The sequence below is a fragment of the Micromonospora mangrovicola genome (assembly GCF_047200535.1).
Lineage (GTDB): Bacteria > Actinomycetota > Actinomycetes > Mycobacteriales > Micromonosporaceae > Micromonospora.
On record NZ_JBJZOG010000046.1, the window covers coordinates 1 to 50935 of the forward strand.

The 50935-nt window shown below is 71.8% G+C and carries 47 protein-coding genes, 1 tRNA gene and 1 pseudogene; 37 read left to right on the forward strand and 12 right to left on the reverse strand.

Annotation, left to right across the window (positions count from 1 at the left end; all coding sequences use genetic code 11):
• Positions 1-12: 12 nt before the first annotated feature.
• Complete coding sequence (locus tag ACL02O_RS19160) at positions 13-864, reverse strand: alpha/beta fold hydrolase (protein ID WP_412819465.1); 852 nt, start codon at positions 862-864, stop codon at positions 13-15.
• Positions 865-921: 57 nt separating this feature from the next.
• Positions 922-2160 carry a hypothetical protein gene (locus tag ACL02O_RS19165; protein WP_412819466.1) on the reverse strand — a complete coding sequence of 413 codons (1239 nt, stop codon included), beginning with the start codon at positions 2158-2160 and terminating at the stop codon, positions 922-924.
• Between the two features lie 82 nt (positions 2161-2242).
• On the opposite strand from ACL02O_RS19165, the gene ACL02O_RS19170 reads away from it, so the two are divergent.
• From ACL02O_RS19170 to ACL02O_RS19195, 6 genes are all read left to right on the forward strand, one after another.
• Entirely contained in the window at positions 2243-3142 is a 900-nt protein-coding gene (locus tag ACL02O_RS19170) for a TatD family hydrolase (RefSeq protein ID WP_412819508.1), read from the forward strand.
• A gap of 32 nt (positions 3143-3174) precedes the next feature.
• Complete coding sequence (rsmA, locus tag ACL02O_RS19175; protein ID WP_412819467.1) at positions 3175-4044, forward strand: 16S rRNA (adenine(1518)-N(6)/adenine(1519)-N(6))-dimethyltransferase RsmA; 870 nt, start codon at positions 3175-3177, stop codon at positions 4042-4044.
• Positions 4045-4129: 85 nt separating this feature from the next.
• Complete coding sequence (locus ACL02O_RS19180) at positions 4130-5083, forward strand: 4-(cytidine 5'-diphospho)-2-C-methyl-D-erythritol kinase (protein WP_412819468.1); 954 nt, start codon at positions 4130-4132, stop codon at positions 5081-5083.
• Between the two features lie 346 nt (positions 5084-5429).
• Positions 5430-7229, forward strand: a complete 1800-nt coding sequence (locus ACL02O_RS19185; RefSeq protein WP_412819469.1) for an ABC-F family ATP-binding cassette domain-containing protein — start codon at positions 5430-5432, stop codon at positions 7227-7229.
• A 94-nt stretch (positions 7230-7323) separates the two neighbouring features.
• Complete coding sequence (locus ACL02O_RS19190; protein WP_412819470.1) at positions 7324-7779, forward strand: DUF4383 domain-containing protein; 456 nt, start codon at positions 7324-7326, stop codon at positions 7777-7779.
• Between the two features lie 282 nt (positions 7780-8061).
• Positions 8062-8535: a DUF4383 domain-containing protein gene (locus ACL02O_RS19195; RefSeq protein ID WP_412819471.1), complete on the forward strand. Its 474-nt coding sequence runs from the start codon at positions 8062-8064 to the stop codon at positions 8533-8535.
• A gap of 6 nt (positions 8536-8541) precedes the next feature.
• On the opposite strand, the gene ACL02O_RS19200 is transcribed toward ACL02O_RS19195, so the two are convergent.
• Entirely contained in the window at positions 8542-9228 is a 687-nt protein-coding gene (locus ACL02O_RS19200; protein WP_412819472.1) for a TetR family transcriptional regulator, read from the reverse strand.
• A 148-nt stretch (positions 9229-9376) separates the two neighbouring features.
• Positions 9377-10336 (reverse strand): acyl-CoA desaturase, encoded by a 960-nt coding sequence (locus ACL02O_RS19205; RefSeq protein ID WP_412819473.1) that lies wholly within the window; start codon positions 10334-10336, stop codon positions 9377-9379.
• Positions 10337-10543: 207 nt separating this feature from the next.
• Between ACL02O_RS19205 and ACL02O_RS19210 the strand changes: the two genes are divergently transcribed.
• From ACL02O_RS19210 to ACL02O_RS19250, 9 genes and pseudogenes are all read left to right on the forward strand, one after another.
• Positions 10544-10807 (forward strand): hypothetical protein, encoded by a 264-nt coding sequence (locus ACL02O_RS19210; protein WP_412819474.1) that lies wholly within the window; start codon positions 10544-10546, stop codon positions 10805-10807.
• Between the two features lie 30 nt (positions 10808-10837).
• Positions 10838-10909 (forward strand) — tRNA-Gln (locus ACL02O_RS19215).
• A gap of 118 nt (positions 10910-11027) precedes the next feature.
• Positions 11028-12554, forward strand: a pseudogene (gene glmU / locus ACL02O_RS19220) (bifunctional UDP-N-acetylglucosamine diphosphorylase/glucosamine-1-phosphate N-acetyltransferase GlmU).
• A 53-nt stretch (positions 12555-12607) separates the two neighbouring features.
• Positions 12608-13588, forward strand: coding sequence for a ribose-phosphate diphosphokinase (locus ACL02O_RS19225; protein ID WP_412819475.1), 981 nt, complete (start codon positions 12608-12610; stop codon positions 13586-13588).
• A 328-nt stretch (positions 13589-13916) separates the two neighbouring features.
• Positions 13917-14612: a 50S ribosomal protein L25/general stress protein Ctc gene (locus ACL02O_RS19230; protein ID WP_412819476.1), complete on the forward strand. Its 696-nt coding sequence runs from the start codon at positions 13917-13919 to the stop codon at positions 14610-14612.
• A gap of 156 nt (positions 14613-14768) precedes the next feature.
• Positions 14769-15359, forward strand: a complete 591-nt coding sequence (pth, locus tag ACL02O_RS19235; protein WP_412819477.1) for an aminoacyl-tRNA hydrolase — start codon at positions 14769-14771, stop codon at positions 15357-15359.
• A 100-nt stretch (positions 15360-15459) separates the two neighbouring features.
• Entirely contained in the window at positions 15460-16293 is an 834-nt protein-coding gene (locus tag ACL02O_RS19240; RefSeq protein WP_412819478.1) for an inositol monophosphatase family protein, read from the forward strand.
• A gap of 80 nt (positions 16294-16373) precedes the next feature.
• On the forward strand, positions 16374-17285 hold the full coding sequence (gene cysD / locus ACL02O_RS19245) for a sulfate adenylyltransferase subunit CysD (RefSeq protein WP_412819479.1): 912 nt from the start codon (positions 16374-16376) through the stop codon (positions 17283-17285).
• Positions 17285-18589 (forward strand): sulfate adenylyltransferase subunit 1, encoded by a 1305-nt coding sequence (locus ACL02O_RS19250; RefSeq protein ID WP_412819480.1) that lies wholly within the window; start codon positions 17285-17287, stop codon positions 18587-18589. The genes cysD and ACL02O_RS19250 overlap by 1 nt, the downstream gene beginning before the upstream one ends.
• Before the next feature lie 102 nt (positions 18590-18691).
• Here the strand turns inward: ACL02O_RS19250 and galK are convergent, their stop codons facing one another.
• Positions 18692-19870 carry a galactokinase gene (gene galK / locus ACL02O_RS19255; protein WP_412819481.1) on the reverse strand — a complete coding sequence of 393 codons (1179 nt, stop codon included), beginning with the start codon at positions 19868-19870 and terminating at the stop codon, positions 18692-18694.
• Positions 19867-20796, reverse strand: a complete 930-nt coding sequence (gene galE, locus ACL02O_RS19260) for a UDP-glucose 4-epimerase GalE (RefSeq protein WP_412819509.1) — start codon at positions 20794-20796, stop codon at positions 19867-19869. The genes galK and galE overlap by 4 nt, the downstream gene beginning before the upstream one ends.
• A 228-nt stretch (positions 20797-21024) precedes the next feature.
• Here galE and ACL02O_RS19265 point away from each other — a divergent pair, with 228 nt between their 5' ends.
• The 6 genes from ACL02O_RS19265 (at position 21025) to ACL02O_RS19290 (ending at position 25692) form a co-directional block, all read left to right on the forward strand.
• Positions 21025-22053: a hemolysin family protein gene (locus tag ACL02O_RS19265; RefSeq protein ID WP_412819482.1), complete on the forward strand. Its 1029-nt coding sequence runs from the start codon at positions 21025-21027 to the stop codon at positions 22051-22053.
• Positions 22054-22086: 33 nt separating this feature from the next.
• Positions 22087-23112 carry a tryptophan--tRNA ligase gene (trpS, locus tag ACL02O_RS19270; protein WP_412819483.1) on the forward strand — a complete coding sequence of 342 codons (1026 nt, stop codon included), beginning with the start codon at positions 22087-22089 and terminating at the stop codon, positions 23110-23112.
• A 47-nt stretch (positions 23113-23159) separates the two neighbouring features.
• The gene (locus ACL02O_RS19275) at positions 23160-23717 is read left to right on the forward strand and encodes a 2'-5' RNA ligase family protein (protein ID WP_412819484.1); all 558 of its coding nucleotides are present in this window, start codon (positions 23160-23162) and stop codon (positions 23715-23717) included.
• Between the two features lie 56 nt (positions 23718-23773).
• Positions 23774-24709: a YihY/virulence factor BrkB family protein gene (locus ACL02O_RS19280; RefSeq protein WP_412819485.1), complete on the forward strand. Its 936-nt coding sequence runs from the start codon at positions 23774-23776 to the stop codon at positions 24707-24709.
• Complete coding sequence (locus ACL02O_RS19285) at positions 24706-25074, forward strand: GntR family transcriptional regulator (RefSeq protein ID WP_412819486.1); 369 nt, start codon at positions 24706-24708, stop codon at positions 25072-25074. Before ACL02O_RS19280 ends, ACL02O_RS19285 begins: the two co-directional genes overlap by 4 nt.
• Before the next feature lie 174 nt (positions 25075-25248).
• On the forward strand, positions 25249-25692 hold the full coding sequence (locus ACL02O_RS19290; RefSeq protein WP_412819487.1) for a hypothetical protein: 444 nt from the start codon (positions 25249-25251) through the stop codon (positions 25690-25692).
• A 141-nt stretch (positions 25693-25833) separates the two neighbouring features.
• On the opposite strand, the gene ACL02O_RS19295 is transcribed toward ACL02O_RS19290, so the two are convergent.
• Positions 25834-27477 carry a glycoside hydrolase family 13 protein gene (locus ACL02O_RS19295; RefSeq protein ID WP_412819488.1) on the reverse strand — a complete coding sequence of 548 codons (1644 nt, stop codon included), beginning with the start codon at positions 27475-27477 and terminating at the stop codon, positions 25834-25836.
• A 449-nt stretch (positions 27478-27926) separates the two neighbouring features.
• The gene (locus ACL02O_RS19300) at positions 27927-29009 is read right to left on the reverse strand and encodes a LacI family DNA-binding transcriptional regulator (protein WP_412819489.1); all 1083 of its coding nucleotides are present in this window, start codon (positions 29007-29009) and stop codon (positions 27927-27929) included.
• A 351-nt stretch (positions 29010-29360) separates the two neighbouring features.
• On the opposite strand from ACL02O_RS19300, the gene ACL02O_RS19305 reads away from it, so the two are divergent.
• The 3 genes from ACL02O_RS19305 to ACL02O_RS19315 all read left to right on the forward strand — a co-directional run bounded on the left by ACL02O_RS19305 (position 29361) and on the right by ACL02O_RS19315 (position 32713).
• Positions 29361-30662: an extracellular solute-binding protein gene (locus ACL02O_RS19305; protein ID WP_412819490.1), complete on the forward strand. Its 1302-nt coding sequence runs from the start codon at positions 29361-29363 to the stop codon at positions 30660-30662.
• 108 nt (positions 30663-30770) lie between these two features.
• A complete protein-coding gene (locus ACL02O_RS19310; RefSeq protein ID WP_412819491.1) occupies positions 30771-31784 on the forward strand; it encodes a carbohydrate ABC transporter permease in 1014 nt (337 codons plus the stop codon).
• Positions 31785-31786: 2 nt separating this feature from the next.
• Positions 31787-32713, forward strand: coding sequence for a sugar ABC transporter permease (locus tag ACL02O_RS19315; RefSeq protein WP_412819492.1), 927 nt, complete (start codon positions 31787-31789; stop codon positions 32711-32713).
• 119 nt (positions 32714-32832) lie between these two features.
• On the opposite strand, the gene ACL02O_RS19320 is transcribed toward ACL02O_RS19315, so the two are convergent.
• Positions 32833-33435, reverse strand: a complete 603-nt coding sequence (locus ACL02O_RS19320) for a TetR/AcrR family transcriptional regulator (protein WP_412819493.1) — start codon at positions 33433-33435, stop codon at positions 32833-32835.
• Between the two features lie 98 nt (positions 33436-33533).
• Between ACL02O_RS19320 and ACL02O_RS19325 the strand changes: the two genes are divergently transcribed.
• The 9 genes from ACL02O_RS19325 to ACL02O_RS19365 all read left to right on the forward strand — a co-directional run bounded on the left by ACL02O_RS19325 (position 33534) and on the right by ACL02O_RS19365 (position 43829).
• Positions 33534-34541: a hypothetical protein gene (locus tag ACL02O_RS19325; protein WP_412819494.1), complete on the forward strand. Its 1008-nt coding sequence runs from the start codon at positions 33534-33536 to the stop codon at positions 34539-34541.
• A gap of 56 nt (positions 34542-34597) precedes the next feature.
• On the forward strand, positions 34598-34942 hold the full coding sequence (locus ACL02O_RS19330; RefSeq protein WP_412819495.1) for a hypothetical protein: 345 nt from the start codon (positions 34598-34600) through the stop codon (positions 34940-34942).
• Between the two features lie 276 nt (positions 34943-35218).
• The gene (locus ACL02O_RS19335; RefSeq protein ID WP_412819510.1) at positions 35219-36289 is read left to right on the forward strand and encodes a BMP family lipoprotein; all 1071 of its coding nucleotides are present in this window, start codon (positions 35219-35221) and stop codon (positions 36287-36289) included.
• A gap of 267 nt (positions 36290-36556) precedes the next feature.
• A complete protein-coding gene (locus ACL02O_RS19340) occupies positions 36557-38077 on the forward strand; it encodes an ABC transporter ATP-binding protein (protein ID WP_412819511.1) in 1521 nt (506 codons plus the stop codon).
• A 76-nt stretch (positions 38078-38153) separates the two neighbouring features.
• On the forward strand, positions 38154-39512 hold the full coding sequence (locus ACL02O_RS19345; protein WP_412819496.1) for an ABC transporter permease: 1359 nt from the start codon (positions 38154-38156) through the stop codon (positions 39510-39512).
• A 3-nt stretch (positions 39513-39515) separates the two neighbouring features.
• On the forward strand, positions 39516-40796 hold the full coding sequence (locus ACL02O_RS19350; RefSeq protein WP_412819497.1) for an ABC transporter permease: 1281 nt from the start codon (positions 39516-39518) through the stop codon (positions 40794-40796).
• 103 nt (positions 40797-40899) lie between these two features.
• Positions 40900-41601 (forward strand): cytidine deaminase, encoded by a 702-nt coding sequence (locus ACL02O_RS19355; RefSeq protein WP_412819498.1) that lies wholly within the window; start codon positions 40900-40902, stop codon positions 41599-41601.
• A 155-nt stretch (positions 41602-41756) separates the two neighbouring features.
• The gene (locus tag ACL02O_RS19360) at positions 41757-43037 is read left to right on the forward strand and encodes a thymidine phosphorylase (RefSeq protein ID WP_412819499.1); all 1281 of its coding nucleotides are present in this window, start codon (positions 41757-41759) and stop codon (positions 43035-43037) included.
• Positions 43038-43148: 111 nt separating this feature from the next.
• Positions 43149-43829, forward strand: a complete 681-nt coding sequence (locus ACL02O_RS19365; protein ID WP_412819500.1) for a DUF4272 domain-containing protein — start codon at positions 43149-43151, stop codon at positions 43827-43829.
• A gap of 3 nt (positions 43830-43832) precedes the next feature.
• Here the strand turns inward: ACL02O_RS19365 and ACL02O_RS19370 are convergent, their stop codons facing one another.
• Positions 43833-44846: a putative RNA methyltransferase gene (locus ACL02O_RS19370; RefSeq protein ID WP_412819501.1), complete on the reverse strand. Its 1014-nt coding sequence runs from the start codon at positions 44844-44846 to the stop codon at positions 43833-43835.
• A 1-nt stretch (position 44847) separates the two neighbouring features.
• Positions 44848-45327 carry a MarR family winged helix-turn-helix transcriptional regulator gene (locus tag ACL02O_RS19375; protein ID WP_412819502.1) on the reverse strand — a complete coding sequence of 160 codons (480 nt, stop codon included), beginning with the start codon at positions 45325-45327 and terminating at the stop codon, positions 44848-44850.
• A gap of 119 nt (positions 45328-45446) precedes the next feature.
• On the opposite strand from ACL02O_RS19375, the gene ACL02O_RS19380 reads away from it, so the two are divergent.
• From ACL02O_RS19380 to ACL02O_RS19390, 3 genes are read left to right on the forward strand one after another with little or no spacing between them, the layout of a single operon-like run.
• Entirely contained in the window at positions 45447-46016 is a 570-nt protein-coding gene (locus tag ACL02O_RS19380; protein ID WP_412819503.1) for an NADPH-dependent FMN reductase, read from the forward strand.
• Positions 46013-46426: a PPOX class F420-dependent oxidoreductase gene (locus tag ACL02O_RS19385; RefSeq protein ID WP_412819504.1), complete on the forward strand. Its 414-nt coding sequence runs from the start codon at positions 46013-46015 to the stop codon at positions 46424-46426. The genes ACL02O_RS19380 and ACL02O_RS19385 overlap by 4 nt, the downstream gene beginning before the upstream one ends.
• A 45-nt stretch (positions 46427-46471) precedes the next feature.
• Positions 46472-47548 carry an adenosine deaminase gene (locus ACL02O_RS19390; protein ID WP_412819505.1) on the forward strand — a complete coding sequence of 359 codons (1077 nt, stop codon included), beginning with the start codon at positions 46472-46474 and terminating at the stop codon, positions 47546-47548.
• Here ACL02O_RS19390 and ACL02O_RS19395 read toward each other — a convergent pair whose 3' ends face one another.
• On the reverse strand, positions 47549-47965 hold the full coding sequence (locus tag ACL02O_RS19395; protein ID WP_412819506.1) for a hypothetical protein: 417 nt from the start codon (positions 47963-47965) through the stop codon (positions 47549-47551). It lies immediately after the preceding gene.
• Positions 47966-48349: 384 nt separating this feature from the next.
• Here ACL02O_RS19395 and ACL02O_RS19400 point away from each other — a divergent pair.
• Positions 48350-50935, forward strand: a 2586-nt coding sequence (locus ACL02O_RS19400) for a sensor histidine kinase (protein ID WP_412819507.1), incomplete at its 3' end; no start/stop codon positions are given.

The window sequence follows — 50935 nt, forward strand, 5'->3', positions numbered from 1 at the left end:
CGCACCCGGCGGTCAGGCGCGGGCCATCGACGGCGCGCCGATGAACTGCATGATCGCCTGGTTGACCTCGGTCGGGTGGGTCCACGGGGTGCCGTGTGGCGCCCCCTTCAGGGTGACCAAGCGGACGTCGGACAGCATGTTCTGCAACCGCTGGCCCGTCTTCGGGTACGGCAGCACGTTGTCCTTGTCACCCTGGATGATCAACACCGGGATGTTGATGTTCGGCAGGTCGCCCCGGAAGTCGGTCTGCCAGGCGGTCACGCAGTCGTGGGTGCCCTTCGCGGACGCCCGCGCCCCGATCTCCCAGTGCGCCCGGTACGCCTCGTCGCTGACCAGCTTGCCCTTGTTCTCGCTGGCGTTGAAGAACGCGTCGCAGAACTGGGTCAGGTAGGCGAACCGGTCCTGGATGATGGCCTGCTGGAACCCGTCGAAGAGGCTCTTCTCCACCCCCTCCGGGTTGTCCTGCGTCTGCAACAGGTACGGCGCCAACGGCGCCATCAGCACCGCCCGGTCCACCCGGTCCGAGCCGTACGCGCCCAGATACCGGGTGATCTCCCCGGTGCCCATCGAATGCCCGATCAGGATCGCGTTGCGCAGGTCCAGCTCGGTCATCAGCACGTCGAGGTCGGCGGCGAAGGTGTCGTAGTCGTACCCCACCGCCGGTTGGGCGGACGCGCCGAACCCGCGGCGGTCGTACGTGATCACCCGATAGCCGGCCGCCATCAGCGGACCGCTCATCTTCTCCCACGTCGCGCCGTTGAACGGGAAGCCGTGGATGAGGACGACCGGCTGGCCGGAGCCGTGATCCTCGTAGTACAGGTCGATGGGGGCGCTGTTCTCGGTCCCCACGGTGATGAAGGGCATGGTCGTCTCCCGGTGCGGTGCCTGTCGGACAGCCGCGCTTTCCCGGGTCGGCCGGCGTTATGCCACCGGATACGACAGATCAACCACCTGATCGTCGGTCAGCTCGGTGCCGGGGGCCCAGGCTTCGTAGACGCCCCGTTCGTGGCACTGCGCGCCGGTCGTGAGCACCGCGTCCGGATCCGGCCGGCGCAACCGCAGCCGCAGCCAGCCCGACTCTTCCCGCAGCACCAGGCAGGGCACCCCGCGCCAGGTGGCGAGGCGCACCCGCCGGGCCGCCGACTCCACCGGGTAGCGGGCCGCCCGGGTCATCGCCAGCACCCGGAAACCGCCCGGCATGTCGGCGACCGCCTCGTACTCACCGTCGCCGTACGCGCCGACCAGTTGGGTGGAGCGGGGCGCGTCGCCGGTCGGCACGTACTCCTGGTCGGGGGAGAGGCCCGGCACCGCGGCCAGCAGGTGCCGCCACTGCGGGCCGACCATGCGCAACCAGCCCCGCTGCTCCGCCTGGTACGTGTAGAGCACCACCTCCACCCCCTCCGCCGGATAGGCGAGCAGGGTGGCGTTCGCCGGCATCGGCAGGTCGGCGAATTCCCGGGTGACGAACTCCGGGATGAGCTGCGCGCTGCTCGGCACGAAACCGGTGCCCAGCACCGGTGGCCCGAGCCGGTCGCGGGGCGGCAGCACGGTCAGCCCGTGGTGCGCGGGCCCCATCGGGACGTCGAAGTCGGCCGGGTCGGCGGCCCGCCAACGCAGCGCGTACGCCACGTCGCCGCCCTCGCCGTCGCCGCGCAGCACCGCCATCCCGGCCGGGGTGCGCAGGTGCGCGACGTCGTGCTCCCGGTAGCAGAAACCGTGCGGCAGCCAACCCCGGACGTAGCCGGCGAGCTGCCGGGCGGAGAGCACCTTCACCATCCGGGTGCCCGGCCGGATCACCGCGGAGGCGCGCGCCACGGCGAGCAGCGGGTCGGCCGCCGACCCCGGCTGCTGGCTGAGCTGGTGCAGGTGCGCCCAGCCGTGCTCCCGGTGCACCGGCATCAGCAGCGGCGGGTCCGCCTCCTCGGTCGGCTCTCCCGCCCCGTGCACCGCGGTCACCTCGGTGGCGTGCACGAACTTCCGCCACGGCCAGGTCACCCCCGGCCGGGGCGCAAACTCGAACCCGGGCACCTCGTCGGCGCTGAACAACTCGTACGCGGCGCCACGGGCGAGCATCTCCGCCGGATGGATCCGGCCCTCGTACGTCACGTGCAGCCCGGTCCGCTCGGGCGCGGCCCCGCTGGCCTGAGGGGTGACGGTCACCCTCCGGACGCTAAGCGCGACAGATGTTGCCCGCGTGAACACTCGGTGGCGGTCCGGAAACGGCGGCGCCCGGCGGTGTGTGATGCTGGCCGCGATGAGCGAGCAGACCGAGACCCGCAAGCAGCGCGCCGCCCGCCGCGCCGGAGAGTTCCCGCCCGCCCCGGAGGCGCTGGCCGTACCGGTGCTGGACAGCCACACCCACCTCGACATCACCGTCAGCGAGGCCGGGGTCCCCGGCGGCGGGCCGGCCGACGACCCGGTCGCGGCGGCGATCGCGGTGGCCGCCGGGGTCGGCGTCGACCGGCTGGTGCAGGTCGGCGTGGACGTCGAGTCGTCCCGCTGGGGCGCCGACGTCGCCGAGCGGTACGGCGCGGTGCTGGCCACCGTGGCGCTGCACCCGAACGAGGCGCCCCGCCTGGCCGACCTCGACGAGGCGCTGCGCGAGATCGAGACCCTCGCCACGCGCGACCGGGTGCGCGGCATCGGCGAGACCGGCCTGGACTTCTTCCGCACCGGGGACGAGGGGCGGGCCGCGCAGGAGGAGAGCTTCCGGGCGCACATCGCCATCGCCAAGCGGTACCGCAAGGCGCTGGTCATCCACGACCGGGACGCGCACGGCGACGTGCTGCGGGTGCTCGACGACGAGGGCGCCCCCGACACCGTCGTGCTGCACTGCTTCTCCGGCGACGCCGACTTCGCCCGCGAGTGCGTCCGCCGTGGCTACCTGCTCAGCTTCGCCGGCACGGTCACCTTCGGCAGTGCCGGGGCGCTGCGCGAGGCCGCCAGCGTCACCCCGGTCGAGCAGTTGCTGGTGGAGACCGACGCCCCGTACCTCACCCCGATGCCGCACCGGGGCCGGCCCAACGCGTCGTACCTGATCCCGCTGACCGTCCGGTTCCTGGCCGAGACCACCGGGACCGACCTCGACGAGCTCTGCGCGGCGATCTCCGCGACCGGCGAGCGCGCCTTCGGCCCGTGGTGAGCGGACCGGAACCCGCCGCTACGCTACGGGGCGTGACCGGTCTCCTCGGCCCGGCGGAGATCCGGGAACTCGCCGCCCGCCTCGGCGTGACGCCGACCAAGAAGCTCGGCCAGAACTTCGTGCACGACCCGAACACCGTCCGCCGGATCGTCACCACCGCCGGGCTGGCCCCGGACGACGTGGCGCTGGAGGTCGGCCCCGGGCTCGGCTCGCTCACCCTGGCCCTGCTCCCGGTCGCCGCGCACGTGCACGCCGTGGAGCTGGACCCGACGCTGGCCGCCGCGCTGCCGCAGACCGCCGCCCGGTTCGCCGGCCCGGACGCCGCCCGGCTCACCGTGCACCCCGGCGACGCGCTGCGGGTCACCGCCGCCGAGCTGGCCGACCCCGCGCCGACCGCGCTGGTGGCGAACCTGCCGTACAACGTCGCCGTCCCGGTGGTGCTGCACCTGCTCGCCGAGCTGCCCACGCTGCGGCACGGCCTGGTCATGGTGCAGAAGGAGGTCGCCGACCGGCTCGTCGCCGGTCCCGGCTCCAAGGTGTACGGCGTCCCGTCGGTCAAGCTCGCCTGGTACGCCCGGGCCCGCGCCGCCGGCAAGGTCCCGCCGAACGTCTTCTGGCCGGTGCCGAACGTCGACTCCGGCCTGGTCGCCTTCACCCGGCGGGAGCCGCCCCGCGCCGACGTGCCCCGGGAGGCCGTCTTCGCGGTGGTCGACGCGGCGTTCGCGCAGCGCCGCAAGACCCTGCGCGCCGCCCTGGCCGGCTGGGCCGGCGGCGCGGACCGGGCCGCGGCGACGCTCACCGCCGCCGGGGTCGACCCCGGCGCACGCGGTGAGTCGCTCACCGTCGAGCAGTTCGCCGCGATCGCCGCGTCGGCCCCGGCCGTTCCGTCCTCCGCACAGTAGGCTGGGCGCCACTGCCCGACCCCGCCGAGGAGTTGACCGTGGAGAAGCCGTTCGACATCCGCCTGCGTCCGCGGGACATCGTCCCGTGACCGAGGCATGGCGACCGGGCGGCGAGGACGGGCAGCGGCGCGGGGCCGGCGGGCCGGTGAAGGTCCGGGTGCCCGCCAAGGTCAACCTGCACCTCGGGGTGGGGCCCCTGCGCCCCGACGGCTACCACGAGCTGAACACCGTCTATCACGCGATCTCCATCCACGACGAGCTGACCGCGCGTCGGGGCGACACGCTCACCCTCACCATGGAGGGCGAGGGCGCCGGCGAGCTGGCCCTGGACGACTCCAACCTGGTGATCCGCGCCGCGCACGCCCTCGCCGGGTACGTCGGCGTGCCGCCGTACGCCCGGCTGCACCTGCGCAAGCAGATCCCACTCGCCGGTGGGCTGGCCGGGGGCAGCGCCGACGCGGCCGCCGCCCTGGTGGCCTGCGACGCGCTCTGGGGCACCGGCCTGTCCCGGGACGAGCTGGCCGGCATCGCCGCCGATCTCGGCTCCGACGTGCCCTTCCTGATCCACGGGGGCACCGCGCTCGGCACCGGCCGGGGCGAGGCGGTCAGCCCGGTGCTGGCCCGCCCCACCTCCTGGCACTGGGTGGTGGCCGTCGCCGACGGCGGCCTCTCCACCCCGGCCGCCTATCGGGAGCTGGACCGGCTCCGGGAGGCCGGTACCGCGGGCGAGCCGTTGGGAACCACCGACGCGCTGCTCGCCGCGCTGCGCCAGCGGGACCCGCGGGTGCTCGCCGCCGCGCTCGGCAACGACCTCCAGGCCGCCGCGCTGACCATGCGGCCCGCCCTGGTCGACACGCTCAAGGCGGGGGAGTCGGCCGGCGCGCTCGCCGGTATCGTCTCCGGCTCCGGCCCCACCTGCGTCTTCCTCGCAACGGACGAGGCGCACGCCGGGCGGATCGCCGCCGATCTGGAGGCCGCCGGGGTCTGCCGGGAGGCCCGGGTGGCCCACGGGCCGGTCGTCGGCGCCCGCATCGTCTGACGGCCGCCGCCCGAGGCCCGGCGCCGCCCGGCCTCGCCCCTCCGGCCCGCGGCCCGGCCCGGCCCGCATGATCGACTCGGCCCGGCCCGGCCCGCATGATCGACTCGGTTTTCGCCGAACCGGGGTGTCGGCGAGCGGGGATACCGCGTTTTCCGCGAGTCGAGATCACAGTGAGCACCGTGCAGGCCCGGGTCTCGCGCGGGCCGGACGGTGCGGTGGTGGGGCACCGCCGGGAACCGGGCATGCCGGGCAGCGCGGGCAGCCGGTCGGTCCGCGCGTACCCTTGGAGTGGGCGTCCTGAGGTGCCGGCCGGCACCGGGACGCCTTGATCATGAAAGGTGGGGAAGTGGCCAACATCGTCAACCTGGACCGGGTGTCCAAGGGGTACGGGGCCGCCGGGCCGCTGCTCACCGACGTCTCGCTCGGCCTCGACGACGCTGACCGGATCGGCGTGGTCGGCCTCAACGGGGCCGGCAAGTCCACCCTGCTGCGGCTGCTCACCCGCACCGAGGAACCCGACGACGGCCGCGTCACGCACCGCCGCGACCTGCGGGTGTCCTGGCTCCCACAGACCCTGAGCCTGGCCCCCGAGGCCACCGTCCGCGACGTCGTTCTCGGCACCGCCTGGCTCGTCGAGAGCATGGGCGCCGAGCACGAGTGGGCCGGCGACGCCGGGGTCCGGGCCATCCTCGACGGCCTCGGCATGCCCCACCTCGGCCTGGAGGCACCGGTCGGGCCGATGTCCGGGGGTGAGCGCCGCCGGGTCGCCCTCGCCGCGCTGCTGGTCCGCGACGCCGACCTGCTCATCCTCGACGAGCCCACCAACCACCTCGACGTCGGTGGCGTCGACTGGCTGGCGAAGCACCTGGTCACCCGCAAGGGCGCACTCGTCGTGGTCACCCACGACCGGTGGTTCCTCGACGCCGTCTGCACCACCACGTGGGAGGTCGCCGACCAGTCCGTCCGGGCGTACGAGGGCGGCTTCGCCGCGTGGACCCTCGCCCGCGCCGAGCGGCAGCGGGTCGCCGCCGCCACCGAGGCCCGCCGGCAGAATTTGCTCCGCAAGGAGATCGCCTGGCTGCGCCGGGGCGCGCCGGCGCGTACCTCCAAGCCGAAGTTCCGCATCGACGCGGCCAACGCGCTGATCGCCGACGTCCCGGAGCCGCGCGACACCATGTCGCTGCAACGGCTCGCCACCGCCCGGCTCGGCAAGCAGGTGTACGACCTCGAACAGGTCACCCTGCACGCCGGCCCGAAGGAGATCCTGCACGACGTCAGCTGGCAGGTCGGGCCCGGCGACCGGGTCGCCATCCTCGGCCGCAACGGCGCCGGCAAGACCACCCTGCTGCGCATGCTCGCCGGGGTGACCGGTCCCGACGGCGGCCGCTTCACCACCGGGCAGACCGTCCGACCCGCGTTCCTCTCCCAGGAACTCGCCGAACTCCCCGGCCACCTGCGCGTGCTGGAGGCGGTCGAGGAGGTGGCCCGGCGCGTCCAGTTCGGTGACCGGGAGATCAGCGCCGCCCAGCTCGCCGAGATCTTCGGTTTCGACGACCGGCGGCTCTGGACCCCGGTCAGCGACCTTTCCGGCGGCGAGCGTCGCCGGCTGCAGATGCTCCGGCTGCTCGCCGGCGAGCCCAACGTGCTCCTCTTCGACGAGCCCACCAACGACCTGGACACCGACACCCTCGCCGCGCTGGAGGACCTGCTGGACTCCTGGCCCGGCACCATCGTCGTGGCCAGCCACGACCGGTACCTGATCGAGCGGGTCGCCGACGTCGCGTACGGGATGTTCGGCGACGGCCGGCTGGTGCACATGCCCGGCGGGGTCGACGAGTACCTGGCCCGGGCCGCCGCCGGCCGGGGCCCGGCACCCACCGACCTCACCCCGGCCGCGACCGCGCCCGAGCGCGAGGGGATGTCCGCCGCCGAGGCACGCACCGCGAAGAAGGAACTCGGCAAGCTGGAACGGCAGATCGCCAAGCTGGAGCAGAAGGAGGCGACGCTGCACGAGCAGCTCGCCGCGCACGCCACCGACTACGCCAAGGTCGCCGAACTGGATGCCCAGCTGAAGGAGTTGCGGGGCGAGCGGGAACGCACCGAGGAGGCCTGGCTGACCCTTGCCGAGCAACTGCCGGCCGGCTGACCCCGACCCGGGGTGGGGGGTGTGCGGCGTCACAGCTCGGCGTGCGGGACAATCGCTGCGACCCCTCACCCGAACGGTCTTTGGAGACGCAGAGATGGCCCACACCCCCGTCAACCACCCCGCGCGGCCGATCTACCGGGCGATCGGCGGGCTCGTTGGTCTGTACTTCGTCGTCTTCGGCGTGCTCGGCATCATCTCGAGCGCCGGCAACGAGATGCTCGCCCAGGACGACACCAAGGTCCTCGGTCAGGGCACGAACCTCGGCTTCTCGCTGCTCGCCATCGTGCTCGGGGCCGTGATCCTGCTGGGCGTCGCGATCGGCCGCAACCTCGACGTAAAGATCAACCAGTGGCTGGCCTACGCCCTGATGGCCCTCGGCCTGGCCGAGCTGGCGTTCCTGCGTACCGACGCCAACTTCTTCAACTTCTCGATCGTCACCGACATGGTCGTGCTGTTCCTGTCGCTGGTGCTCCTGGTGGCCGCCATGTACGGCAAGGTCGGTACCGACGAGGAGCACGAGGCCTGGAAGAGCGCCCGGCTCGTTCTCTGATCTGGTTGCGCTTCGGATTTTCGCCGGAGCCCGCCCCGCTCCGGGCGGTCAGGCTTGATCCCTTCGCGGGTCGGGCTCCGGCGAAAACCTCCGTGGTCCCGGTCGGCGCCGTGAGATCCGCCCCCGAGGGGTGTGGGAGACCATGGCGGTGGGACGGTCGACGTCGAGTCTTCGGCCGACGTGGTGGCCCGGCTTCGGCCGGGCCTTCGGCGTTTCCGGGGACGGGCGGGTGGCCTCCGGGGGACAATTGCCGCGAACTGCCTACTTGGTTGGAGAGGCTCCATGGCGCACTTCCCGGTGAACCATCCCGCGCGACCGCTGTACCGGGTGCTGTCCGGTCTCGTCGGCCTCTACATCCTGGTCTTCGGGGTGTACGGCGTCTTCGAGACCTGGGGCGACGGGCTCTTCAGCCGCACCAGCAACTGGGCCCTGGGCCTCCGCACCAACCTGGCCTTCTCGCTGGTCTCCGTCGTCTTCGGCGCCTTCCTGCTGATCGGCGCGTCCCGGCGCGGCAACCTCGGCCACTACATGAACCTGACCGCCGGCGCCGTCTTCATGGTCACCGGCATCCTCATGATGTCCGTACTGCAGACCCAGGCGAACTTCCTCAACTTCTCCATGTCCACCGTGGTCGTGTCCCTGCTGTTCGGGCTGATCCTGCTCGCCACCGGCCTCTACGACAAGGTCGGCCCACCCGAACACGCCGAGGAGGAGCGGCGTCGCCGCAACCACTCCATCGCCGAGGCGCACCGCTGACCCGGATCAGCCCGGTTTCCGGGACGTGATCAGGCCCGGCTTCGCCTCCAGGTGCGACAGTCCGTTCCAGGCCAGGTTCACCAGGTGCGCCGCCACGGTCTCCTTCCGCGGCTTGCGCACCTCCAACCACCAGCGCCCGGTCAACGCCACCATGCCGACCAGCGCCTGCGAGTACAGCTCCGCCAGCTTCGGGTCGTACCCGCGGCTGGAGAACTCCGCGCCCAGGATGTGCTCCACCTGGTGCGCCACGTCGTTCATCACGCTGCTGAAGTTGCCGGTCGCCGACATCAACGGCGACTCCCGGACCAGCACCCGGAAGCCGCTCGTCTCCTCCTCGATGTACGTCAGCAGCGTCAGCGCAGCCTGCTCCAGCAGCTCCCGGGGATGTCCCGCGGTCAGAGCCGTGGTGATCCGCTCCAGCAGCGAACGGACCTCCCGGTCCACCACCACCGCGTAGAGCCCCTCCTTGCCGCCGAAGTGCTCGTACACCACCGGCTTGGACACCTTCGCCCGGGCGGCCACCTCCTCGATCGAGGTGGCGTCGAAACCGCGCTCGGCGAAGATCTGCCGGGCGATCGAGATCAGCTGCTCACGCCGTTGCGCCGCGGACATCCGTACCCGGGAGGAGGGCTTGGCGGCGGGGACGGCGCGCCGCCGGGCGGTGCTGGCGTCGTTGCCGGGAACCTCGGTCATGTCGTCACCTCGCCGGCGCTCGGTGACGCCCTGCCGTGGGATCTGCCTGCTGCGTTGGCCGCGCCGTGCCACCGCCGGATCCCGGCGCTCGGGCTGAAGCTCGGTCATCCGGCCATCCTGCCAGGCCGGCGTCCCGCCGGACGACCGGTCAGCGCCGCACCCGACCCGGGCCCACCAGCTTCGCGGTGATCCGCTCCGGCTGCGGCCAGCGCACCGCCCACGCCGCGCCGACCTTCTCCAGCAACCAGATCACCCGCGCCGACGGATCGAGCTGGCCGCGCAGCACCCCGTGTCGGGCGCTGGTCGGCTCGGCGTGGTGCAGGTTGTGCCAGCTCTCCCCGAACGACAGCAGCGCCAGCGGCCAGAAGTTCGACGCCCGGTCACCCTGGCGCACCGCGAACGGCCGCTCCCCGTACACGTGGCAGACCGAGTTGATCGACCAGGTGACGTGGTGCAGCAGCGCGATCCGGACCAGCCCGCCCCAGAAGAGCGCGGTAAGCGCGCCCTGCCACGACCCGGTGAGCAGCCCGCCCATGGCCGCCGGTCCGAGTACCGACACCGCCACCAGCAGCGGGAAGAACCGGTCGACCCGGCGGGTGGCCGGATCGGTGAGCAGGTCCGGGGCGAACCGCTCCCGGTTGGACAACTCCCGGTCGAACAGCCACCCGACGTGCGCGTGGAACAACCCGCGGGTCAGCCCCCGGACGCTCGCCCCGAACCGCCACGGTGAGTGCGGGTCGCCCTCCAGGTCGGAGAAGGCGTGGTGCCGGCGGTGGTCGGCGACCCACTGGATGATCTCGCCCTGTACCGCGAACGACCCGGCCACCGCCAGGGCCACCCGCAGCCACGGCTTCGCCCGGAACGAGCCGTGGGTGAAATAGCGGTGGTAGCCGACGGTGATGCCGAGCCCGGACAGCACGTACCAGAAGGCGGCCACGAGGAGGTCGCTCCAGCCCAGCCAGCCACCCCAGGCCACCGGAACGGCGGCCAGCAGGGCCAGGAACGGGACGACCACGAAGGCCCAGAGGGCGACCAGGATGCCGCGGGACTGGTGCCCCTGGGTCAGCGGCTTCGGGCCCGCTCCGGGGCCGGTCAGGGCGGTCGACATGGCACCTCCCAGCGGGACGGGTTACGCCTACGTCACCGTAACCAGAGGCGCGCCGGATCGCACCGGAGTCCGCGTTTTGCACCCGGATCGACCCCGCCGTACGTGCGTTCCGGCGTCCACTCATGACCGATCCGCTCGCCGTCGAGGCGCGCCGCCTGCGCGCCGAGCAACCAGCTCCGAGTGTGGGATCGGGCGGGCGGGCGGGGGATGCCGAGTTACCGGGTACCGATCCACGAGTCGGTCGATACCGAGGCGGCCGCCCGCTGGTGGGCGGAGCGGCCGAGGCTTCCGGTCGAGCGGTTCGGGCGCTCGACGCCCAAGCGGCACGATCCGACGACCGTCCGCCGGAGCACCGGCGACGACTACCATGGCTGCTTGGTGATCACCGTGCCGCGTAGCCGCGCGCTCTACCGGCGGATCGAAGGTATGATCGCCGAGCTGTTCCGGACCGCCGACGACGAGCGGGTCTGAATCAGTGGCCGTCAGGTCTTGACGCTGCGATGGGGTGTGGGGTAACGGCAACCCGCAGGCCTTTGGAGCCTTGAGCTCCTGGTTCGAATCCAGGCACCCCAGCTCAGCCCCGTCATTCCGCAGCTGGGCGGACGCCATTTGTGCGGGCGGATGCGAATTGCGACGCGTCGCGTGGTTAGCATGGCCGCGAGACTGTCGCCGTCCCGACGGGAGCCACGTCGTGTCCCAGCCCCACCTCCGCACCGTTGTCGTGCTCGCCGCCGGTGAGGGCAAGCGGATGAAGTCGGCCCTGCCCAAGGTGCTGCATCCGCTGCTCGGTCGTACCCTGCTCGGTCATGTGCTGGCCGCCGCGGCGCCGTTGGGCGCGGACCGCACGGTGGTGGTGGTCGGGCACGGCGCCGACCAGGTCCGGGCGCACCTGGCCGAGGTCGCGCCGGAGGCCACCCCGGTGCTCCAGGAGCAGCAGCTCGGCACCGGGCACGCGGTGCGGATCGCCCTGGACGCCGTCCCGGAGGCCACCGGCACCGTCGTGGTGATCAACGGGGACGTGCCGCTGCTGCGGCCGGAGACCGTGGCGGCGCTGGTCGAGGCGCACGAGGGCGCGGGCGCGGCGGCGACCGTGCTGGCCGCCGAGGTGCCGGACCCGACCGGCCTGGGCCGGATCGTGCGGGACGCCGACGGCCGGCTGGAGCAGATCGTCGAGGAGCGTGACGCGACCCCGGAGCAGCGCGCGCTGCGGGAGATCAACGCGGGCATCTACGCGTTCGACGTGGCCCGGCTGCGGGACGCCCTGGGCAAGCTCTCCACCGACAACGACCAGGGCGAGGAGTACCTGACCGACGTCTTCGGCCTGCTCCGGGACGCCGGGGAGCCGGTGGCGGTGCACTGCGCCCCGGACCACGTGGAGACGTTGGGCTGCAACGACCGGGTCGAGCTGGCCGGGCTGCGCCGGCTGCTGCGGGACCGGGTGAACGAGGGCTGGATGCGGACCGGGGTGAGCATCCTCGACCCGCACACCACCTGGATCGACGTGACGGCAACCGTCGAGCGGGACGCGGTGATCGACCAGAACACCCAGCTCCAGGGCGACACGGTGGTCGGTGCCGGGGCGACCGTGGGTCCGGACACCACGCTGATCGACACCACGGTCGCGGCGGGCGCCAGCGTGGTGCGCAGCCACGCGGTGGGCGCCGAGGTGGGCCCGGGGGCCAGCGTGGGGCCGTTCGCGTACCTGCGACCGGCGGCCAAGCTGGCGGAGAAGGCGAAGGTGGGCACCTTCGTCGAGGTGAAGAACTCCGAGCTGGGCGCGGGCGCGAAGGTGCCGCACCTGTCGTACGTCGGGGACGCGACGATCGGTGCGAAGGCGAACATCGGCGCGGCGACGATCTTCGTGAACTACGACGGGGTGAACAAGAACCGCACGATCGTCGGCGAGGCGGCCTTCGTCGGCTGCGACACCAGCCTGATCGCGCCGGTCGAGGTGGGCGCGGGGGCGTACATCGCGGCGGGCAGCGCGATCACCCAGGACGTGCCGCCGGGTGCGCTCGGGGTGACCCGGGCGCCGCAGCGGGCGATCGAGGGCTGGGTGGCCCGCAAGCGGCCCGGCACGGCGTCCGCCGAGGCGGCCCAGCGGGCCCGCGAGGGTGCGTCGGACGGGACCGGAGCGGCAAGCGAAGGTGACTGAATCCACGGGGATCGCCAGGCGGTGGGTGGAGCGGTGAACGCGGGGGATACTGCAACCGAATAGTCCCCGGCTCCACCGCCGCCGGGAACCACCGACATACAGGAGCAGACGGGCCCATGGGCAGCATCGTCGCCGAAAACCGCAAGAGCCTGATGCTCTTCTCCGGACGGGGCTTTCCGGAGCTGGCCAAGGAGATCGGTGAGGTGCTCGGCGTCGCGCCGACCCCCTCCGACTCGTACGAGTTCGCCAACGGTGAGCTCTTCGTGCGTTTCAAGGACTCGGTGCGCGGTTCGGACGCCTTCGTGGTGCAGTCCGTGACGCACGGGGTCAACACCTGGGTCATGGAGACCCTGATCATGGTCGACGCGCTGAAGCGTGGTTCGGCCAAGCGGATCACCGTGGTGCTGCCGTACTACCCGTACTCGCGGCAGGACAAGAAGCACCGCGGCCGGGAGCCGATCTCGGCGCGGCTGGTGGCCGACCTGCTGAAGACCGCCGGCGCGAACCGCATCCTCACGGTCGACCTGCACACCGCGCAGATCCAGGGCTTCTTCGACGGCCCGGTCGACCACCTCTTCGCGATGGACGTGCTCGCCGAGTACGTGGAGCACAAGTACGCGGGCCGTCCGATGACCGTGGTGGCGCCGGACTCGGGCCGGGTACGGGTGGCCGAGCGGTGGACGGACCGGCTGGGCGGTTGCCCGCTCGCCTTCATCCACAAGACCCGGGATCCGCTGAAGCCGAACCAGGTGGTGGCGAACCGGGTGGTCGGTGAGGTCGAGGGCCGGGTGTGCCTGGTCGTCGACGACATGATCGACACTGGTGGCACGATCACCAAGGCCGCCGACATCCTGAAGGAGTCGGGCGCGGCGGAGATCGTGGTCGCCTCGACCCACGCGCTGCTGTCGGACCCGGCGACCGAGCGGCTGAAGAACAGCCCGATCAGCGAGGTCGTGGTGACGAACACCCTGCCGTTGCCGCCAGAGAAGCAGCTCGACAAGCTCACCGTGTTGTCGATCGCGCCGCTGCTGGCCCGGGCGATCCGGGAGGTCTTCGACGACGGTTCGGTGACGACGCTCTTCGGTGGCCTGAGCTGATTCGTGCGACCGTTCCGGGTCGCGGCGTCGGAGGCGCCGCGACCCGGAACAGTCGCCGGTCGCCGCTCGTCGGCGCCGGACCGTTGCCCTGCGGATGGGTGACGGCGGTGATACGGGGACTGCCGGAAAGCCGGGAATTCCCTCGGGTAGACTGGTGCGGTTGCCACGGCGAGGGTGCCCGGCGGGCCGCTGAAAAGCACCGCACGGAGGCGCCGTCATCGACGCGGTGCTCCGGGCAGTCGTTCATGACGCATGAGCCCCAGCGAGCCCCTCGCCCCAGCACCGCCAGACGACAAGCCGCCGCAGCGAAAGCATCAGGAGTTTCCCCGTGTCCGAGGTAAAGATCAGCGCCGAGCCCCGTACCGAGTTCGGCAAGGGTGGTGCCCGTCGTACCCGCCGGGCCGGCAAGGTGCCTGCCGTGCTGTACGGCCACGGCGAGAAGCCGAAGCACATCGCGCTGCCGGCGCGTGAGTTCGCCGCCGCGATCCGCAACGGCGGTGCGAACCAGCTTCTCGCGATCGAGGTCAGCGACGGCACCCAGGTGCTGGCGCTGCCGAAGGCGATCCAGCGTGACCCGATCAAGGACACCTTCGAGCACGTGGACCTGCTCCTGGTCCGCCGGGGCGAGAAGGTCACCGTCGAGGTCCCGGTCCAGCTGACCGGTGAGGCCGCGAAGGACACCCTGATCGTGCACGACCACGACACCCTGTCGGTGACCGCCGACGCGACCAAGGTGCCGGACCACCTGGAGGCGTCGATCGACGGCGCCGAGGCGGGTGCCCAGGTCACCGCCGGCGACGTCGAGCTGCCGGCCGGTGTCGAGCTGGCCACCGACCCGGAGATGCCGGTCGCCACGGTGACCGCCGCCCCGACCGCCGAGCAGCTCGAGGCCACCCTCCCCGAGGTCGAGGAGGCCGAGGAGGAGATCGAGGCCGGGGTCGGCGAGGAGACCGCCGAGTCCTCCGAGGGCGCCGAGTCCGGCGAGCCCGCAGCCGCCGGTGGCGAGGAGAGCGCCGAGGCCTGATCGGTCCGCAGGCTGTGCGACAGGCGCCCCCGGTTCCCGGGGGCGCCTGTCGGCGTATCGGGGAGGGCGGCCCACGTGCGTGACGGGCTCCGGGTCGCGGTGCGGTGGCAGGCGCGCCGAACTGAAGTCGTCGGTGATGAGGAAAGGGACGTGGGCGTGACGGACGAGTCGGGGCCGTGGCTGGTGGTCGGCCTGGGCAACCCCGGTCGGGAGTACGCGGGCAACCGGCACAACGTCGGCTTCATGGTGGCGGAGCTGCTGGCCGGCCGGCTGGGCGGCAAGTTCGGGCGGCACAAGCGGGCGGTGGCGGAGGTCGCCGAGGGGCGGCTGGGGTTCGGCGGTCCGAAGCTGGTGCTGATGAAACCGCTGACGTACATGAACCTGTCCGGTGGGCCGGTCGTCGCGCTGGCGCAGTTCCACAAAATTCCGCCCGCCCGGGTGATCGCGGTGCACGACGAGCTGGACATCCCGTACGGGCAGTTGCGGGTCAAGTGCGGCGGCGGCGAGGGCGGGCACAACGGCCTGCGTTCGATGTCGAAGTCGCTCGGCACGAAGGACTACGTCCGGGTGCGGTTCGGCATCGGCCGGCCGCCGGGGCGGCAGGACCCGGCCGACTACGTGCTGTCGGACTTCTCCTCTTCCGAGCGCAAGGAGTTGGAGTTCCTGGTCGACCGGGCGGCGGATGTGGTGGAGTCGGTGGTCATCAAGGGCGTGGAGCCGACGCAGAACCTCTACCACGGGGCCTGACCCCGGGCGGGGCGTTCCGGGGCGTGCGGGGTTCCGGCCGGTAGTCTGCGCCTTTCTGACGTGGCGAATGCCGGTGACGGCGAGCGACGGGAGCGGAAAGATGGGCAGTCCTCCGATGATCGACGGTGCGTTCGCCCGGTGGCTGGCGGGGCGGGCCGGGCAGGCGCTGATGAACCTCCGTGCGGAGATGGGCTTCGCCGATCCGGGGGCGTTGAAGTCGGCCGGGGACAAGGTCTCGCACGACCTGATCCGGACCGAGCTGGCGAGGTGGCGGCCGGCGGACGCGGTGCTGTCGGAGGAGGACGAGGGCTCGCGGCTGGCCTGGACGGCGGAGGTGAACCCGGAGGTGGTGTCCCGGCTGACCACCGACCGGGTGTGGATCATCGACCCGTTGGACGGCACCCGGGAGTTCGCCGAGGAGGGCCGTACGGACTGGGCGGTGCACGTGGCGCTCTGGGCGCGGAACGCGCTGACGCCGCACGGGCTGGTCGCCGGTGCGGTGGGGCTGCCGGCGCAGCACCGGGTGCTGGCGACGGACTACCCGCCGGCGTACCCGCCGATGACGCTGGAGGCGGCGACCGCGGGTGGTGGGCGGACCATCCGGCTGGCGGCCAGCCGCAGTCGCCCGCCGGTCTTCCTGACCGACCTGGCCGAGGAGGTCGGGGCGCATCTGGTCCCAATGGGTTCGGCGGGCGCGAAGATCGCCGCGGTGGTGACCGGCGAGGTGGACGCGTACATCCACGCCGGTGGCCAGTACGAGTGGGACTCGGCGGCGCCGGTCGCTGTGGCGACGGCCACCGGACTGCATGCTTCCCGGATCGACGGTTCTGCGCTGAAATACAACGAGGCCGACCCGCGCCTGCCCGACCTACTGGTCTGCCGCAAGGATCTCGCCAGTCGGTTGCTTGCAGCGTTGCAGCGGCATTCCGGGTAGCCTGAACGTTCTTCTTGACGAGTCCGACCGGAAAGGTCTGGAATTCCGATGAACGGATCCGAGGGAATCGAGTCCCGCCGATGACGTCCCCGGCCGCGTACCAGGTCTCCCACCTCGACGCGCTGGAGGCGGAGAGCATCTTCGTGATGCGCGAGGTGGTCGCCGAGATGGAGCGCCCGGTGCTGCTGTTCTCCGGCGGCAAGGACTCGATCGTGATGCTGCGGTTGGCCCAGAAGGCGTTCGCACCGGCCAACATCCCCTTCCCGGTTATGCACGTCGACACCGGGCACAACTTCCCCGAGGTCCTGGAGTACCGCGACCAGCGGGTCGCCGAACTGGCCCTGCACCTCATCGTGGCCAGCGTGCCGGAGGCCCTGGCCTCGGGCCTGGTCCGCGAGTCGGCGGACGGCATGCGCAACCGGATCCAGACTCCGGTGCTGCTCGACGCGGTGGAGAAGCACCGCTTCGACGCGCTGTTCGGCGGCGCCCGCCGGGACGAGGAGAAGGCCCGGGCCAAGGAGCGGGTGTTCAGCTTCCGCGACGAGTTCGGCCAGTGGGATCCGAAGAACCAGCGCCCGGAGCTGTGGTCGCTCTACAACGGCCGGCACCACCCGGGCGAGTCGATCCGGGTCTTCCCGCTGTCCAACTGGACCGAGCTGGACATCTGGCACTACATCGCCCGGGAGCGGATCCCGCTGCCGTCGATCTACTACGCGCACGAGCGCGAGGTGATCGAGCGGGACGGCATGCTCTACGCGGTCAACGAGTTCATCCGGCCCAAGGCCGGCGAGGAGCGATTCAAGGCGCAGGTGCGTTACCGGACCGTGGGCGACGCCTCCTGCACCGCCGCCGTCCGGTCCGACGCCGACACGGTGGAGAAGGTGATCGAGGAGGTGGCCGCCACCCGGATCACCGAGCGCGGCGCGACCCGGGGCGACGACCGGGTCAGCGAGGCCGCCATGGAGGACCGCAAGCGGGAGGGCTACTTCTGATGAGCGTCGAGACCCTGTCCCCGGCCGGTTCGGGCGCCGAGGCGCGGCCGATGGACCTGCTGCGGTTCGCCACCGCCGGCAGCGTCGACGACGGCAAGTCGACCCTGATCGGCCGCCTGCTGTACGACACGAAGTCGCTCTTCACCGACCAGCTCGCGGCGGTCGAGGCGGTCAGCGCGGCCCGGGGTGACGAGTACACGAACCTGGCGCTGCTCACCGACGGCCTGCGGGCGGAGCGGGAGCAGGGCATCACCATCGACGTGGCGTACCGCTACTTCGCCACGCCGCGGCGGAAGTTCATCATCGCCGACACCCCCGGGCACATCCAGTACACCCGGAACATGGTCACCGGGGCCTCCACCGCCGACCTGGCGCTGATCCTGGTGGACGCCCGCAAGGGCCTGGTCGAGCAGTCCCGCCGGCACGCCTTCCTCTGCTCGCTGCTGCGGGTGCCGCACCTGGTCCTCTGCGTCAACAAGATGGACCTGGTCGACTGGTCGGAGGAGGTGTTCGAGCGGATCGCCGACGAGTTCACCGCCTTCGCCGCGAAGCTCGACGTGCCGGACCTGACCGTGGTGCCGATCTCCGCGCTGAAGGGCGACAACATCGTCTCCCGCTCGGAGAACATGCCCTGGTACGAGGGCCCGTCGCTGCTGCACCACATGGAGCGGGTGCACATCGCCTCCGACCGCAACCTGGTCGACGTGCGCTTCCCGGTGCAGTACGTGATCCGCCCGCAGTCCACCACCGTCACCGACTACCGGGGTTACGCGGGCCAGGTGGCCTCGGGTGTGCTCAAGCCCGGCGACGAGGTGATGGTGCTGCCGTCGGGCTTCACCAGCCGGATCGCCTCGGTGGAGACGGCCGACGGCCCGGTGGCCGAGGCGTTCCCGCCGATGTCGGTGACGGTCCGGCTGACCGACGAGATCGACATCTCGCGCGGCGACATGATCTGCCGGCCGAACAACGCTCCGGCGGTGGCCCAGGACATCGAGGCGATGGTCTGCTGGATGGACGAGACGCGCCCGTTGCAGGTCGGCGGCAGGTACGCCATCAAGCACACCACCCGTGCGGCGCGGGCGATCGTCCGCGGCCTGCACTACCGCCTGGACATCAACTCGCTGCACCGGGACGAGGCGGCCGGCGAGCTGAAGCTCAACGAGATCGGCCGGATCCGGCTGCGGACCACCGTGCCGCTGCTCGCCGACGAGTACCGGCGCAACCGCACCACCGGCGGCTTCGTGATCATCGACGAGACCACCAACCGTACGGTCGGCGCCGGCATGATCGTCGAGGCGGGCTGACCGCGAGCCGCCCCGCCCGGCAGGGCGCAGATTCACGGAAAGAGTGGCCATCCGGGTTTGGATGGCCACTCTTTCCGTGAGTCAGGCCGTGTGTGGGGCGGGTCAGTCGAGGCGGGTGGCGCCGGTGGCGGGGAGGACGGTCAGCGTGCCCGGCGCGGCGAAACCGCGGTCGGCGTACGCGGCGGTGACGGCGGCCGCCACCGCGTCGGCGGAACTCGCGTCGACCAGGGCGAGGACGCAGCCGCCGAAGCCGCCCCCGGTCATCCGGGCTCCGTACGCCCCGGCGGCCAGGGCCGCCTCGACCGCGGTGTCGACCTCCGGCACGGTGATCTCGAAGTCGTCGCGCATCGAGGCGTGCGAGCCGGTCAGCAGCGGGCCGATGTCGCGTACCCGGCCGGCGCGCAGCAGCGCGACCGTGTCGAGCACCCGCTGGTCCTCGGTGACCACGTGCCGGACCCGGCGGCGCGTCTCGTCGTTGGACAGCCTGCCCAGCGCCGCGTCGAGGCCGGTGACGCGCACGTCCCGCAGGGCGGGCACCCCGAGGCTCCGCGCCGCCTCCTCGCACGACTTCCGGCGGGAGGCGTACTCGCCGTCGGCGTGCCGGTGTGGGGCGCGGCTGTCGATCACCAGCATGGCCAGCCCGGCGGAGTCCAGGTCGAAGGGGATCTGCTCGACCTCCTCGGTGCGGCAGTCCAGGAAGAGCGCGTGCCCGGCCCGGCCCCGGATCACCGCGGACTGGTCCATGATTCCGGTGGGCGCGCCCACGTACTCGTTCTCGGCCCGCTGGGCCAGCCGGGGCCAGCGGGCGGCGGGCAGGTCCAGCCCGCCCAGCTCGACCAGGGCGGCCAGCACCGCGGACTCGATGGCCGCCGACGAGGAGAGCCCGGAGCCGACCGGCACGTCGGAGGCGATGGCGAACCGGGCACCGGGGACGGCGTGACCGGTGGCCCGCAGCGCCCAGACGACGCCGGCCACGTACGCGGCCCAGCCGGTGACCCGGCCCGGCTCGTCCGCCTCCTTCGGGCCGAACTCGACCACGTCGTCGGCCAGCTCCGACCAGACCGTCCAGCACGTGTCGGGTCGGACCGCGGCGGCGACCACGGTACGCAGCGGCAGCGCGAAGGGGAGCACGAAGCCGTCGTTGTAGTCGGTGTGCTCGCCGATCAGGTTGACCCGCCCGGGAGCCGCCCAGCGGCCCGCCGGCTCCGCGCCGTACCGCTGCCGGAAGCCGGCGGTGGCGCGGGCCGCGACGTCACGCGGCGCGGCGGCCGCGCCGGTCACCGCTGCCCCAGCACGTGCTCGCGGTAGAACGTCCAGGCGTCGCCGATCATGTCCTGCAGGGTCGGCTTGGCCGGCACCCAACCCAGCTCCGCGCGGGCCAGCGCGGAGGAGGCGACCAGTTCGGCCGGGTCGCCCTCGCGGCGCGGCGCCACCTCGACCGGCACCGGGTGGCCGGTGACCTCGCGGACCACCTCGATCACCTGTCGGTTGGTGAAGCCGTTGCCGTTGCCCAGGTTGTAGATCCGGTGCCGGCCCGCGGTCGCGGCGTCGAGCGCCAGCAGGTGGGCCCGGGCCAGGTCCTCGACGTGGATGTAGTCGCGCACGCAGGTGCCGTCGGCGGTGGGGTAGTCGTCGCCGAAGAGCTGGAGCTTGTCGCGCCGGCCGGCGGCCACGTCGAGGGCGAGCGGGATGAGGTGGGTCTCCGGGTCGTGCCGCTCCCCGATGGCCCGCCCGTCGTGCAGGTAGGCCCCGGCGACGTTGAAGTAGCGCAGCGAGACGGCGGCCAGGTCGTGCGCGACGGCCTCGGAGGTGAGCGCCATGTCGACGGCCAGCTTGGTGGCCCCGTAGGTGTTGGTGGGGGCCTTGACCGCGGCCTCCGGGATGGGCAGTTCGGTGGGGTTGCCGTAGACGGCGGCGGTGGAGGAGAAGACCAGCCGGGGCACCCGGGCGGCGCGTACCGCGTCGAGCAGGGCGAGCGAGCCGACGGTGTTGGTGTGCCAGTAGAGCTCCGGCTTGAGCATCGACTCGCCGGCGGCGATCAGCGCGGCGAAGTGCAGCACGCCGTCGAAGCCGGCGTCCGGGGTGAGCACCCGGGCGGCCTCGTGGACCGGCAGGTCGACGTGGGTCGCCTCGGGGGCGACGGCCTCCCGGTGGCCGGTGCGCAGGTCGTCCAGGACGGTCACGTCGTGGCCGCTGTCCAGCAGCATCCGGGTCACCACACTGCCGATGTACCCGGCACCGCCGGTGACGAGCAGTTTCACGTCGGATCCTCCTGCCTGGCCGGGCCCCGCGCCGGCCGTCCGTCGATCACCCTAGGGCCGCCGGCTGTGCCCTCGCTGCCGATGACTCACCACTATTCCACCACGATCCGCCATGATTGAACAGATACGAACATTGCCCCGGCCGCGCGGCGGCTGCTGTCTACCATCCTTGTCATGCGGGAGCCAGGTGGTCCCGGGCTCCGGCGAAGACCGTCGGGGCGGCCGCGACGCGAACCGGGACCGTTCGCCCGGACCGTCGCCCGGCTCGTGGTCCGCGCCGCCGACGGTGCCATCCGCCTGGTCACCGACCTGCTCGGTGCCAGCCCGACCGCCGGGCGCGAGCGGATCAGCGAGGCCGAGCTGCGGGACCTGGTCGCCGCCAACACGGTGCTCGATCCCGACGAACGGCGGATCATCGACGAGGTGCTGGTGGCCGGGGCGCGGCTGGTACGCGAGGTGATGGTGCCCCGCACCGAGGTGGTGTTCCTCTCCGCCGGGCGCACCCTCGCCGAGGCGGAACGGCTGGTCCGGGCCGAGACGCACACCCGGTACCCGGTGGTCGACGGCACCCACGACGACGTGGTCGGCTTCGTCCACCTGCGGGAGGTGCTGCTGCGCCCGGAACGGGACCGCCGCGCCACGGTCGGGGAGCTCACCCGCGAGGTGAAGCGGCTCCCCGGCAGCAAACGGGTCCTCGCCGCGCTCACCGAGATGCGCCGGGAGGGCCACCACCTGGCCGTGGTGGTCGACGAGTACGGCGGGACCGCCGGCATCGTGACCTGCGAGGACCTGGTCGAGGAGCTGGTCGGGGAGATCCACGACGAGTACGCCGGCACCCCGCCCGACCCGGCCCACGCCGGCCTGCCCGCCGTCGTCGACGGCCGGCTCAACCTGGCCGACTTCGCCGAGCGCACCGGGATACCGCTGCCCGCCGGGCCGTACGAGACGGTCGGCGGGTTCGTGATGGCCGCCCTGGGCCGGCTCCCGGTGGCCGGCGACGAGATCCCGGTGGCCCCGGCCCGGGACGGTGTGGGCTGGCCCGACCCGGAGGACCCGCCGGGCGGTTGGCTGCTGCGGGTGCTCGCCCTGGAGGGACGGCGGGTGTCCCGCCTGGCGGTCTCCACCGTGCGCGTGCCCGAGCAGCGACGCGAGATCAGCGCCCCGGTCGCGTCCGCCGAGATCCGACCCGCCGGCCCGTCATGACGTACGCCCGACCTTGCTGACAGAATTGCCGGCATGTCCGACGTACCCGCCCGCCCGCGCGTCTTCTCCGGCATCCAGCCGACGGCCGACTCGTTTCACCTCGGCAACTACCTGGGTGCGCTGCGGCACTGGGTGGCCCTCCAGGACAGCCACGACGCGTTCTACTGCGTGGTCGACCTGCACGCGATCACCGCCGGGCACGACCCGAAGGTGCTCAAGCAGCGCAGCCGGGTGGCCGCCGCGCAGCTCTTCGCGCTGGGCATCGACCCGGAGCGCAGCACCCTCTTCGTCCAGTCGCAGGTGCCCGAGCACCCGCAGCTGGCCTGGGTGCTGGGCTGCATCACCGGGTTCGGCGAGGCCAGCCGGATGACGCAGTTCAAGGACAAGTCCCAGAAGCAGGGCAGCGAGCGGGCCAGCGTCGGCCTCTTCACGTACCCGATCCTGCAGGCCGCGGACATCCTGCTCTACCAGGCCCACGCGGTGCCGGTCGGCGAGGACCAGCGACAGCACCTGGAGCTCTCCCGGGACCTGGCGCAGCGGTTCAACTCGCTCTTCGGGCCGACCTTCACCGTGCCCGCGCCGCACATCGTCAAGGACACCGCGAAGATCACCGACCTGCAGGATCCGACGGCCAAGATGTCGAAGTCGTCCTCCTCCCCGGCCGGCATCATCGACCTGCTGGAGGACCCGGCCCGCTCGGCCAAGAAGATCCGCTCGGCGGTCACCGACACCGGCCGCGAGATCGTCTTCGACGCCGAGGGCAAGCCGGGCATCTCCAACCTGCTCACCATCTACTCGGCGCTCTCCGGCCGGAGCATCGACGAGCTGGTCGCCGCGTACGACGGCAAGGGCTACGGCGACCTGAAGAAGGAGCTCGGCGAGGTGGTCCGGGAGTTCGTCACCCCGATCCAGGAGCGCACCCGCGGCTACCTGGACGACCCGGCGCAGCTTGACAAGCTGCTCGCGCACGGCGCGGAGAAGGCCCGCGCGGTCGCCGCCCCCACGCTGGCGACCGTGTACGAGCGGGTCGGCTTCTTCCCGCCCGTCCGGGCCGAGTAGCGGCCCGGGCACGAAGGGACGGGTGGACACAGTCGGTGGCCGGAGGGATGGCGCGGAGCGTGGACGGCAGGGACGGGGCGTCGGACGCCGGCGACACCATCCAGATCGGGATCGCCGTGGACGTCCCCGAGCCGTGGGGCGGAACGCTCACCCGCCGCCGGATCGAGGCCGGCGACCCGCAGGCCGTCCCGGCGCACGTCACCCTGCTCGGGCCCACCGAGATCCCGGTGAGCGCGCTGCCCGCCGTCGAGGCGCACCTGGCCCGGGTGGCCGCCACGCACCTGCCGTTCACCCTGCACCTGCGGGGCACCGGCACGTTCCGGCCGGTCACCCAGGTGGTCTTCGTGGCGGTGGCGGCCGGGATCAGTGAGTGCGAGCTGCTCGCCGCCGCCATCAACGCGGCACCGGAGCTGCACCGCGAAGCGCGCTTCCCGTACCACCCGCACGTCACGGTGGCGCAGGACGTGCCGCCCGAGGTGCTCGACAAGGCGTACGAGGACCTGGCCGACTTCTCCGCCCTGTTCGAGGTGGAGACGTTCACCCTCTTCTCGCACAGCGGCCAGACCCGGTGGCAGCCCCGCCGGGACTTCCGGCTCGGCGGTTGAGCTGAGTACCGGCCGGCCTGCCTCCCGGGCGACGGAGGATCGGCGAGGATGACGTGGTGAACGTGCTCGGCCGGATCGAGACCGCCGCGAACCGTCGGATCGACGCCGCGCGGGACCGGTTGCCGGCCTTCGACCATCTGTGGCGGGCCGGGACGCTCTACGCCGACATGCTCGCCGGCCGGCTCGCGGCCGCGATCGCCTACTACGGCTTCTTCGCGGTCTTCGCGCTCGCCCTGGTCGCGTACTGGGTCTTCGGCGCGATCCTGCAGGACAACGACGAGGTCAGCGCTGCGGCGTCGCACTTCCTCCGGGAGAACCTGCCGTTCCTCGACCCGCAGCAGATCGCCGAGAGCAGCAACACCGTCGGGGTGGTCGGTCTGATCATCCTGGTCTTCACCGGGATCGGCTGGGTGGAGGCGATCCGCTCCTCGCAGCGGCTGATGTACGGCTTCAACCAGCAGCCCGGCAACCTGGTGGTCCGCCGGCTGGTCGACCTGGGGGTGCTGGTGGCGGTCTTCGTGCTGCTCGGCGTCTCGGTGGCCGCCGTCGACGCGCTGGGGTCGCTGCTGCGCTTCCTGCTGCGCAGCACCGGGTCGGTCGGGCTGACCACGGTCAGCGCGGTGCTCAGCATCCTGGTCAACGCGGTGCTGGCGGTGGCGCTGCTGGTCGCGGTGCCCCGGCTCCGGATGAGCCGGCGCCGGCTGCGCCCGGTCGTCCTGGTGGTGGCGGTCGGCATCACCCTGCTGAACACGGTCGGCCGCTACTACGTGGTCCGCACCGAGCGGAACCCCGCCTACACGGTGGTGGCCACCGCGGTGGGGCTCCTGCTCTACCTCTACCTGCTCAACCAGTTGGTGCTCTTCGGCGCGGCGCTGGCCGCGACCAGCCGGTACGGCCGGGTGGTCGACCTGGCCGAGGGCAGGGCGGCCCGGGAGGTGGACGTCGAGGTGGACGAGGAGACCGAACCGGGTACGCCGGGAGGGGCGGGATGACCAACCGGATCCGGATCGACCCGGCCTCGGCGGTGCCCCCGTACGAGCAGGTGCGCGGGCAGCTCGCCCGGATGATCGGCGACGGCCGGCTGCCGGTGGGCACCCGGCTGCCCGCGGTCCGGCAGCTCGCCGGTGAGCTGGGGCTGGCGGTGAACACGGTGGCCCGGGCGTACCGGGAGCTGGAGGGGACAGGGCTGGTGGAGACCCGGGGCCGGCACGGGACCGTGGTCGCCCCGGGGCGCGACGACGCCACCGACCGCCTGCACCGCGCCGCGACCGGGTACGCGGCCGAGGCCGTCCGCCTGGGCGTCCCCCCGGACCGCGCCCTGGCCCTCGTCCGCGCCGCCCTCGACGCCGCCCGCTGACCCGCTCGTCACCGCGCCGCCTCACGTCGCTTCCGCTCCGTCCGCCTCTTTCACGGAAACAGTGGCCATTCCTCGACGCGGGGCCACTCGTTCCGTGAGTCAGGGCGGGCCTCGGCGGGGCGGCAGTTGGGGGAATACGGGCTGCGGTCTCCTGGTAACGGCCATGATGAGCCGGTGGGCGCACTCGTGACACTGGACCTGCCGGACGACTCGCCGATGCTCGGCCTGCCGTGGATCATCACCTTCGGCCCGCTCGGCGACACCGACGAGTGGGAGCCGGTGGTCTGCGGCCCGTACGAGCGACCTCACGCGCTGGCCCTGGCCGAGGCGGTGGTCGCCGAGGAACAGCTGATGGCGGTGGTCGAGCCGCTGCTGCCGGCGCTGACGCCCGACGAGATCCGCGGCGAGATCGCCGCCGCGCAGATCGCCGCCGAGGACGAGGCGGCCCGGACCGACCAGGCGGACCTCTACGGCGACTTCGAGGACGTCATCGACGAGGAACTGGAGTTGGCCGCCGAGCAGGAGCCGGTGCCCGAGCCGCGGCCCGCGCCGAGCCGGGACGAGGTGCGCGCCGGCTTCGCCCGGATCGCCGAGCTGCTCACCGGCAGGGGCGCCTGACGGATCGTCCCAGCTGGACACCGGCCCCTCGGGAAGTCGGCTTCCCGAGGGGCCGGGGCCACCTCACCCCCCACCACAAGGGGTCGGTTGCCCAGCCGCCCGTCGGCGCGGAGCACAACGGACGACCAGGTCAATGGCGGGTTACCCGGCGGAACGCCGTTCGAACCACGCAGCCGCGTCCACCGGCAGGACGTGCCCGTCGCTCTGCTCGGCGAGGTCGGCGCTGGCGACGACCGGCCGGCCGTAGCCGGTGACCGTCGTGGCCGCGCCGCTGAGGTTGACCACACAGGTCAGCTCGACGTCCCCGGCGGTGCGGCGGAACGCCAGCACCCCCGGCTCGGTCTCCAGCCAGCTGATGTCGCCGGTGCCGGCCAGCGCCGGGTGCTCGTGGCGGATCCGCAGCGCGGTCCGGTAGAGCTCCAGCGTCGAGCCGGGCCGGCCGGTCTGGGCGGCCACCGAGAGGGCCCGCCAGGTCGCCGGGGTCGGCAGCCAGCTCAGCTCGCTGCCGTCCGGACCGAAGCCGTACGGGGCCAGCTCGCCGCTCCACGGGATCGGCACCCGGCAGCCGTCCCGGCTCTCCCCGGTACGCAGGAACGCCGGATCCTGGCGCAGCTCGTCGGGGAGGTCCAGCACCTCCGGCAGGCCCAGCTCCTCGCCCTGGTAGACGTACGCGCAGCCGGGCAGGGAGAGCATCAGCAGGGCAGCGGCCCGGGCCCGGCGCAGCCCGACCTCGCCGTCGCCGTACCGGGTGACGTGCCGCTGCCGGTCGTGGTTGGAGAGCACCCAGGTGGTCGGGGCGCCGACGATGGTCGACTCGGCGAGCGCGGTGTCGATCACCTTGCGGAACGAGTCGGCCGACCAGGTGGCGTCCAGGAAGTCGAAGCTGAAGGCCTGGTGCAGCTCGTCCGGGCCGATGTAGCGGGCCAGCCGCTGCGGGGTTTCCGCCCAGGCCTCGGCCACCGCCATCCGGCCGCCCGGGTAGCTGTCCAGGATCGGCCGCCAGGTGCGGTAGATGTCGTGCACCTCGTCCTGGTCGAAGTAGGGCAGTTTGCCCTTGCCCAGGAGTTCGGACTGTCGCTGGCCGGTGGTCATCGAGTTGAAGCCGACGTCCGGCAGGCCCTCGGCCTTGATCATCCCGTGCGCCACGTCGATCCGGAATCCGTCGACGCCCCGGTCGAGCCAGAAGCGCAGGATGTCGTGGAACTCGGCGCGTACCTCGGGGTGGCGCCAGTTGAGGTCGGGCTGGGCCGGGTCGAACAGGTGCAGGTACCACTGGCCGTCGGCGACCCGGGTCCAGGCGGGGCCGCCGAAGATGCTCTCCCAGTCGTTCGGTGGCAGCTCGCCCTGCTCGCCCTTGCCCTCGGCGAACAGGTAGCGCTCACGCTCGGGGGAGCCCGGGCCGGCGGCCAGCGCCGCCCGGAACCACGGGTGCGCGCTGGAGGTGTGGTTGGGGACCAGGTCGACGATGATCCGCAGGCCCAGCGCGTGCGCGTCGCTGATCATCGCGTCGAAGTCGGCGAGCTTGCCGAAGAGCGGGTCGACGTCCCGGTAGTCGGAAACGTCGTAGCCGGCGTCGATCTGCGGGGAGGTGTAGAAGGGGGTCAGCCAGAGCGCGTCCACGCCCAGCTCGCGCAGGTACGGCAGGCGCTGCCGGATGCCCTCGAGGTCACCGACGCCATCGCCGTTCGCGTCGGCGAAGCTGCGGACGTACACCTGGTAGACGACCGCGGATCGCCACCAGTCCTGGTCGGAGGTCGGCGGCGTCGGGTCGGTGGCGGCGGTCATCGGTGACGATCCCCGTTCTCTGGCAAGGGACGGTGGCACCCGCGCGGGCGTGGGTGACCGGCGTGGGCGTCTGAGCAGAATGCCGCCCCGGCGCTGCAAGAGTCAAGCATTCCTTGCGCAAGAAATGACGGCCGTCACGCCTGCCCAGCGGCCGGGACTTGCTGGCGCGTCCCAGCACTCGGGCAGCGTTCCGCGTTGGCGGCCTGCGGCGGATCGTCGTCCACGGGACACCCGGGCACCGGGCCGGTGCCCGGCGACCACTCGACTCCGGATTGCGAAAGCGCGCAGTTTTGGGCTGGAGAGAAAGCCACCTGGGTGGTCGGGAGCGGGCGCGGGGCTCGACCAGCGGTCGGCGTCCGATCGCCCGCCTGCTGTGGCGCCCCGGCTGACGGCCTGCGGGGTGCCGGGCGGCTGGCTGGGCCGGGGCGCCGGCCTGCGGTGGGGGCGGCTCAGGCCGGTACGGCGAGCGAGGAAGGTGCGGGGCGCTGCCGTTTTGCGCCGGTGGCGGCGGCGTCCGCCGGCGGGACCACCGCGGTCGAACCCCGTACCACCAGTTCCGGGCGGAAGAGGTACTCCGTGTGCGGCGCGGGATGTCCGTTGATCTCGTCGACCAGCGCACGGACAGCGGCCACCGCCATCGAGGCCACCGGCTGGCGCATGGTGGTCAGCGGCGGGTCGGTGAAGGCCATCAGCGGCGAGCCGTCGTAACCGACCACGGAGACATCGTCCGGGACCGAGAGTCCGCGCTGGCGGGCGGCCCGGATCGCGCCGAGCGCCATCAGGTCGGAGCCGCACACGATGCCGGTGACGCCCCGCTCGATCAGCCGGCCTGCGGCGGCCTCGCCGCCTTCCACGCCGAACAGGGTGAGCTCCGCGAGATCGTCCAACTCGCTCTCGGCGAGCCCGGCTGCCCGGATCATGGCGGACTTCCAGCCGGCCACCTTGCGGTGCACGGGGACGAACCGGTCGGGGCCGGTGATCAGACCGATGCGGCGGTGTCCCAGGGCCACCAGGTGGGCCACCGCCAGTTCGGCTGCCTCCCGGTCGTCGCAGGAGACGAAGGGTGCCGCGATGCCGGTGACGTACCCGTTGATCATGACGATCGGCAGCGGCCGGGCAATCAGGGCCCGGTAGCGGTCGTGGTTGGCGGCGGTGTCGGCGTGCAGGCCGGACACGAAGACAATCCCGGAGACCTGCCGGTCGAGCAGCATCTCGACGTACTCGTCCTCGGTGACCCCGCCCGGGGTCTGGGTGCAGAGCACGGGGGTGAAGCCGCTCTGCGCCAGCGTCGACTCGATGACTTGGGCGAAGGCCGGGAAGATCGGGTTGTCCAACTCCGGGACGACCAGGCCGACCAGCCCGGCGCTGCGCTTGCGCAGCCGGGCGGGACGCTCGTAGCCGAGCACATCGAGGGCGGTCAGGACGGCCTGCCGGGTCTCGGGGGCCACGCCGGGGCGGTCGTTGAGCACCCGCGACACCGTGGCCTCGCTGACTTCGGCCTGTTGGGCGATGTCGGACAATCGAGCGCGCATGGCGGAACTCTAGCCGACCGCCCCGTTCTTGCGCAGTATCTAGCAAGAACTTGCAGGAACGAGCAGTGATCGTCGCCAACCCCGGTGGGGAGCTGCTAAATCCTGGGCGGGAATGGGTGTGTGGGTGCCTTCACTAGGCACGCCGCGTTCATGCCGCAGTCACGAAGGGTGGCGAGGGCTGCGAGATTGACCACCTCCCCAGGGGGCAAACTGCCCAGATTGCGCCATCTGGCGAGCCTTTGAGGTGACGGTTGAGGCACGGTTGTTGCAAGGGTATTCGCAAGGGGTTTCGTGTTCCGAAACTTCTTGCTACTGTCCCGCCGTTATCCGGCAGGCAATCTAGGAGCGCATATGCGTCGCATCGCCAAGGGGCTGGTGGTCCTCACCTCCACGGCCCTCGCCATGACGCTCGCCGCGTGCGGCGGCGACGACAAGTCGACCAGCGAGAAGCCGAAGGTGGATCCGGCCGCGCTGAAGGCCGAACTCACCTGGTGGGACACCTCGGACCCGAAGAACGAGGGCCCGGCATACCAGGAGCTCATCACCAAGTTCAACGCGAAGTACCCGAACGTCAAGATCAACTACCAGTCGGTTCCGTTCGGTGACGCCCAGAACAAGTTCAAGACCGCTGCCCAGGCCAAGAGCGGCGCCCCGGACATCCTGCGGGCCGAGGTCGCCTGGGTGCCCGAGTTCGCCTCGCTGGGCTACCTGTACGCGCTGGACGGCTCCGAGTTGCTCGCCGACGAGTCCGACTTCCTGGAGACCCCGCTCTCGTCGGACAAGTATGACGGCAAGACCTACGGCGTGCCGCAGGTGACCGACTCCCTGGCGCTCATGTACAACAAGGACCTGCTTGCCAAGGCCGGCGTCACCGAGGCCCCGAAGACCTGGGCCGACCTGAAGACCGCCGCCCAGGCCGTCAAGCAGAAGACCGACGCCGAGGGCCTCTACGTCAACCCGGCCGGCTACTTCATGCTGCCGTTCATGTACGGCGAGGGCGGCGACCTGGTTGACGCCCCGAACAAGAAGATTGTGGTCAACTCCGACAAGAACGTCGCCGGCCTGAAGATCGCCAAGGACCTGATCGCCAGCGGTGCGGCCGCCAAGCCGTCCGCCAACGACTCCTACGGCACCATGATGACCCTCTTCAAGGAGAAGAAGGTTGCCATGATCATCAATGGCCCATGGGAGGTCAACAACATCAAGGGCGCGCCGACCTTCGGCGGCCTGGACAACCTGGGCATCGCCCCGGTCCCGGCCGGCTCGGCCAAGGCCGGCGCCCCGGTCGGCGGTCACAACTACGTGATCTGGTCCGGCATGCCGCAGGAGAAGGTCGACGCCGCAGTGGCGTTCGTGAAGTTCATGAGCTCCGCCGAGTCGCAGGCCTTCCTCGCCGACAAGCTGGGCGTGCTGCCCACCCGCAAGTCGGCTTACGAGGTCGACTCGGTGAAGAACAACGCGATCATCTCCGCGTTCAAGCCGGTGATCGAGTCGGCCGTCGCCCGCCCGTGGATCCCCGAGGGTGGCCAGTTCTTCGGCCCGCTCGACCAGATGGCCACCGAGGTCCTGATCCAGAACAAGGACCCGAAGGCTGCGCTGGACGCCGTCGCCAACAAGTACAAGTCCGAGGTCGTGCCGTCCTACAGCAAGTGACCTGATCCTGGCGCTGGCAGCGGCCGGCGACCACATTCGGCACCCGGCGGGGCCGGCCGGCAGATGGGCCGACCAGCCCCGCCGGGTTTCCCCCTTGGAGCGCAGCTGATGACCACTGTGACCGCCGATGCGGTGCCCGCGCCGTCCGGCCGCCGGCCCAGGCGCCGGTCCCGCCTGCGGCAGAGCTGGGAGAAGCACTGGTACGCCTGGGCGATGGTGCTGCCCGTTGTTGTGGTGCTCGCGGTACTGATCTTCTATCCGCTGGCCCGCGGCGTCTGGATCTCGTTCACCAACCTGAACGAGGCCAACCAGGCGGCGGAGATCTGCACCAAGTCGATCACCGGCGATGAGGTGTGCAAGGCCAACCCGAACGGCTGGCACTTCGTCGGGCTGGACAACTACGTCAAGGTGCTCACCGGTCAGGTGGGTGAGTTCTGGCAGTGGACCGGAGTCACCCTCATCTGGACCTTCGTGTGCGTCGCCTTCCACTACGGCCTGGGCCTCGGGCTGGCCACCATCCTGAACCGGCCGATGCGGCTGCGCAGCTTCTACCGGGTGCTGCTGGTGCTGCCGTGGGCGGTGCCTGCCTTCGTCAGCGCCTTCGCCTGGAAGTTCATCTTCAACGAGCGGTTCGGGCTGGCCAACTCGCTGCTCACCGCCGTCGGTATCGATCCGGTGGACTGGTTCGCCAACCGCTGGACCGCGCTGTTCACCGCCATCGTCACCAACATCTGGCTCGGCGTGCCGTTCATGATGGTGGCCCTGCTCGGCGGCATGCAGACCATCCCGGGCGAGCTCTACGAGGCCGCCGAAATGGACGGGGCGACCCCCTGGCAGCGGTTCCGCAACATCACCCTGCCTGGGCTGCGCCCGGTCAGCATGACGGTGATCCTGCTTGGCACCATCTGGACCTTCAATATGTTCCCGATCATCTTCCTGGTCACCGAGGGTCAGCCCGCTGGGCAGAGCGAGATTTTGGTGACCGGTGCCTACCGCGCCGCCTTTGAAGGCATCCGGAACTACTCGCTCGCCTCGACCTACGGGGTGCTCATCCTGTCCATCCTGCTCGTCTACTCGGTGTTCTACCGGCGAGCGCTGCGCAAGCAAGGCGAGGTGTGGTGACCATGAGCCAGACCAGCAGTCCGCCCCCCGCGACGGCCGCAGGGCAGCTGCCGGCGCGACCCGAGCCGGCGGCGGTGCGGCCGAGCCGGCGACCGACCCGCGCAGGCCGATCCCTGCTGAGGTCCGCGGGGCTGCACGCCACGCTGATCGTCGCCTCGCTGATCGCGATCGGTCCGATCGTCTGGGTGCTGCTGTCGTCGTTCAAGCCGGGCTACGCGGTGCAGAGCACCGAGCTGACCCTGGTCAAGGACCCCACCCTGGCCAACTACAGCTACGTGCTCAACGACACCAACTTCCTGCGCTGGTTCCTCAACTCGGTGATCGTCGCGGCGTTCACCATGGCCATCGGCATCTTCTTCTCGGCCACCACCGGCTACGCGGTCTCCCGGTTCAACTTCCCCGGTCGTCGACCACTGATGATGGTCTTCCTGGTCACCCAGATGTTCCCGGTGGCCATTCTGATCGTGCCCATCTACACGATCATGGCCAGCCTCGGGCTGATCAACACGCTGCCCTCGTTGGTCATCGCCAACCTGACCATCGCCGTGCCGTTCTGCGCCTGGATGCTCAAGGGCTACTTCGACTCGATCCCGACCTCGCTGGACGAGGCGGCGGCGATCGACGGCTGCGGCCCGTTCACCATCTTCTGGCGGGTGGTGCTGCCGCTGGCCCGCCCGGCGCTGGCGGTCACCGGCTTCTACGCCTTCCTCACCTCCTGGGGTGAGGTGGCGTACGCCTCGGCGTTCATCCAGACCGACAACAAGTTCACCCTGGCGTACGGGCTCCAGCAGTTCGTGCCCCAGTTCAACCCGCAGTGGGAGTACCTGACCGCCTCGGCGGTGCTGGTCACCATCCCGGCCGGCATCGTGTTCCTCTTCGCTCAGCGGCACCTGGTTTCCGGGCTGACCGCTGGCGGCACCAAGGGCTGACCGCGGCGGTGTGGCCCGGGCGTATGCGCTCGGGCCGCCCGGACGTCGTTGCGGGGCCCGGCCGGGCACCTCGTCGTATCCGGTGCCCGCGACCGGGCGGCCGCCCGCAAGCTACGTGATCACGCGGGTATCGGCCCTGCCGCCAGCGCGCGGACGCCGGCCAGGTAGGTGCGCCGGTCGGGCGAACCGGTGAGGATGCGCTGCATGAAGTAGCCGGGGACCAGGCCGAACAGGGCCGCACCGACCGCCTCCGGGTCAGCGTCCGCGGGCAGTGTGCCGGCCGCGTGCGCCCGCCGCGCCAGCGTCGTGAAGTGGCCCCGGAAGCCGGTGTACGTGGCCCGGACGAACTCGGCGAGCGCAGGATCCCGTTGCGCCTCGCTCCAGACCTGGATGGCCAGCGGCAGGATGCCGTCGGGACCGGTCTGCGCGTCGACGTACGCCAGCGCCCGCTCGAGCGCCTCGACCAGCGGCAGCGGTGGCTCGGCCGCGGCCAGCTCGGCGAAGACGCCGTCCGCGCCGCCGATGACCGACTGGGCGATCGCGGTGATCAGGTCGTTCTTGCTCGGGAAGTAGCGGTAGACCGCGCCGACCGAGAGCCCGGCCTCGGCGATCACGTCCTGCATGGAGGTGCTGTGGAAGCCGTCGCGCAGGAAGCAGCGGCGGGCCGCGTCGAGGATCTGCTGCCGGCGGGCCGCCCGGTGTTCTTCCGATACGCGTGGCACGCCGCACAGTGTAAAGCGAACGTTCGTTCTTGACTCTTGGCCGGCTCGGGCGCACTCTCGGTTTTAAAGAGAACGAGCGTTCGTTTTAGGAGTTCGCCATGTCCGTCCCCGCGCACCGGATCCGCTCATCCTGGCTGCTCGCCGCGCTGCTGGCGACGCTGGTGGCGGCCGTGCAGGCCCTGCTCGTACCGCTCTTCGCCGCCCCGGCGGCCCACCTCGCGCCCCGCGACCTGCCGGTCGCCGTCGCCGGACCGGCGCCCGTGGCGACCGAACTCGCCGGCCGGCTCGCCGCCGCCCGTCCCGGGGCCTTCGAGGTGACCACGCTCCCGGACGGCGGGGCCGCCGACCGCGCGCTGCGCGACCGGCAGGTGTACGCCGCCTTCGTCGCCGGTCCGGACGGCATCGCGCTGCACACCGCCCCGGCGGCCAGCCCGACCGTGGCCGCGCTGCTCACCGAGGCGTCGGCCCAGCTCTCCGCCGGCCGTCCCGTGCCGGTGGTGCAGGTCGTACCGGCCGACCCGGACGACCCGCGCGGCGCCGGGTTCGCCGCCGGCTTCCTGCCGCTCGCGCTGACCAGCCTGCTGGCCGGGGCGCTGCTCGTGCTGCTGGTCGCCCGGCGCGGTGCCCGGTTGCTCGGGCTGATCGGCTACGCCGTTCTCGCCGGCCCGGTCGGGGTCGCGGTGCTGCACGGCTGGCTCGGCGTGCTGAACGGCGACCTGTGGCGCGAGGCCGGTGCGGCGGGTCTGTTCGCGCTGGCCGTGGCGAGCACCGTGGCCGGCCTCGGCGCGCTCCTCGGCGCCCCCGGCGCCGGGCTCGGCGCGCTGCTGGTCTTCCTGGTCGGCAACCCGCTCTCCGCAGTCGCCGCCGCGCCGGAGCTGCTGCCGCAGCCGTGGGGGACGGTCGGGCAGTACCTGCCGGTCGGGGCGGGCGGAACGCTGCTCCGCTCGGCGGCGTTCTTCGACGGGGCCGGCGCCTCCCGGGCCCTCGCCGTACTGGCCGGCTACGCGACGCTCGGGCTGCTCCTGGTGCTGGTGGGGCGGAACCGGCCGGCCGCGAGCACGGTGCCGGCGGCGGAGCGGCGGCCCGCCGCGGAGGTCACGGTATGACGGCGGCCGGCGGGGCGTCTACTACAAATCGTCGTTGATAGGGGAGGATGGCCGCCATGGAAGCTCTTCGGCTGGTACTCCTCTACGTCCACCTGGTCGGGTTCGCGCTGCTGCTCGGCGGTGCGATCGCCCAGTACGCCAGCGGCCGGCTGCGGATCAACGCGGCGATGCTCTGGGGCGCGATCATCCAGGTGCTGACCGGGCTCGGGCTGTCCGCTCCGCTGCGCGACCCGGACGACGAGCCCGCGCCGGCGAAACTTGTTACCAAGTTGGTAATCGCCTTGCTGATCTTCGTCATGGTCTTCTTCGCCCGTAAGCGGGAGTCCGTGAACCGCGGCCACTTCCTTGCCATCATTGGGTTGACCCTGCTCAACGCAGCCGTGGCGGTCTTCTGGCGATAGCTGCGCGAGCGGCGCGAACGCCAGGGAAACCGGACGTTCGCGACACCTCTCCGGAGGGCTGTCAGCACGAAATGTGACGTGCCCCACGCAAGGGTTACACCGGGGTAACGGACGCTCAACAGTCGTGCACGATTGTCGGCCGGTGGGTGGGCGCGGGCGTACGCTCCCGTCCGTAACGTGGGACGCCGGCGGCACACCGCAGGCCGGCGCAAGGGCTGCCACCGCGCACGACGCGGTGTGCAATGGGAAGGAGACGTCTTGCGCTCTGTGCGTGGGATGCGGATCGCCTCCGCGATCGTGGCGGGTGGCCTCGTGCTGGGTGCCGCCGCTTGTGGCGAGGCCCCCAAGGATGACAAGAACGCCGGCGGCACCGGAGGCAAGAAGTTCAGCGCCTGCATGGTGACCGACGTCGGTGGCATCGACGACAAGTCCTTCAACACCTCGGCCTGGAAGGGCCTGCAGGAGGCGAAGAAGGAAAACGACAACATCGACATCAAGAACGTCCAGTCGAAGGCTGAGGCGGACTACGAGGTCAACCTGACCGGGTTCGTCAACCAGAAGTGCGACTTCATCCTGGCGGTCGGCGGCCTGATGTCCGACGCCACCAAGAAGGCCGCGCAGGCGAACCCGAACCAGCAGTTCGCGATCGTCGACTCGAACCCGGGCGTGGACAACGTCTACCCGATGCAGTTCGACACCGCGCAGGCCGCCTTCCAGGCCGGTTACCTGGCCGCCGGGATGAGCAAGACCGGCAAGGTCGGCACGTACGGCGGTCTGCCGATCCCGCCGGTGACCATCTTCATGGACGGCTTCTCCGACGGCGTCGCGCACTACAACAAGGCCAAGGGCAAGAACGTCCAGGTCCTCGGCTGGGACAAGGCGACCCAGAAGGGTTCCTTCACCAACGACTTCGTCAAGCAGGACGAGGGCAAGAAGGTCTCCGACGCGCTGGTCGCCCAGGGCGCGGACATCATCATGCCGGTCGCCGGCGGCGCGGGCCTCGGCACCACCGCCGCGGCGCAGGCCTCGAACGGCAAGTACTCGGTGGTCTGGGTGGACGTCGACGGCTGCGAGAGCACCCCGAACTGCCCGGTGCTGCTGACCACCGTCGTCAAGAACATCCCGGACGCCGTCAAGGAGGCCGTGCTCAAGGCCGCCGGTGGCGAGAAGCTCGAGGCCAAGCCCGGCTTCGTCGGCACCCTGGCCAACAACGGCGTCTCGATCGCCCCGTACCACGACTTCGACAGCAAGATCCCCGCGGATCTGAAGGCCGAGGTCGACAAGATCAAGGCGGACATCGCCGCCGGCACCATCACGGTCACCTCGAAGGCCCAGCCGACCAAGTGACCGATCCGTCGGCCCCCGCGATGGGATCATCGACAGCGGGGGCCGGCGGGCACCAGGTATGACGATCCGGCCGCCTCGGCCCACGCGGGGACATCCCGCTGCCGGGGCGGCCGGTCCACCTTCATCCCCTGATCGACCCCCCACCCGGCGCGGTGGCCGGCGGGCAGCCGCTACGCTGCACCATCGCTCACACTCCAGGAGGTTGCGCTGAGACTCGAACTGCGCGGCATCACCAAACGGTTCGGTGATCTGGTCGCCAACGACCACATCGACCTGACGGTGGAGCCTGGAGAGATTCATGCCCTGCTCGGCGAGAACGGCGCCGGCAAGTCGACCCTGATGAACGTGCTGTACGGGCTCTACCAGCCCGACGAGGGCGAGATCCTGGTCGACGGCAAGTCGCTGAAGCTGCGGGGCCCGTCGGACGCCATCAGGGCCGGGATCGGCATGGTGCACCAGCACTTCATGCTGGTGCCGGTCTTCACCGTGGCCGAGAACGTCATGCTCGGCGCCGAGCAGGTCAAGGGAGGCTTCACCGGCTTCCTCGACCGCCGGCGCGCCCGGCGCGAGGTCGCCGAGGTATCCGAGCGGTACAACCTCCGGGTCGACCCGGACGCGGTGATCGAGGACCTGCCGGTCGGCATCCAGCAGCGGGTGGAGATCATCAAGTCGCTCACCCGCGACGTCGACCTGCTGATCCTCGACGAGCCGACGGCCGTGCTGACCCCGCAGGAGACCGAGGAACTGCTCACGGTCATGCGGTCGCTCAAGGAGGCCGGCAAGTCGATCGTCTTCATCACCCACAAGCTGGGCGAGGTGAAGGCGATCGCCGACCGGATCACCGTGATCCGGCGTGGGAAGACCGTCGGCACCGCCTCGCCGGACGCCAGCCGGGACGAGCTGGCCGCGCTGATGGTGGGCCGCAGCGTCCGGCTGACGGTCGACAAGAAGCCGGCCACCCCGGGCAAGCCCGTCCTGGAGGTCGCCGGCCTGGTGGTCGACGACGACCGGCAGGTACGCGCGGTCGACGGCGTGGACCTGACCGTGCACTCCGGTGAGGTGCTCGGCGTCGCCGGTGTCCAGGGCAACGGCCAGACCGAGCTGATCGAGGCGATCATGGGCCTGCGGCCCTCGCTCGCCGGCACGATCAGCCTGGACGGCGAGGCCGTGCACGGCTGGCCGACCAAGAAGGTGCTGCGCGCGGGCGTCGGCTACGTGCCCGAGGACCGCAGCGTCGACGGCCTGGTCAAGGAGTTCTCCGTGGCGGAGAACCTGGTGCTGGACATCTACGACCGGCCGCCCTTCGGCAAGGGCCTGTCGCTGAAGCCGGACGCCATCGCGAAGTCGGCGAAGGAGCGGATCGAGCAGTTCGACGTCCGTACCTCGTCGGCGGACGCGGCGGTGGGCACGCTCTCCGGCGGCAACCAGCAGAAGGTCATCGTGGCGCGGGAGCTGTCCCGGCCGCTGAAGCTCTTCATCGCCGCCCAGCCCACCCGTGGTGTGGACGTCGGCTCGATCGAGTTCATCCACAGCCGGGTCATCCGCGAGCGGGACCAGGGCACCGCCGTCATGGTCGTCTCCAGCGAGCTGGACGAGGTCATCGGCCTGGCCGACCGGATCGCCGTGATGTACCGCGGCCGAATCATCGGCGTGGTCAGCCCGGACACCCCGCGTGAGGAGATCGGCCTGCTGATGGCCGGCATCACCCCGGACACCGGCACGACGACGGCGACCGACGGCGCCGCGGCCCCGGCCCCCGAGGACCCTGGCAACGAGGACGAGGCATGAGCGAGCGTCTGCGAGCGAATCATCGATACAGCGTCGTGGTGCCTCATGCCGGCACCGAGCGCAGCGAGGTGGCGGCATGAGTAACCCGAACCCGGTCTCGGGCTCCCCGGACAAGGAGCCGGCGACCGAGGCGCAGGAGGCCCGGAGCGAGGCCCGGGCGACCCCGACCGCGCCCGCCGGCGACCAGGAGCGCACGGTGCCCGCCACCGCGACGGAGCAGCCTCCGGCCGAGGAGCCCCGCCCCACGCTGGGCAAGCTCTTCCTGGACAACCTCTGGGCCGCCAACACGGTCACCGTCACGGTGCTCGCGGTCCTGCTGGCGATGCTGGTCGGCGCGGTGCTGATCATCGTCTCGGACCCGGACGTGCTGGCCACCTACGGCTACATCACCGCCCGCCCGTCGGACGCGCTGAACTCCAGCTGGACGGTGGTCAGCGAGGCGTACGCGAACCTGTTCAAGGGCGCGATCTTCGACCCGGAGGCGTCCGGCTTCACCGCCGCGATGGGCCCGATCTCGGAGACGCTCACGTACACCGCGCCGCTGGTCTTCACCGGCCTGGCGGTCGCGCTCGCCTTCCGGGGCGGCCTGTTCAACATCGGCGCCCAGGGCCAGGCGACCATCGGCGTCGTCCTCGCCGCCGTCGCCGGCTTCGCGCTGCCGCTGCCGCCCGGTGTGCACCTGCTGGTCGCGCTGATCGCCGGCGCGGCCGGCGGCGCGATCTGGGGCTTCATCCCCGGCATCCTCAAGGCGCGGACGGGCGCCCACGAGGTGATCAACACGATCATGCTCAACTACGTGGCGGTCTACTTCCTGTCCTGGATCATCATCCAGAACGGGGTGCAGAACCCGAACCGGTCCGACGCCATCAGCAAGCCCGTCGAGTCCTCCGCCCAGCTGCCTCGGCTGCTCGGGGACAACCTGCGGGTGCACGCCGGCATCCTGGTGGCCGTGCTGGCGACCTGGTTCGTCGCCTGGCTGCTCAACCGCTCGACGCTCGGCTTCGAGCTGCGCGCGGTCGGGGAGAACCCGAACGCCGCCCGGACCGCCGGCATCAGCGTCACCAAGGCGTACGTGCTGGTCATGGTGATCTCGGGTCTGCTGGCCGGTCTCGGTGGGTCGAACATGGTGCTCGGCTCGACCGCGAACGCGCTCACCCCGCTGGTGATCGCGCAGATCGGCTTCGACGGCATTCTGGTGGCGCTGCTCGGCCGGGTGAAGCCGTGGGGTGTGCTGCTGGCCGCGTTGCTCTTCGGCGCGCTGCAGGCCGGCGGCAACCGGATGCAGTCCTACTCCGGGATCTCCCTGGAGCTGGTGACCGTGCTCCAGGCGCTCATCGTCATCTTCATCGCCGCGCCGGCCCTGGTGAAGGCGATCTTCCAGCTCCGGGCGGCCCGCGCCGCCCGGCTGCAGACGAGCCTCGCGAAGGGCTGGTGACGCATGTCCACCACGGCTGTCCCCGACGTCGCCGTCACCACGGTCGACGAGGGCTTCTGGACGCGTCAGCGCAAGGTCGGCCTGGTTCTGCTGGCCCTGGGCGTGCTCGCGGCGGTGCTCTTCGGCGCGCTCGCGACCGGTGAGCAGGCCCGGTTCACGCTCAGCGAGACCGAGGGCGGCGCCGCCCTGGAAATCAACGGCACGGTCGGCGCGATCCTGTTCGGGGTCATCTCCGTGGCGGCCGGGGCCGCCCTGCTCGCCGGGATCCCGAAGCGCTGGTTCACCCTGCTGCTCGGCGTCGGCCTGGTCGCCTTCGTGCTCAGCTTTCTGTGCTGGCAGGTCTCCGCGGCTCCCGCGGGTCGCAACTTCATGCCGCTGGTCAACATCGTCCGGGGCACGTTCGTCCTCGCGCTGCCGCTGATCTTCGGCTCGCTCGCCGGGGTGCTCTGCGAGCGGACCGGCGTGGTCAACGTGGCGATCGAGGGCCAACTGCTGATGGGCGCGTTCAGCGGCGCGCTGTTCGGCAGCATCACCGGCAGCGTCTGGGTCGGACTGGCCGCCGCGGCGATCGGCGGTGCGCTGATCTCGCTGCTGCTCGCCGTCTTCGCCATCCGCTACCTGGTCGACCAGGTGGTCATGGGCATCGTGCTCAACCTGCTGGCGGTCGGTGTCACCGGCTTCCTCTACGAGCGGCTGATGCAGACCGACGCGACGAAGTACAACAGCGCGCCCCGGTTCAGCAACTGGGAGATCCCGCTGCTCAAGGACATCCCGCTGATCGGGCCGGCGCTGTTCCGGGGAAACATCTTCCTTTACCTGGGCCTGCTGCTGGTGCTGGTCATCCACATCGCGCTGTTCCGTACCCGGTGGGGCCTGCGGACCCGGTCGGTGGGCGAGCACCCGACGGCCGCCGACACGCTGGGCGTGCGGGTGCTCGGCCTGCGCTACCGCAACGTGATCATGGCCGGCATGGTGGCCGGGATCGGTGGCGCCTCCTACACCCTGGCGCTCTACTCCTTCACCAAGAACATGATCGGCGGTAAGGGCTTCATCGCCCTGGCCGCGCTGATCTTCGGCCGGTGGAGCCCGACCGGCGCCCTGCTCGCGGCGCTCTTCTTCGGCTTCGCCGACCAGCTCGCCACCTACCTGGGCGCGATCGGCAGCGGCATCCCCAGCCAGTTCCTGGCGATGCTGCCCTACCTGGCGACGATCCTGGCCGTGGCCGGGCTGGTCGGCAGGGTCCGGGCCCCGGCCGCCGACGGCAAGCCGTACATCAAGGGCTGATCGCCCACGACGCAGCGTGCCCGGTGGGGAGACCCGCCGGGCACGGTCGTCTCCGGCCGCGGCCGTGACCGATCAGCGTGAATTGGGCAGAATGGGAGACGTGATGGAGATCGACTGGGAGCGGCTGCGGGCCGCCGCCACCGAGGTGATGCGCCACGCGTACGTGCCGTACTCGAAGTTCCCGGTCGGCGCGGCCGCCCTGGTCGACGACGGTCGGGTGGTGGTCGGCTGCAACGTGGAGAACGCCGCGTACGGCGTGGTGCTCTGCGCCGAGTGCGGGGTGGTTTCCTCGCTGCACGCCACCGGCGGCGGCCGGATCGTCGCCCTCTCCTGCGTCGACGCCACCGGCGAGCCGCTGATGCCCTGCGGCCGGTGCCGGCAGCTCCTCTGGGAGCAGGGCGGCCCGGAGTGCCTGATCGAGGCGAAGGGCCGCCCGCTGCGGATGGCCGAGCTGCTGCCGCACGCCTTCGACGTGGCCGACCTCGACGCGGTGACCGGCGAGCACCCGGTGCCCGTGGTGCCGGACCGGCTGGCCGCCTGGCGCGGGCGCGGCACCGTCTTCGTGCACGCGGACCTCTCCGCCGGGCGGCAGGTCTGGACGGCCTACTGGGAGCGGTCGGCCGGGGACACCGAGGACGCCGAGACCGGCGTGCTGGAGGAGGGCCCGACCTGGGACGACCCGGCCGAGGCGATCACCTGGGGCCTGGCCCGTACGCCCCGCGTCGTGGTGGTGGACGCGTCGGGCACTATTTTCTGGGCCGGTGAGGGTGAGCCTCCCGCGGAGATTCCGGTGCGCTGGGGTTGAGCTCGTGGGGTATCGGGCCGACGGTGCCCGGCTCCGGGCGGTCAGGCTTGATCCCTCCGCCGGTCACCGTCGGCCCGATTTCTCGGTGGTTCCGGTCCGCCGGTCGGTGTGATCGTGCCCGACGCTTTGGTTGATCTATCGATGGGAACTCGAAGGTGAGTGCTTTTACGGCGGTTGACGTCATTCGGACCAAGCGGGACGGAGGCGTGCTGAGCGACGGGCAGGTCGACTGGGTCGTCGACGCGTACACCAGGGGGCTGGTGGCCGACGAGCAGATGTCGGCGCTGGCCATGGCGATCCTGCTGCGCGGCATGAGCGCGCCGGAGATCGCGCGGTGGACCGCCGCGATGATCGCCAGCGGGGTGCGGCTGGACCTCTCCACGGTGTCCCGGCCCACCGTGGACAAGCACTCCACCGGTGGTGTCGGTGACAAGATCACCCTGCCGCTCACCCCGCTCGTCGCCGCGTGCGGCGCCGCCGTGCCGCAGCTCTCCGGGCGCGGCCTCGGCCACACCGGCGGCACCCTGGACAAGCTGGAGTCGATCCCGGGCTGGCGGGCCACGCTGAGCAACGACGAGTTCATCGCCCAGCTCCGCGACGTCGGGGCGGTCGTCTGCGCGGCCGGCGAAGGGCTCGCCCCGGCCGACCGCAAGCTGTACGCGCTGCGCGACGTCACCGCCACCGTGGAGGCGATCCCGCTGATCGCCAGCTCGATCATGAGCAAGAAGATCGCCGAGGGGACCGGGGCGCTGGTGCTCGACGTGAAGGTCGGCTCCGGCGCGTTCATGAAGCACGTCGACGACGCCCGCGAGCTGGCCCGGACGATGGTCGAGCTGGGCAAGGCGCACGGCGTGCGGACGGTCGCCCTGCTCACCGACATGTCCACCCCGCTCGGCCTGACCGTCGGCAACGCGGTCGAGGTGACCGAATCGCTCGAGGTACTGGCCGGCGGCGGCCCCGCCGACGTGGTCGAGCTGACCCTGGCGCTGGCCCGGGAGATGCTGGACGCGGCCGGGCTGCCGGACGCCGACCCGGCGGCGGCGCTGCGGGACGGCCGGGCGATGGACGCCTGGCGGAAGATGATCCGCGCGCAGGGCGGCGACCCGGACGCCCCGATGCCGACCGCCAACGAGGTCGAGGTGGTCCGCGCGACCGACGACGGCCACGTCGCCGAAATCGACGCGTACGCCATCGGGGTGGCCGCCTGGCGGCTGGGCGCCGGGCGGGCCCGCAAGGAGGACCCGGTGAGCATCCCGGCCGGGGTGGTGCTGCACAAGCGCCCCGGCGACCCGGTACGCGCCGGGGATCCGCTGTACGAGCTGCGCGCCGAGCACGCCGAGCGGATTCCGGCCGCGCTCGCCGAGGCGGAGCGGGCGGTGCGCATCGCGCCGGAGGCCCCGGCCGCGACGCCGCTGGTCATCGAACGCGTCAGTTGATCGATCCGGCTCGGGCGGGGGCATGGTGCCGACCCCGCCCGAGCCGCTATCCTGCCTGGCCAGGGGGGATGACCGGCGATGAGCCGATGCGAGCAGACAGGGACCTGAGCCGTGCGCGTACCAGCCCCCGACCCCCGGGCCGTCCGTGAGGCGAGCCTCGACGAGCTGTCCCGGCTGGGCCTTCCGCTGCCGCCGCCGCAGTTCCCGCTGGTCTGGGAGCCGGGCGACGAGATTGAGCTGCGGCCCACCCGCGAGATTGAGGCCCGGATCGCGGTGCTGCACCTGATCCTGGCCCGGTGCTTCGGGATGCCCGCGCAGGCGGCGATGGGCTGGCTGCTGGAGTCGCACCTGGTCGAGGTGGTGACCCCGCCGGAGTGGCAGTTCGTGATGGGTGGCAAGGGCGACCACCGCTCCTTCGTGCTGCACCACGACGCGCTCTTCTCGCTGGCCTGGGTGCTCGGGCTGGCCAAGGAGCTGGACCCCACGGTGCCGGTGGACGAGCGGCTGGTCGAACGGATGCCGAACCTCGTCGCGGGGGAGACCTTCCCGCAGTGGCGGGCGCGCATCCTGGCCGCCCCGCAGCATCCGGCCGACGCCGCCGCCCTGCTCGACCTGCACTACTGCCTGGACTGGGCGTACCTGGAGTCGGAGCGGGCCGGGCGGGCGCTGCCCGGCCTGGTGGACGCGCACGCCATCGGGCAGCGCCGGTGGGCGCTGGAGTGGGCGGTGGTGCTGCGCGGGCCGTACCACGACGAGCCGCCGGGCTGGGAAGAGGTCGACCTCTCCACCTGAGTTTCAGCGCGGTCGGTATACGCCGAGCCGGACGGCGAGGGTCACCGGTGCCGGCTCGGGCAGCGCGGCGATCCGTCCGGCGAGGCGGGTCGGGTCGGCGTGCCAGGTGCTGGGACCCATCCCGACCAGGGTGGCCACCTCGGTGCGGGTCAGTTCCAGCCGGGCCCGGTGCACCGTCGCCGACTCCTCGGTGAAGTGCCCGGCCAGGCTGCCCGCGACCCGGTCCGCCTTGTCCGGGTCGACCCGGAGCAGGTCGAGCGCGTCGACCAGCTCGGCGAGGTGGTCCGCGGCGGGGGTGACCACCAGCAGCGCGCCCGCCGGGTGGAGCACCCGGTGGAACTCCGGGCCGTTGCGCGGTGCGAAGACGTTGAGCAGCACGGCGGTCGACGCGTCGGCCAGCGGAAGCCGCTGCCAGGTGTCGGCGAGCGCCGCGGCGGCGCGCGGGTGGGCCCGGGCCGCGCGCCGCAACGCCGGCTTGGAGACGTCCAGGGCCAGTCCGACGGCGTCGGGCAGCGCCGCCAGCACCGCCGCGAGGTACCAGCCCGTCCCGGCGCCGGCGTCCACCACCAGCTGGTACGCGATGTCCTCGCCGGCGGTCCGGGCCGGGCCGGTGGCCGGCACCGGTGTCGCGGCGCCCTTTGCTCTGCTGCCGTCGCCGCAACGCTGCTCGGCCGGCTCTGTCGCGTCGGGTGCGGCAGAGCAAGCGCTGCGCGGTGATGCGCCCGCCCGGTCCGGCGACCCGCCGTGCCCCACCACACCGGCGGCGGTGGCGGCGAGCGCGGCGGCGACGGTGCCGTAGTGGCCGGCGGCGAGGAAGTCGGCGCGGGCGGCGACCATCTCGGCGGTGTCCCCGGTGTGCGGGGCGCGGCCGGCGAGCAGGTTGACGTACCCCTGGCGGGCGATGTCGAAGCTGTGTCGACGCGGGCAGCGCAGCGCCGGCGTGGTGCCGGCGGTGGCGTCGGCCAGTGGCTCGGCGCAGACCGGGCAGCGCAGCCGGCTCAGGATGCGGGGGTCCATCTCAGCCCTCCGCGCCGCGGCGGTCGACGCCGGCCAGGTGGTCGACGACCCGGTGGGTCAGCGCGCCCAGGGCCTCGATCTCCTCGGCGGTGAGCAGGTCGATGAGGTGCCGGCGGACGGCGGCGACGTGGCCGGGGGCGGCTGCCTCGATGGCCTGTCGCCCGGCCGGGGTCAGGGTCACGATCGAGCCCCGGCCGTCGGACGGGCACTCCTCGCGGACGACCAGGCCGCGCTGCTGCATGCGGGACAGGTGGTGGGAGAGCCGGCTGCGCGACCAGAGCATCCGGTCGGCCAGTTCGCTGAGCCGCAGCCGCTGCTCGGGCGTCTCGGAGAGGTCGGAGAGGACGTCGTAGTCCGGCTCGGAGAGGCCGGCGTCCTGCGCCAGCTCCCGGGACAGCTCAAGGTCGAGCAGCCGGCGCATCCGGCGGTACCCGCGCCAGGCCCGGTTCTCCCGCTCGTCCAGCCAGCGTGGTTCGTCCATGGGCCGATCCTAACCGATTTGTTGACATGTCATCGAGCTCGCCCTACGGTCGATGACATGTCAACCAACCTGCCGGGGTCGACTCCCGGCTGTTTCGTACCGACAGGAGTGACCCCGTCATGCCCCGCCTGAACGTGATCGTCGCCAGCACCCGCCCCGGCCGGGTGGGCCGGCGGATCGGTGACTGGTTCACCGCCGCCGCCGTTCGCCACGGCGGATTCGACCAGGTACGCCTGGTCGACCTCGCCGAGGTCGGGCTCCCGTTCCACGACGAGCCGCACCACCCGTCGGAAGGGAACTACCTGCACCGCCACACCCGGGAGTGGAGTGACACGACCGCCGCCGCGGACGCCTTCGTGTTCGTGATGCCGGAGTACAACTACGGCTTCAGCGCCCCGCTCAAGAACGCGATCGACTACCTGTACCACGAGTGGCGGCACAAGCCGGTCGGCTTCGTCAGCTACGGCATGACCTCCGGTGGCCTGCGCGCGGTGCAGATGATCAAGCAGGTGGTCACCACGCTGAACATGGTCCCGGTCAACGAGGCGGTGGCCGTGTTCCTGCGCCAGAACCTCGACGAGACCGGCGGGCTGCGGCCGGACCCGGGCCGCGAGGTGGCCGCCGACCTGATGCTCGACCAGCTCACCCGGCTGGCCGTCGCGCTCGCGCCGCTGCGGGTGGCGGCATGAGCGAGCGGCTGTGGGAACTGTTCGGGGAACGCGGGCGCGGGGCGCTGGTCACCCTGCGGCGGGACGGCCGCCCGCAGCTGTCGAACGTGGACTACCTGGCCGAGCCGGGGCTGATCCGCTGCTCCACGACGGGCGACCGGGCGAAGGTGCGCAACCTGCGCCGCGACCCGCGCGCCAGCTTCCACGTGACCACCCCCGACGGCGGCGCGTACGCGGTGGCCGAGGGCGTCGTGACCCTCACCCCGCCCGCGGCGGCCACCGGCGACGCCACGGTCGACGAACTGGTCGAGGTCTACCGGCGGATCCGGGGGGAGCACCCGGACTGGGCGGACTACCGCGCGGCCATGGTGGCCGACGGCCGGGTGGTCCTCCGGCTCGCCGTCGAGCGGGTGTACGGCTGGCGACCGTGACCGGTCCCGTACCGGGCCCCGACCGACGGTGACTAGTGTCTGAGCATGGTCGCAATCTCGTACGAGGACATCGTCAAGGTCCCGAAGGCGCTGCTGCACGATCACCTCGACGGCGGTCTGCGGCCCGCGACGATCGCGGAGCTGGCCGCCGAGGTCGGCCACGAGCTGCCCACCACCGACCCGGAGGCGCTGGGCCGTTGGTTCGTCGAGGCGGCGAACTCCGGCTCGCTGGAGCGCTATCTGGAGACCTTCGCGCACACCGTTGCGGTGATGCAGACCGCGCCGGCGCTGCGCCGGGTCGCCCGCGAGTGCGCCTTCGACCTGGCCGCCGACGGCGTGGTCTACGCCGAGGTCCGGTTCGCCCCCGAGCAGCACCTGGAGCAGAACCTCACCCTCGACGAGGTGGTGGAGGCGGTCGTCACCGGCTTCCGGGAGGGCAGCGCGCTGGCCGCCGAGGCGGGCAACCCGATCCGGATCGGCACCCTGCTGACCGCGATGCGGCACGCGGCCCGGTCCCAGGAGATCGCCGAGCTGGCCGTCCGGCACCGGGACACCGGGGTGGTCGGCTTCGACATCGCCGGGGCGGAGGCGGGTTTCCCGCCCACCCGGCACCTGGACGCCTTCGAGTACCTCCAGCGGGAGAACTTCCACTTCACCATCCACGCCGGCGAGGCGTTCGGGCTGCCGTCGATCTGGCAGGCGATCCAGTGGTGCGGCGCGGACCGCCTCGGCCACGGCGTGCGCATCGTCGACGACATCACCACGGGCAACCCGCCGGTGCTCGGCCGGCTGGCCGCGTACGTACGGGACAAGCGGATCCCGTTGGAGCTGTGCCCGTCGTCGAACGTGCAGACCGGGGCGGCGGCGTCGATCGCCGACCACCCGATCGGGCTGCTGCGCGACCTGCGCTTCCGGGTGACGGTCAACACCGACAACCGGCTGATGAGCGGCACCTCGATGTCCCGGGAGATGGCGCTGCTGGTGGAGGCCTTCGGCTACGGCTGGAAGGAACTCCAGTGGTTCACCATCAACGCGATGAAGAGCGCCTTCATCCCGTTCGACGAGCGCCTGCGGATCATCGACGAGGTGATCAAGCCGGCGTACGCCAAGCTGATCGGCTGATCACGAGTGTTGGTGCGGGTGGCCGGCGAGCAGGGCGGCCACCCGGCGCAGCACCTCGCGGGCCCGGGCCGCCTCGGCGCCCAGGCCGGTCTGCCGGCGCAGCACCGCGGGTTCGGTCCGCAGCAGCGCCACCCCGCGGCTGATCAGCACCCGGGGCCCCTTGCGCTGCTCGGCGAGGTCCCGGGCCAGCCGGCGGACGAAGGTCGCCCCGCGCGGCCGGCGCAGCGCGTACGCCCCGGCGAGCAGGTCGCGGCGTCGACACTCGGCGACGATCTCGGCCGCGAAGATCCCTTCGGCGATGAAAAATGGCGAACCGGTGACGTCGAATGGCCGGGTGGCCACCCGCCGGTCTTCGCCGATCGCATAAACCGGCACTTCGGCCTTGCCGTCCCGGGCCAGTCGGGCAATGGTTTCCACCGCCGAGTCCCTGTCCCAGGACAACGGGGATTCCCAGTCCACTTGTCCGTTTCGGCGTGGACACGTAGGGTCGTCGCCGTCCTTGTAGAAGTCGTCCAGGCAGAGCACCGGAAGTCCGGTTCGTTGTGCGATGTACGACTTTCCGGAGCCGGAAGGCCCAGCGAGTAGGACGACGCGATGAGGGTTTTCCATCACTTTGAGTGACTCCGGACAGACGGATTGCTATCAAATTGCATCAACATCTCATCACACCCCCCGCGAGGGACAACCTGGGCTTTCTCTTTGCGGAGCGGCGTGATGGAATCTCGGAGGTCCGACCCGCCGGGTCGGTCGCTCGGCGTTGCCCATGGGTGACGTCCGGACGGGTTATGCGAGGGCGGTGACGTGAGCAAACGGCCAACGACGGCGAGCTCCTTCCTGTCGCGTCTGCGCCGGCCGGCCAGCCGGCTGCGCGACATGCCGATCTGGTCCAAGCTCGGTCTGATCATGATCGTGCCGACCATCGCCACGGTCGTGGTCGGCACCAGCGGTCTGGTCGACCACCTGCAGACGCTCAACAATGCCAACCGGGCCGGCGACCTGGCCAACCTCATCGGCTACTCCGGTGACCTGGTTGACACCCTGCAGGACGAGCGGGTCACGGCGGTGCTGTGGCTCGGTGCCAACGGCGGCAGCACCAAGGATGTGCGGACTCAGCAGAACGCCCAGTACCAGGAGGCCTACAACCGGGCCAACCAGCGGGTGGATCAGGCGAAGACGCCGTACTCCCAGCAGCGGCAGGACATCGACAACCTGCCGAGGAACTTCGAGGCGCTGCTCGACAACATCGACCAGAACCTCGCCGACCTGCCGGGCACCCGCAGCCAGGTGCTCAACGGCAAGCTGACGATCAGCGACGCGGAGAAGCTGTACCAGGGTCTGATCGACGACCTGCTCTCGATCCGTGACTCGTCGACCCAGCTCGCCGGCGACAACGACCTGAGCGACAAGATGCGGGCCGCCGCGGCGGTGGCCCGCCAGAAGGAGTGGCTCTCCCAGCGCCGGGTGGTCGTCCACCAGGCCCTGGTGCAGAAGAACCTCAACCCGGTCCTGCGCGAGGACTTCATCGCCACCGGCACCGGCCAGGAACAGGCGCTGCAGGGCTTCAAGGGAGTCGCCAGCCAGGCCGACGCGGAGTTCTACGACCAGACCGTCTCCGGGCCGGACCTGCGCGAGTCGACCGCCTACCAGCGGGACATCACCACCAACACCCGGGTCGGCGGCAGCCTGGCCGGCCTCAAGTTCGGCGCGGACCAGTGGGACGCGGCCATGGTGGCCAACGCGAAGCTGATCCGTACGGTCGAGTCGCGGCTGGACCGCAACGTGGTCGGGAAGGCCGAGGACCTACGGAGCGCTACGCAGCGGCAGGTCTTCCTGGAGACCGGCCTGCTGCTGACCATGCTGCTGCTGGCGATCCTCTTCGCGTACCTGGTCGCCCGCTCGATGGCCCGCTCGCTGCGCGACCTGCGCCAGGGCGCCCTGTCGGTGGCCCAGTACGGCCTGCCGCAGGCGGTGGCCCGGCTGCGTGACCCGCAGGTCACCGGCCAGCTCTCCCCGGTGCAGCTGGCCAACCAGATCGCCGAGCCGCTCCCCGTCCGGAGCAAGGACGAGTTCGGCCAGGTGACCGAGGCGTTCAACGCCGTCCACCTGGAGGCGGTCCGGACCGCGGCCGAGCAGGCCGCCCTCCGGGCGTCCGTCGCGACGATGTTCGTCAACCTGGCCCGCCGGTCGCAGATCCTGGTCGACCGCCTGATCGGTCACCTCGACCGGTTGGAGCGGGGCGAGGAGGACCCGGACCGGCTGGCCGAGCTCTTCCAGCTCGACCACCTGGCCACCCGGATGCGCCGCAACGACGAGAACCTGCTGGTCCTCGCCGGTGCGGACTCCACCCGCGTGCAGCGCGAGCCGGCCGCCCTGATCGACGTGCTCCGCGCCGCCCAGTCCGAGGTCGAGCACTACACCCGGATCGAGTTCGGCGTGATCGACCGGGACATCGAGATCGCCGCGCATGCGGTCAACGACCTCGTGCACCTGGTCGCCGAGCTGTTCGACAACGCCACCGCGTTCTCCCCGCCGGACTCCCACGTCATGGTGGAGGCCCGGCGGGTGGGCGACCGCGCCTCGCTCTACGTGGAGGACCGGGGCATCGGCATCGGCCCGGAGCAGCTGCACGAGCTGAACGAGCGGCTGGCCACGCCGCCGCAGGTCGACGTGGCCGTCTCCCGGATGATGGGTCTGGTCGTGGTCGCCCGGCTGTCGTCCCGGCACGGCGTCAAGGTCGAGCTCCGGCCGGGCGCCGACCGGGGTACGGTCGCCGACGTCACGCTGCCCCCGTCGGTCCTGGTGCCGCGTGCCCTCTCGGGCCGGGGACCGCAGGCCGCGCCGGCTCTCCCGGCCGCGAACACGGGCCCGCAGCAGAGCGGGCCGGCCCCGGCGTTCGGTGCCCTCGCCGCCCTCGGCAACGGCCCGCACACCCCGAACACCCCGCCGGCCCCGCGCCCCGGTGGATCCGGCAATCAGGTGACCCTCGGCGGTCGTGCGTTCGACCCGGCACCGCACAACGGCTCCGGCACCCCGGCCACGCCGGGCGGGCCGCGCTCGATGCCGGCCTGGTCCGACCTCACCGGGGCCAGCGCCCTCGCCGGGGGCGACGGCTTCAACCCGCGGTCGTCGAACGGCCAGTCGACCGACCCGCTGCCGCAGCGGCGCCACCCGGCCGAGGACGACCCGGCCACCACCGGCCAGCAGTCGGCCATCCCGCGGCAGCTGCCGAGCAGCCCGGAGGCGCGGCCGTACAACCCGCCGCCGGTCTCCGCGCCGCCGGTCCCGCCGGTCTCCGGTGTCCCGATGTCCGCCTCGCCGGTCTCCGGCCAGCCCGTCTCGGGCCAGCCGGTCTCCAGCCAGCCCTACTCGGCTCAGCCGTACTCGGCT

Coding starts and splice junctions, on each gene's coding strand:
- ACL02O_RS19195 (WP_412819471.1), top strand. CDS start 8,062: ATGGCGCACTTCCCGGTGAACCATCCCGCGCGACCGCTGTACCGGGTG.
- ACL02O_RS19385 (WP_412819504.1), top strand. CDS start 46,013: ATGAGCGAGCGGCTGTGGGAACTGTTCGGGGAACGCGGGCGCGGGGCG.
- ACL02O_RS19210 (WP_412819474.1), top strand. CDS start 10,544: ATGCCGAGTTACCGGGTACCGATCCACGAGTCGGTCGATACCGAGGCG.
- ACL02O_RS19335 (WP_412819510.1), top strand. CDS start 35,219: ATGCGGATCGCCTCCGCGATCGTGGCGGGTGGCCTCGTGCTGGGTGCC.
- ACL02O_RS19300 (WP_412819489.1), bottom strand. CDS start 29,009: ATGCGCGCTCGATTGTCCGACATCGCCCAACAGGCCGAAGTCAGCGAG.
- ACL02O_RS19160 (WP_412819465.1), bottom strand. CDS start 864: ATGCCCTTCATCACCGTGGGGACCGAGAACAGCGCCCCCATCGACCTG.
- ACL02O_RS19250 (WP_412819480.1), top strand. CDS start 17,285: ATGAGCGTCGAGACCCTGTCCCCGGCCGGTTCGGGCGCCGAGGCGCGG.
- ACL02O_RS19325 (WP_412819494.1), top strand. CDS start 33,534: ATGTCCGTCCCCGCGCACCGGATCCGCTCATCCTGGCTGCTCGCCGCG.
- ACL02O_RS19285 (WP_412819486.1), top strand. CDS start 24,706: ATGACCAACCGGATCCGGATCGACCCGGCCTCGGCGGTGCCCCCGTAC.
- ACL02O_RS19190 (WP_412819470.1), top strand. CDS start 7,324: ATGGCCCACACCCCCGTCAACCACCCCGCGCGGCCGATCTACCGGGCG.
- ACL02O_RS19295 (WP_412819488.1), bottom strand. CDS start 27,477: ATGACCGCCGCCACCGACCCGACGCCGCCGACCTCCGACCAGGACTGG.
- ACL02O_RS19200 (WP_412819472.1), bottom strand. CDS start 9,228: ATGACCGAGGTTCCCGGCAACGACGCCAGCACCGCCCGGCGGCGCGCC.
- ACL02O_RS19370 (WP_412819501.1), bottom strand. CDS start 44,846: ATGGACCCCCGCATCCTGAGCCGGCTGCGCTGCCCGGTCTGCGCCGAG.
- ACL02O_RS19390 (WP_412819505.1), top strand. CDS start 46,472: ATGGTCGCAATCTCGTACGAGGACATCGTCAAGGTCCCGAAGGCGCTG.
- ACL02O_RS19205 (WP_412819473.1), bottom strand. CDS start 10,336: ATGTCGACCGCCCTGACCGGCCCCGGAGCGGGCCCGAAGCCGCTGACC.
- ACL02O_RS19345 (WP_412819496.1), top strand. CDS start 38,154: ATGAGTAACCCGAACCCGGTCTCGGGCTCCCCGGACAAGGAGCCGGCG.
- ACL02O_RS19170 (WP_412819508.1), top strand. CDS start 2,243: ATGCTGGCCGCGATGAGCGAGCAGACCGAGACCCGCAAGCAGCGCGCC.
- ACL02O_RS19355 (WP_412819498.1), top strand. CDS start 40,900: ATGGAGATCGACTGGGAGCGGCTGCGGGCCGCCGCCACCGAGGTGATG.
- ACL02O_RS19275 (WP_412819484.1), top strand. CDS start 23,160: ATGGCGCGGAGCGTGGACGGCAGGGACGGGGCGTCGGACGCCGGCGAC.
- ACL02O_RS19310 (WP_412819491.1), top strand. CDS start 30,771: ATGACCACTGTGACCGCCGATGCGGTGCCCGCGCCGTCCGGCCGCCGG.
- ACL02O_RS19375 (WP_412819502.1), bottom strand. CDS start 45,327: ATGGACGAACCACGCTGGCTGGACGAGCGGGAGAACCGGGCCTGGCGC.
- galE (WP_412819509.1), bottom strand. CDS start 20,796: ATGCTGCTGGACAGCGGCCACGACGTGACCGTCCTGGACGACCTGCGC.
- cysD (WP_412819479.1), top strand. CDS start 16,374: ATGACGTCCCCGGCCGCGTACCAGGTCTCCCACCTCGACGCGCTGGAG.
- ACL02O_RS19225 (WP_412819475.1), top strand. CDS start 12,608: ATGGGCAGCATCGTCGCCGAAAACCGCAAGAGCCTGATGCTCTTCTCC.
- ACL02O_RS19380 (WP_412819503.1), top strand. CDS start 45,447: ATGCCCCGCCTGAACGTGATCGTCGCCAGCACCCGCCCCGGCCGGGTG.
- ACL02O_RS19265 (WP_412819482.1), top strand. CDS start 21,025: ATGCGGGAGCCAGGTGGTCCCGGGCTCCGGCGAAGACCGTCGGGGCGG.
- ACL02O_RS19240 (WP_412819478.1), top strand. CDS start 15,460: ATGGGCAGTCCTCCGATGATCGACGGTGCGTTCGCCCGGTGGCTGGCG.
- ACL02O_RS19350 (WP_412819497.1), top strand. CDS start 39,516: ATGTCCACCACGGCTGTCCCCGACGTCGCCGTCACCACGGTCGACGAG.
- ACL02O_RS19305 (WP_412819490.1), top strand. CDS start 29,361: ATGCGTCGCATCGCCAAGGGGCTGGTGGTCCTCACCTCCACGGCCCTC.
- ACL02O_RS19330 (WP_412819495.1), top strand. CDS start 34,598: ATGGAAGCTCTTCGGCTGGTACTCCTCTACGTCCACCTGGTCGGGTTC.
- trpS (WP_412819483.1), top strand. CDS start 22,087: ATGTCCGACGTACCCGCCCGCCCGCGCGTCTTCTCCGGCATCCAGCCG.
- ACL02O_RS19315 (WP_412819492.1), top strand. CDS start 31,787: ATGAGCCAGACCAGCAGTCCGCCCCCCGCGACGGCCGCAGGGCAGCTG.